Origin of the sequence: Planococcus wigleyi (assembly GCF_014836985.1) — a bacterium.
Lineage (GTDB): Bacteria > Bacillota > Bacilli > Bacillales_A > Planococcaceae > Planococcus > Planococcus notacanthi.
In genome coordinates this window covers 1-57,164 of sequence record NZ_JACSPU010000006.1, presented here as the reverse complement: position 1 = coordinate 57,164, position 57,164 = coordinate 1, and the positions used below count along the sequence as shown (strand labels likewise).

General features: G+C 44.2%; 63 protein-coding genes and 2 riboswitches (1 of these 65 running past the window's edge). Of the genes, 46 read left to right on the top strand and 17 right to left on the bottom strand.

The window, feature by feature from the left end:
• The 18 genes from H9630_RS16085 to H9630_RS16000 form a co-directional block, all read left to right on the top strand.
• Positions 1 to 182: the final stretch of an acetyl-CoA C-acetyltransferase gene (locus H9630_RS16085; RefSeq protein WP_191716531.1), read on the top strand. 994 nt of this gene lie to the left of the window's left edge; the window shows 182 of its 1,176 coding nt (coding positions 995-1,176); the start codon falls outside the window, past its left edge; the stop codon is at positions 180 to 182.
• 130 nt (positions 183 to 312) lie between these two features.
• Positions 313 to 2,094 carry an acyl-CoA dehydrogenase family protein gene (locus H9630_RS16080; RefSeq protein WP_191716530.1) on the top strand — a complete coding sequence of 594 codons (1,782 nt, stop codon included), beginning with the start codon at positions 313 to 315 and terminating at the stop codon, positions 2,092 to 2,094.
• Positions 2,095 to 2,201: 107 nt separating this feature from the next.
• Positions 2,202 to 2,555 (top strand): arsenate reductase family protein, encoded by a 354-nt coding sequence (locus H9630_RS16075; RefSeq protein WP_191716529.1) that lies wholly within the window; start codon positions 2,202 to 2,204, stop codon positions 2,553 to 2,555.
• Between the two features lie 79 nt (positions 2,556 to 2,634).
• Positions 2,635 to 3,015 (top strand): glycine cleavage system protein GcvH, encoded by a 381-nt coding sequence (gene gcvH / locus H9630_RS16070; RefSeq protein WP_191716528.1) that lies wholly within the window; start codon positions 2,635 to 2,637, stop codon positions 3,013 to 3,015.
• A 227-nt stretch (positions 3,016 to 3,242) separates the two neighbouring features.
• On the top strand, positions 3,243 to 3,581 hold the full coding sequence (locus H9630_RS16065) for a toprim domain-containing protein (protein WP_191716527.1): 339 nt from the start codon (positions 3,243 to 3,245) through the stop codon (positions 3,579 to 3,581).
• Positions 3,582 to 3,586: 5 nt separating this feature from the next.
• A complete protein-coding gene (locus H9630_RS16060; protein WP_191716526.1) occupies positions 3,587 to 3,913 on the top strand; it encodes a thioredoxin family protein in 327 nt (108 codons plus the stop codon).
• A 104-nt stretch (positions 3,914 to 4,017) separates the two neighbouring features.
• Positions 4,018 to 4,122: riboswitch (SAM riboswitch) on the top strand.
• An 88-nt stretch (positions 4,123 to 4,210) separates the two neighbouring features.
• Complete coding sequence (locus H9630_RS16055; RefSeq protein ID WP_191716525.1) at positions 4,211 to 5,236, top strand: methionine ABC transporter ATP-binding protein; 1,026 nt, start codon at positions 4,211 to 4,213, stop codon at positions 5,234 to 5,236.
• On the top strand, positions 5,229 to 5,897 hold the full coding sequence (locus tag H9630_RS16050) for a methionine ABC transporter permease (protein ID WP_191716524.1): 669 nt from the start codon (positions 5,229 to 5,231) through the stop codon (positions 5,895 to 5,897). Before H9630_RS16055 ends, H9630_RS16050 begins: the two co-directional genes overlap by 8 nt.
• 52 nt (positions 5,898 to 5,949) lie before the next feature.
• On the top strand, positions 5,950 to 6,762 hold the full coding sequence (locus tag H9630_RS16045; protein ID WP_191716523.1) for a MetQ/NlpA family ABC transporter substrate-binding protein: 813 nt from the start codon (positions 5,950 to 5,952) through the stop codon (positions 6,760 to 6,762).
• A 151-nt stretch (positions 6,763 to 6,913) separates the two neighbouring features.
• Positions 6,914 to 8,086, top strand: coding sequence for a dicarboxylate/amino acid:cation symporter (locus tag H9630_RS16040; protein ID WP_191716522.1), 1,173 nt, complete (start codon positions 6,914 to 6,916; stop codon positions 8,084 to 8,086).
• A gap of 99 nt (positions 8,087 to 8,185) precedes the next feature.
• Positions 8,186 to 8,710, top strand: a complete 525-nt coding sequence (locus H9630_RS16035; protein ID WP_191716521.1) for a hypothetical protein — start codon at positions 8,186 to 8,188, stop codon at positions 8,708 to 8,710.
• 207 nt (positions 8,711 to 8,917) lie between these two features.
• Positions 8,918 to 9,073 (top strand): hypothetical protein, encoded by a 156-nt coding sequence (locus H9630_RS16030; RefSeq protein WP_191716520.1) that lies wholly within the window; start codon positions 8,918 to 8,920, stop codon positions 9,071 to 9,073.
• A gap of 263 nt (positions 9,074 to 9,336) precedes the next feature.
• A complete protein-coding gene (gene sufC / locus H9630_RS16025) occupies positions 9,337 to 10,122 on the top strand; it encodes a Fe-S cluster assembly ATPase SufC (protein WP_290186712.1) in 786 nt (261 codons plus the stop codon).
• A gap of 18 nt (positions 10,123 to 10,140) precedes the next feature.
• Positions 10,141 to 11,445, top strand: coding sequence for a Fe-S cluster assembly protein SufD (gene sufD, locus H9630_RS16020; protein WP_191716518.1), 1,305 nt, complete (start codon positions 10,141 to 10,143; stop codon positions 11,443 to 11,445).
• A complete protein-coding gene (locus H9630_RS16015) occupies positions 11,445 to 12,674 on the top strand; it encodes a cysteine desulfurase (protein WP_191716517.1) in 1,230 nt (409 codons plus the stop codon). The genes sufD and H9630_RS16015 overlap by 1 nt, the downstream gene beginning before the upstream one ends.
• Positions 12,664 to 13,101 (top strand): Fe-S cluster assembly sulfur transfer protein SufU, encoded by a 438-nt coding sequence (gene sufU, locus H9630_RS16010; RefSeq protein WP_191716516.1) that lies wholly within the window; start codon positions 12,664 to 12,666, stop codon positions 13,099 to 13,101. The genes H9630_RS16015 and sufU overlap by 11 nt, the downstream gene beginning before the upstream one ends.
• Positions 13,102 to 13,121: 20 nt before the next feature.
• Positions 13,122 to 14,519 carry a Fe-S cluster assembly protein SufB gene (gene sufB / locus H9630_RS16005; protein WP_191716515.1) on the top strand — a complete coding sequence of 466 codons (1,398 nt, stop codon included), beginning with the start codon at positions 13,122 to 13,124 and terminating at the stop codon, positions 14,517 to 14,519.
• 159 nt (positions 14,520 to 14,678) lie between these two features.
• A complete protein-coding gene (locus H9630_RS16000) occupies positions 14,679 to 14,864 on the top strand; it encodes a hypothetical protein (RefSeq protein WP_191716514.1) in 186 nt (61 codons plus the stop codon).
• Positions 14,865 to 15,200: 336 nt separating this feature from the next.
• Here the strand turns inward: H9630_RS16000 and H9630_RS15995 are convergent, their stop codons facing one another.
• Positions 15,201 to 15,881 (bottom strand): DNA alkylation repair protein, encoded by a 681-nt coding sequence (locus H9630_RS15995; protein WP_191716513.1) that lies wholly within the window; start codon positions 15,879 to 15,881, stop codon positions 15,201 to 15,203.
• Positions 15,882 to 16,055: 174 nt separating this feature from the next.
• Between H9630_RS15995 and H9630_RS15990 the strand changes: the two genes are divergently transcribed.
• The 10 genes from H9630_RS15990 (at position 16,056) to H9630_RS15945 (ending at position 25,606) form a co-directional block, all read left to right on the top strand.
• Complete coding sequence (locus H9630_RS15990) at positions 16,056 to 16,916, top strand: DUF72 domain-containing protein (RefSeq protein ID WP_191716512.1); 861 nt, start codon at positions 16,056 to 16,058, stop codon at positions 16,914 to 16,916.
• Positions 16,916 to 17,743 carry a sulfite exporter TauE/SafE family protein gene (locus H9630_RS15985; RefSeq protein WP_191716511.1) on the top strand — a complete coding sequence of 276 codons (828 nt, stop codon included), beginning with the start codon at positions 16,916 to 16,918 and terminating at the stop codon, positions 17,741 to 17,743. Before H9630_RS15990 ends, H9630_RS15985 begins: the two co-directional genes overlap by 1 nt.
• A gap of 12 nt (positions 17,744 to 17,755) precedes the next feature.
• The gene (locus H9630_RS15980) at positions 17,756 to 19,099 is read left to right on the top strand and encodes a bifunctional metallophosphatase/5'-nucleotidase (protein WP_191716510.1); all 1,344 of its coding nucleotides are present in this window, start codon (positions 17,756 to 17,758) and stop codon (positions 19,097 to 19,099) included.
• 71 nt (positions 19,100 to 19,170) lie between these two features.
• Positions 19,171 to 19,353, top strand: a riboswitch (Lysine riboswitch).
• Between the two features lie 108 nt (positions 19,354 to 19,461).
• Positions 19,462 to 21,036, top strand: coding sequence for a Na+/H+ antiporter NhaC family protein (locus H9630_RS15975; protein WP_191716509.1), 1,575 nt, complete (start codon positions 19,462 to 19,464; stop codon positions 21,034 to 21,036).
• A gap of 196 nt (positions 21,037 to 21,232) precedes the next feature.
• Complete coding sequence (locus H9630_RS15970) at positions 21,233 to 22,753, top strand: sodium-dependent transporter (RefSeq protein ID WP_191716508.1); 1,521 nt, start codon at positions 21,233 to 21,235, stop codon at positions 22,751 to 22,753.
• 15 nt (positions 22,754 to 22,768) lie between these two features.
• Positions 22,769 to 22,900, top strand: coding sequence for a methionine/alanine import family NSS transporter small subunit (locus tag H9630_RS15965; RefSeq protein ID WP_191716507.1), 132 nt, complete (start codon positions 22,769 to 22,771; stop codon positions 22,898 to 22,900).
• 143 nt (positions 22,901 to 23,043) lie between these two features.
• Complete coding sequence (lipA, locus tag H9630_RS15960; RefSeq protein ID WP_191716506.1) at positions 23,044 to 23,967, top strand: lipoyl synthase; 924 nt, start codon at positions 23,044 to 23,046, stop codon at positions 23,965 to 23,967.
• A gap of 15 nt (positions 23,968 to 23,982) precedes the next feature.
• Positions 23,983 to 24,309 carry a YutD family protein gene (locus tag H9630_RS15955; protein ID WP_191716505.1) on the top strand — a complete coding sequence of 109 codons (327 nt, stop codon included), beginning with the start codon at positions 23,983 to 23,985 and terminating at the stop codon, positions 24,307 to 24,309.
• Between the two features lie 81 nt (positions 24,310 to 24,390).
• The gene (locus tag H9630_RS15950; RefSeq protein WP_191716504.1) at positions 24,391 to 24,846 is read left to right on the top strand and encodes a DUF86 domain-containing protein; all 456 of its coding nucleotides are present in this window, start codon (positions 24,391 to 24,393) and stop codon (positions 24,844 to 24,846) included.
• Positions 24,836 to 25,606 (top strand): TIGR01457 family HAD-type hydrolase, encoded by a 771-nt coding sequence (locus tag H9630_RS15945; protein ID WP_191716503.1) that lies wholly within the window; start codon positions 24,836 to 24,838, stop codon positions 25,604 to 25,606. The genes H9630_RS15950 and H9630_RS15945 overlap by 11 nt, the downstream gene beginning before the upstream one ends.
• Positions 25,607 to 25,700: 94 nt before the next feature.
• Here H9630_RS15945 and H9630_RS15940 read toward each other — a convergent pair whose 3' ends face one another.
• A complete protein-coding gene (locus H9630_RS15940) occupies positions 25,701 to 25,937 on the bottom strand; it encodes a YuzB family protein (RefSeq protein WP_058385862.1) in 237 nt (78 codons plus the stop codon).
• Positions 25,938 to 26,089: 152 nt separating this feature from the next.
• Between H9630_RS15940 and H9630_RS15935 the strand changes: the two genes are divergently transcribed.
• Entirely contained in the window at positions 26,090 to 27,157 is a 1,068-nt protein-coding gene (locus H9630_RS15935) for an NAD(P)/FAD-dependent oxidoreductase (RefSeq protein WP_191716502.1), read from the top strand.
• A gap of 12 nt (positions 27,158 to 27,169) precedes the next feature.
• On the opposite strand, the gene H9630_RS15930 is transcribed toward H9630_RS15935, so the two are convergent.
• Complete coding sequence (locus H9630_RS15930; RefSeq protein ID WP_191716501.1) at positions 27,170 to 27,514, bottom strand: YuzD family protein; 345 nt, start codon at positions 27,512 to 27,514, stop codon at positions 27,170 to 27,172.
• An 83-nt stretch (positions 27,515 to 27,597) separates the two neighbouring features.
• Between H9630_RS15930 and H9630_RS15925 the strand changes: the two genes are divergently transcribed.
• The 6 genes from H9630_RS15925 to H9630_RS15900 all read left to right on the top strand — a co-directional run bounded on the left by H9630_RS15925 (position 27,598) and on the right by H9630_RS15900 (position 31,283).
• A complete protein-coding gene (locus H9630_RS15925; RefSeq protein ID WP_142828952.1) occupies positions 27,598 to 27,834 on the top strand; it encodes a NifU family protein in 237 nt (78 codons plus the stop codon).
• A gap of 156 nt (positions 27,835 to 27,990) precedes the next feature.
• On the top strand, positions 27,991 to 28,353 hold the full coding sequence (locus H9630_RS15920) for a HesB/IscA family protein (protein WP_191716500.1): 363 nt from the start codon (positions 27,991 to 27,993) through the stop codon (positions 28,351 to 28,353).
• A 176-nt stretch (positions 28,354 to 28,529) separates the two neighbouring features.
• The gene (locus H9630_RS15915; protein WP_191716648.1) at positions 28,530 to 29,744 is read left to right on the top strand and encodes an NAD(P)/FAD-dependent oxidoreductase; all 1,215 of its coding nucleotides are present in this window, start codon (positions 28,530 to 28,532) and stop codon (positions 29,742 to 29,744) included.
• 117 nt (positions 29,745 to 29,861) lie between these two features.
• Positions 29,862 to 30,359: an NUDIX domain-containing protein gene (locus H9630_RS15910; RefSeq protein ID WP_191716499.1), complete on the top strand. Its 498-nt coding sequence runs from the start codon at positions 29,862 to 29,864 to the stop codon at positions 30,357 to 30,359.
• Positions 30,360 to 30,488: 129 nt separating this feature from the next.
• Positions 30,489 to 30,614: a YuiA family protein gene (locus H9630_RS15905; protein WP_191716498.1), complete on the top strand. Its 126-nt coding sequence runs from the start codon at positions 30,489 to 30,491 to the stop codon at positions 30,612 to 30,614.
• Between the two features lie 339 nt (positions 30,615 to 30,953).
• Positions 30,954 to 31,283, top strand: coding sequence for a YuiB family protein (locus H9630_RS15900; protein WP_191716497.1), 330 nt, complete (start codon positions 30,954 to 30,956; stop codon positions 31,281 to 31,283).
• A gap of 53 nt (positions 31,284 to 31,336) precedes the next feature.
• Here H9630_RS15900 and H9630_RS15895 read toward each other — a convergent pair whose 3' ends face one another.
• Complete coding sequence (locus H9630_RS15895) at positions 31,337 to 31,813, bottom strand: divergent PAP2 family protein (protein ID WP_191716496.1); 477 nt, start codon at positions 31,811 to 31,813, stop codon at positions 31,337 to 31,339.
• Positions 31,814 to 31,962: 149 nt separating this feature from the next.
• On the opposite strand from H9630_RS15895, the gene H9630_RS15890 reads away from it, so the two are divergent.
• Complete coding sequence (locus H9630_RS15890; RefSeq protein ID WP_191716495.1) at positions 31,963 to 33,456, top strand: leucyl aminopeptidase; 1,494 nt, start codon at positions 31,963 to 31,965, stop codon at positions 33,454 to 33,456.
• A gap of 78 nt (positions 33,457 to 33,534) precedes the next feature.
• Here the strand turns inward: H9630_RS15890 and mnhG are convergent, their stop codons facing one another.
• The 8 genes from mnhG to H9630_RS15850 form a co-directional block, all read right to left on the bottom strand.
• Entirely contained in the window at positions 33,535 to 33,942 is a 408-nt protein-coding gene (gene mnhG, locus H9630_RS15885) for a monovalent cation/H(+) antiporter subunit G (RefSeq protein WP_225218616.1), read from the bottom strand.
• Positions 33,902 to 34,183, bottom strand: coding sequence for a Na(+)/H(+) antiporter subunit F1 (locus tag H9630_RS15880; protein ID WP_191716494.1), 282 nt, complete (start codon positions 34,181 to 34,183; stop codon positions 33,902 to 33,904). Before H9630_RS15880 ends, mnhG begins: the two co-directional genes overlap by 41 nt.
• On the bottom strand, positions 34,180 to 34,659 hold the full coding sequence (locus tag H9630_RS15875; protein ID WP_191716493.1) for a Na+/H+ antiporter subunit E: 480 nt from the start codon (positions 34,657 to 34,659) through the stop codon (positions 34,180 to 34,182). The genes H9630_RS15880 and H9630_RS15875 overlap by 4 nt, the downstream gene beginning before the upstream one ends.
• 7 nt (positions 34,660 to 34,666) lie before the next feature.
• Positions 34,667 to 36,148, bottom strand: coding sequence for a Na+/H+ antiporter subunit D (locus H9630_RS15870; RefSeq protein ID WP_191716492.1), 1,482 nt, complete (start codon positions 36,146 to 36,148; stop codon positions 34,667 to 34,669).
• The gene (locus H9630_RS15865) at positions 36,141 to 36,488 is read right to left on the bottom strand and encodes a Na(+)/H(+) antiporter subunit C (RefSeq protein WP_191716491.1); all 348 of its coding nucleotides are present in this window, start codon (positions 36,486 to 36,488) and stop codon (positions 36,141 to 36,143) included. The genes H9630_RS15870 and H9630_RS15865 overlap by 8 nt, the downstream gene beginning before the upstream one ends.
• Complete coding sequence (locus tag H9630_RS15860; RefSeq protein ID WP_191716490.1) at positions 36,488 to 36,910, bottom strand: Na(+)/H(+) antiporter subunit B; 423 nt, start codon at positions 36,908 to 36,910, stop codon at positions 36,488 to 36,490. The genes H9630_RS15865 and H9630_RS15860 overlap by 1 nt, the downstream gene beginning before the upstream one ends.
• A complete protein-coding gene (locus H9630_RS15855; protein ID WP_191716489.1) occupies positions 36,897 to 39,311 on the bottom strand; it encodes a Na+/H+ antiporter subunit A in 2,415 nt (804 codons plus the stop codon). Before H9630_RS15855 ends, H9630_RS15860 begins: the two co-directional genes overlap by 14 nt.
• 336 nt (positions 39,312 to 39,647) lie before the next feature.
• Positions 39,648 to 40,880: an MFS transporter gene (locus H9630_RS15850; protein ID WP_191716488.1), complete on the bottom strand. Its 1,233-nt coding sequence runs from the start codon at positions 40,878 to 40,880 to the stop codon at positions 39,648 to 39,650.
• Positions 40,881 to 41,007: 127 nt separating this feature from the next.
• On the opposite strand from H9630_RS15850, the gene H9630_RS15845 reads away from it, so the two are divergent.
• Together H9630_RS15845 and H9630_RS15840 are read left to right on the top strand one after the other, a co-directional pair.
• Positions 41,008 to 41,706 (top strand): peptidylprolyl isomerase, encoded by a 699-nt coding sequence (locus tag H9630_RS15845; protein ID WP_191716487.1) that lies wholly within the window; start codon positions 41,008 to 41,010, stop codon positions 41,704 to 41,706.
• 101 nt (positions 41,707 to 41,807) lie between these two features.
• Positions 41,808 to 42,068: a DUF1871 family protein gene (locus H9630_RS15840; protein ID WP_191716486.1), complete on the top strand. Its 261-nt coding sequence runs from the start codon at positions 41,808 to 41,810 to the stop codon at positions 42,066 to 42,068.
• Positions 42,069 to 42,315: 247 nt separating this feature from the next.
• Here H9630_RS15840 and H9630_RS15835 read toward each other — a convergent pair whose 3' ends face one another.
• Both H9630_RS15835 and H9630_RS15830 read right to left on the bottom strand, forming a co-directional pair.
• Positions 42,316 to 42,528 (bottom strand): helix-turn-helix domain-containing protein, encoded by a 213-nt coding sequence (locus H9630_RS15835; protein WP_191716485.1) that lies wholly within the window; start codon positions 42,526 to 42,528, stop codon positions 42,316 to 42,318.
• Between the two features lie 103 nt (positions 42,529 to 42,631).
• Entirely contained in the window at positions 42,632 to 43,969 is a 1,338-nt protein-coding gene (locus H9630_RS15830; RefSeq protein ID WP_191716646.1) for a sodium-dependent transporter, read from the bottom strand.
• A 148-nt stretch (positions 43,970 to 44,117) separates the two neighbouring features.
• On the opposite strand from H9630_RS15830, the gene H9630_RS15825 reads away from it, so the two are divergent.
• The 3 genes from H9630_RS15825 (at position 44,118) to yugI (ending at position 47,187) form a co-directional block, all read left to right on the top strand.
• On the top strand, positions 44,118 to 44,792 hold the full coding sequence (locus tag H9630_RS15825; RefSeq protein WP_191716484.1) for a sigma-70 family RNA polymerase sigma factor: 675 nt from the start codon (positions 44,118 to 44,120) through the stop codon (positions 44,790 to 44,792).
• A 23-nt stretch (positions 44,793 to 44,815) separates the two neighbouring features.
• Positions 44,816 to 46,726, top strand: a complete 1,911-nt coding sequence (locus H9630_RS15820; protein WP_191716483.1) for a hypothetical protein — start codon at positions 44,816 to 44,818, stop codon at positions 46,724 to 46,726.
• A gap of 86 nt (positions 46,727 to 46,812) precedes the next feature.
• A complete protein-coding gene (yugI, locus tag H9630_RS15815) occupies positions 46,813 to 47,187 on the top strand; it encodes a S1 domain-containing post-transcriptional regulator GSP13 (RefSeq protein ID WP_006828542.1) in 375 nt (124 codons plus the stop codon).
• Positions 47,188 to 47,290: 103 nt separating this feature from the next.
• Here the strand turns inward: yugI and H9630_RS15810 are convergent, their stop codons facing one another.
• Positions 47,291 to 48,604, bottom strand: a complete 1,314-nt coding sequence (locus H9630_RS15810) for a sigma 54-interacting transcriptional regulator (protein ID WP_191716482.1) — start codon at positions 48,602 to 48,604, stop codon at positions 47,291 to 47,293.
• A 139-nt stretch (positions 48,605 to 48,743) separates the two neighbouring features.
• On the opposite strand from H9630_RS15810, the gene pruA reads away from it, so the two are divergent.
• The 4 genes from pruA to H9630_RS15790 all read left to right on the top strand — a co-directional run bounded on the left by pruA (position 48,744) and on the right by H9630_RS15790 (position 54,180).
• Positions 48,744 to 50,288, top strand: coding sequence for an L-glutamate gamma-semialdehyde dehydrogenase (gene pruA / locus H9630_RS15805; protein WP_191716481.1), 1,545 nt, complete (start codon positions 48,744 to 48,746; stop codon positions 50,286 to 50,288).
• Positions 50,289 to 50,384: 96 nt separating this feature from the next.
• Positions 50,385 to 51,578, top strand: coding sequence for an ornithine--oxo-acid transaminase (locus H9630_RS15800; RefSeq protein ID WP_191716480.1), 1,194 nt, complete (start codon positions 50,385 to 50,387; stop codon positions 51,576 to 51,578).
• An 82-nt stretch (positions 51,579 to 51,660) separates the two neighbouring features.
• Positions 51,661 to 52,905, top strand: coding sequence for a Glu/Leu/Phe/Val family dehydrogenase (locus H9630_RS15795; protein ID WP_191716479.1), 1,245 nt, complete (start codon positions 51,661 to 51,663; stop codon positions 52,903 to 52,905).
• 111 nt (positions 52,906 to 53,016) lie between these two features.
• On the top strand, positions 53,017 to 54,180 hold the full coding sequence (locus H9630_RS15790; RefSeq protein ID WP_191716478.1) for an iron-containing alcohol dehydrogenase: 1,164 nt from the start codon (positions 53,017 to 53,019) through the stop codon (positions 54,178 to 54,180).
• Positions 54,181 to 54,219: 39 nt separating this feature from the next.
• Here the strand turns inward: H9630_RS15790 and H9630_RS15785 are convergent, their stop codons facing one another.
• Both H9630_RS15785 and H9630_RS15780 read right to left on the bottom strand, forming a co-directional pair.
• Complete coding sequence (locus H9630_RS15785; protein WP_191716477.1) at positions 54,220 to 55,206, bottom strand: cation diffusion facilitator family transporter; 987 nt, start codon at positions 55,204 to 55,206, stop codon at positions 54,220 to 54,222.
• Between the two features lie 16 nt (positions 55,207 to 55,222).
• Positions 55,223 to 55,951 (bottom strand): MgtC/SapB family protein, encoded by a 729-nt coding sequence (locus tag H9630_RS15780; RefSeq protein ID WP_191716476.1) that lies wholly within the window; start codon positions 55,949 to 55,951, stop codon positions 55,223 to 55,225.
• 105 nt (positions 55,952 to 56,056) lie between these two features.
• On the opposite strand from H9630_RS15780, the gene H9630_RS15775 reads away from it, so the two are divergent.
• On the top strand, positions 56,057 to 56,959 hold the full coding sequence (locus H9630_RS15775) for a DMT family transporter (protein ID WP_191716475.1): 903 nt from the start codon (positions 56,057 to 56,059) through the stop codon (positions 56,957 to 56,959).
• Positions 56,960 to 57,164 lie beyond the last annotated feature (205 nt).

Genomic DNA, 57,164 nt, shown 5'->3' with positions numbered 1-57,164 from the left:
ATATCGACAAAGTCAACTTCAACGGGGGAGCCATTGCACTTGGCCATCCACTGGGGGCGACGGGCTCGATCCTGACGATCCGTATGATGAGTGAATTGAAGCGCCAAGGCAAGCAGTTCGGTGTCGTCACAATGTGTATCGGTGGAGGAATGGGCGCAGCAGGCGTCTTTGAAATGCTGTAGAACTGAATTTGATAAATATTTTGTAAGGATATGGAGCATATCAGCGGAAACTCCAGCGGAAAGCGTCCGCCTGGAGCGATTTCTTTAAAATAGAACATAATAAGCAATTACAAAATAGGAGGAATACAAAATGGAACAATCAAAAACATTGATCAAAGGCGGCAGTTTCTTAATTGAAGATGCGGATTTGTCACGGGTATTCACACCGGAAGATTTCACAGAAGAACAAAAAATGATCGCGAAAACGACTGAGGATTACGTCAACACAGAAGTAATGCCGGTTGTTGAAAAACTGGAAAACCACGAATTTGAGCATTCCGTCCGTCTATTGAAAACAGCTGGAGACCTTGGCCTTCTTGGCGCTGATGTTCCGGAACAATACGGCGGTTTAGGATTAGACAAAATCGCATCAGCTTTGATCGCTGAAAAAATGTCGAAAGCGGGCGGTTTCTCAATCACTCACGGAGCACACGTCGGTATCGGTTCACTGCCAATCGTTCTTTTCGGGAATGAAGAACAAAAACAAAGCTACTTGCCGCGCCTTGCGACCGGTGAAATGATTGCAGCTTACGCTTTGACAGAGCCAAGCTCAGGGTCAGATGCATTAGGCGCGAAAACAGTTGCCAAGCTGAACGAAGCAGGCACACATTACGTATTGAACGGTGAAAAGCAATGGATCACCAACGCTGGATTTGCGGATGTATTCGTAGTCTATGCAAAAATTGACGGAGACAAATTCTCTGCCTTTATCGTAGAGCGCGAATTCCCTGGCGTTTCTGTTGGGCCGGAAGAAAAGAAAATGGGCATCAAATCGTCTTCTACACGGACGTTGATCCTTCAGGATGCTGAAGTTCCTGTCGAAAACCTATTAGGTGAAGCTGGTCGCGGACATATTATCGCATTCAACATCTTGAACATCGGCCGCTACAAATTGGGAGTCGGCACTATCGGGGCTTCTAAGCGCGCAATGGAATTGACGATCCCTTACACGAACCAGCGGCAGCAATTCAAGACACCAATTTCCTCATTCAACTTGACGCGTGAGAAATTGGCGACAATGGCATCTAAATTATACGCAGTTGAAAGCTCTGTATATCGTACTGTTGGATTGTTCGAAGACCGCATGAGCAGCTTTACGGATGAGCAGCATGCTGATGGCAAATTAGTGGCTGATTCGATTGCTGAGTTTGCAGTAGAATGCTCACTTAATAAATTCTTCGGTACGGAAACATTGGATTATATCGTAGATGAAGGCGTTCAGTTGCACGGAGGCTACGGCTTTATGCAGGAATACGAAATTGAACGCATTTACCGTGATTCACGCATCAACCGTATTTTTGAAGGAACAAATGAAATCAACCGTCTATTGGTGCCAGGAACGCTATTGCGCAAAGCAATGAAAGGTGAATTGCCATTATTGCAGCATGCACAGAAGCTTCAGGAAGAACTGATGATGATGATGCCGGAAGAAGTTGGCACAGAAGCTTTGGCTCAAGAGAAGTACTTGGTGAAAAATGCCAAGAAAATTGCTTTGCTTGCTGCAGGCCTAGCGGCTCAGACATACGGCACGAAGTTGGAAGCGGAGCAGGAAGTGCTTGTCAACATCGCAGACATCGTGAGCAACGTCTTTGCGATGGAATCAGTAGTGTTGCGTACAGAAAAAGCGATTGCTGCTTCAGGTGAAGAAAAAGCCAAGCAAAAACTTCTGTATACGCAGATTTATTGCCAGGAAGCATTCGACCAGATTGAAAAGGATGCCAAAGAAACGTTGATTGCAGCCATCGAAGGCGACAACCAGCGCATGATGCTTTCAGCATTGCGTAAATTGACCCGTTCAACGCCTTACAACGTCATTGCGAAAAAACGCGAAGCGGCTGTTAAGTTGATTGACGTTGAGAAATACATCGTTTAAGGGATAACGGTAACAGGCAGATCCGAACTTATCGGATTTGCCTGTTTTTTTTTGCGTCGACCGAAAGCCTTCTTTTTGGTAAGCTTAGAAAAAAGGGAGGTTCTAACTTGATTACTTATTATGCGTACCCGAAATGCACAACTTGCCGGAAAGCGAAAAGCTGGCTGGACAAAAATAATGTGGAATATAATGAAATACATATCGCAGAAAACCCGCCGACAAAAGAACAATTGGCTGAAATCTATCAGGCTAGCGGTGTGGAATTGAAGAAGTTTTTCAATACAAGCGGTTTAATCTATCGTTCGCTTGGCTTGAAAGACAAATTATCGACCATGACCGAAGAACAGCAATTAGAGCTTTTGGCTTCAGATGGCATGTTGATCAAGCGTCCGTTGGCTTGGGATGGAAAAAAGGTGACACTAGGTTTTAAAGAAGCCGATTACCAGAATAACTGGCTTTAAGAAACGGCATCATCTTGTATTTCACAGCTGTTTATGTCAAACTGAAATTGAATCAACTACATAATTTGGAGGGGTCAAGATGAGCACACCAGCAGAACTTCGTTATTCTAAAGAACATGAATGGGTTAAGATCGAAGATGGCAATGCGCGTATCGGAATTACTCATTTCGCACAGGCTGAATTGGGGGATATCGTATTTGTTGAACTTCCACAAGTTGGCGATGAACTGAAAAAAGACCAGCCTTTCGGCAGCGTTGAATCCGTTAAAACAGTTTCGGAATTATATGCACCAATCAGCGGCAAAGTGATCGAAGTCAACTCCGAGCTTGAAGACAGCCCGGAATTCGTCAACGAGTCACCTTACGAGCAGGCATGGATGGTGGTTATTGAAGCCCCTTCTGAAGAAGAAATCAGTGATCTGATGAATGCTGATCAATACAAAGAAATGACCAACGAATAATTCCCGGAAAGCGCCTTTAATTTGGCGCTTTTTTTATTTGCGCCAAAGACGGAGAGAGTTGTGAAGAACCCCTATTCACTAGGTATCGAGTCCAATCTCTTGAACTAACCGTGCACCAACTGGTTTTTGAAAAGCTTATTTGTGGAATAACTCAATATAAAGGGGTATATTTCAACTTATATAGAAACAGCTTTTGAACTTATTCTATATTCGATGGGGTGAGTGTTATGGGAAAGGTGATTGTTGTGGAAGGGCTCAGTGATAAGACGAGAATTGCACCGCTCATTGCAGAACCCGTGACGATTCTTTGCACAAATGGTACAGTAAGTCCAACGAGACTTGAAGAATTGCTGCTGCCATATGAAGGCCAGGACATCATTATATTAGTGGATGCAGACTCTTCAGGAGAAAAATTGCGGAAGCTGGTCAAGCGTGAGTTCCCTGAAGCCCGGCATTTTTATGTGAACCGGAGCTACAAGGAAGTCGCAGCAACGCCGCTCCGGATCCTGATGGATGTGCTCATCTCAGCGAATGTCCAGGTCAATAAGCTATTAACAGAGGGATGAAGACGATGCAGGAATGGACTCATAAAGAATGGATCAAAGAAAAGAATACCAATCGCACTACCGCGTATTACTTATACACACCGATGTGCGGGACTTGTCAGGTAGCTTCCAAAATGCTGTCGGTTGTCACAGAACTATTGCCGGATCTTCCGATTGGCAAAGCGAACTTGAACTATGTACAGGAAATTGCAGGAATGTATGAAGTGGAAAGTGTTCCTTGCCTGCTGATTACAGAGAATGGGAAGCTCAAGGAAAAGATTTACGCTTTCCAATCGGTACCTTATTTATATGGCAAGTTGAAATCTGTTGACGAATATAGCCGGTCATGGTAAATTGAATTTCTGGTAAGAAAAGCGCGGGACTCTATTTGAAATAGGCGAAGCGTAAGATTTACCACCAATTAAAATCTATTCTGTTTTACTAATTTCATATCGAACTCTTATTAAGAGTGGTGGAGGGAAGTGCCCTATGAAGCCCGGCAACCGTCATGAAAATGAAATGGTGCCAAATCACACGAAGCGAAAGCTTTGGAAGATGAGAGATTGGTTTCCGTATAATATACGTTTGCCCTTCTGCTCAGTTATGCGCGGAAGGGTTTTTTATTTTTAGGATTCAGGGGTGTTCAACGAATGATCGAGTTAAAGAAAGTGACGAAAAAATTTGATACAGGCAAGGCGGTTCTTACGGCTGTCGACCAAGTTGATTTATCTATTGCTGATGGAGAAATATTTGGGATTATCGGATATAGTGGAGCCGGTAAAAGTACATTAATCCGCTTGTTGAATGGATTGGAAAAACCGACTTCCGGCACTGTGGAAATCAACGGAAAGGTAATTACGTCCATTAAAGGCGGGGAATTGCGGAAAGCGCGCCAAAAAGTCAGCATGATTTTCCAGCATTTCAACTTATTATGGTCGAGGACGGTTAAAGAGAACATCGAATTCCCTTTGGAAATTGCGGGAGTCTCAAAAGCGCAGCGTGGAAAACGGGTGCAGGAACTGATTGAGCTGGTTGGATTATCGGGCCGCGAAAATGCTTATCCATCGGAACTGTCTGGCGGACAGAAGCAGCGTGTCGGTATTGCCCGTGCGCTGGCGAACGATCCGGAAGTCCTATTATGTGATGAAGCAACTTCTGCACTTGATCCGGAAACGACAGACGCAATCCTAGATTTATTGGTCGATATCAACAAGCGATTAGGCTTGACCATCGTATTGATTACTCATGAAATGCACGTCATCCGAAAAATCTGTCATCGTGTTGCTGTAATGGAAGGCGGGCGTGTCGTGGAGCTCGGGGATGTTCTGAATGTTTTCCAATCACCAAAAGAAGAAATCACCAAACGCTTTGTGGCCCAGGTCACTGATAGTGGAGATTCACAGGAAACCATCAAAAACCTTCGTGAGTTGTATCCGACAGGCGAACTGGTGAAATTGGTTTTTGTCGGAGAACAAACCGAACAGCCAATTCTGACAAAACTGATTCGCAGCCATTCGGTGGAAGTCAATATCGTCCAAGGCAATATTTCGCATACGCAACGTGGAGCTTATGGAACATTGATTCTTCAGTTGAAAGGCTCTCCTGGTGAAATGGAAGAAGCTTTGGCATTTCTCCACTCAGAAGATGTTCAAACGGAGGTAATGCACAATGATTGATTCGTTATTCCCCAATGTAGATTGGGACAGTATGTGGGAAGCCACACTTGAAACTCTTTATATGACAGCTTTATCAACGTTGTTTACATTCATCATCGGTTTGGCTCTTGGAATCCTGTTATTTTTGACAGCTCCGAAGCAATTATGGGCCAATAAAGTGGTCAATTGGCTGACAGGTGCATTCGTTAATATATTCCGCTCCATTCCATTTATCATTTTGATTATTTTATTGATTCCTTTTACGTTATTCCTGATGGGTTCCATTCGGGGGCCAAACGCAGCTTTGCCCGCATTGATCATCGGCTCAGCTCCATTTTATGCACGCATGGTGTTGATTGCATTAAAGGAAATCGACAAAGGAGTCATCGAAGCAGCACGCTCTATGGGCGCGACGACCGGCACAATCATTTGGAAAGTGCTGCTGCCTGAATCGAAACCGGCATTGATTTCCGGAATTACGGTAACAGCCATCGCATTGGTCGGCTATACGGCTATGGCAGGCATCATCGGTGCAGGCGGCCTTGGGACATTGGCTTTCCTGGATGGTTTTCAGCGCAGCCGTGAAGACGTCACATTGATGGCGACGATCCTAATCTTGATCATTGTGTTCGTCATTCAATATATTGGTGATTTGGTAACAACAAAAGCAGATAAACGGTAATTGCGGATTTTCCGTTCCATAAACTAAAACACAGCAAAAGGGAGAGATAAAGATGAAGAAATTTGTAGTAGGAACAGCGTTGACAGCTTTAGTACTTGCAGGATGCGGAAATGGCGGAGCGGGTGAAGAAGAATCTAAGACTTTGCGTGTTGGTGCTTCCAATGTACCCCATGCTGAAATTCTAGAGCAAGCACAGCCACTTCTTGAAGAACAAGGAATCGAATTGGAAATTGAAACATATCAGGATTATGTCCTCCCTAACGAAGACTTGGAGTCTGGTGAAATTGATGCCAACTACTTCCAGCATATTCCGTATTTAGAATCACAGGTAGCGGATCATGGCTATGAATTCGAAAATGCTGGCGGAATCCACATCGAACCAATCGGAGTCTACTCACAGGATTACGCATCTCTTGATGAACTTCCAGAAGGCGGTACGATTTTGATGAGCAACTCGGTAGCGGATCATGGGCGTATTCTGTCACTGCTTGAAGCTGAAGGTTTGATCAAATTGGCTGAAGGCGTTGATAAAACAGCTGCTGAAGTAAGCGATGTTGTTGAAAATCCTAAAAATCTTCAGTTTGACGCGAACTATGAGGCAGCCCTGCTGGTTCAAATGTATGAATCCGGTGAAGGCGATGCTGTCTTGATCAATTCCAACTATGCCATTGATGCAGGAATTAGCCCGTTGGAAGATTCAATTGCACTTGAATCATCAGAGTCGCCTTATGTAAACATTATTGCTGTTCGCGCTGGCGATGAAGAGAATGAAAATGTAAAAGCATTGGTAGAAGTTTTGACATCTCAGGAAATCCAGGATTTCATTCTGGAAGAGTGGGGCGGAGCGGTCGTACCAGTAGATTGATTTTAAAAAGCATCTTTCGGGATGCTTTTTTATTTTTGGTGAAATAATAAAAATATTCCGTAAATTAATGTATAACTTACATTTTGTCTTAGTCTGTGCTACTTTTGAATAATAAAAAAGAAGCATTTGTTCATATGAGGAGGACAATTTCGTGAAATTCAATTTTGGTTTATTGCCGAGAATCATTGTGGCAATCGTTTTAGGTGTCCTTATTGGATTAGTTGCACCGGAAAGTATGGTGCGGGTTTTCGCTACCTTTACATCGCTTTTCGGAAATTTCCTAAACTTTGTGGTGCCGTTGATCATTCTTGGGTTCATTGCTCCAGGTATTGCGAAATTAGGAAAAGGTTCAGGCAAATTACTGGGGATGGCTACTGGTGCAGCATATGCGTCTACCATCATAGCAGGCGTGTTAGCTTTTTTTGTGGCAGTTACAGTCTTGCCTAATTTTATGCAAGAAGGTTCTTTAAGTGGCATGGAAGATCCGGAAAAGGCATTAGCAGCGACGTTCATTACATTAGACATGCCCCCTGTCTTTGGTGTGATGTCTGCACTGATTCTCGCGTTCTTGCTCGGTATCGGCATGGCGTCAACGGGCAGCAAAGTTATGGTTTCGTTTTTTGATGAATTCCAGGCGATTATTGAAAAGACAATTTCTTATGTCATCATTCCTCTTTTGCCATTTCATATCTTTGGTATTTTTGCGAACATGGCGTATGGCGGAGCCGTATTTGAAATTCTGTCATTGTTTGCGATTGTCTTTGTCATGATCATCATTCTGCATTGGGTAATGCTATTGCTGCAGTATTCAACAGCAGGAGCATTGAAAGGAAGAAATCCATTTATCCTACTAAAAACCATGATGCCGGCTTATTTTACAGCTCTAGGAACGCAGTCTTCAGCAGCGACTATCCCGGTGACGCTTCGCCAGGCACGCAAATCGGGTGCCAATGAACGGGTAGCGGACTTTACAGTTCCTTTGTTTGCGACGATTCATTTGTCAGGCAGTACCATTACTTTGGTGTCCTGTGCCATCGGTGTCTTATTGTTGACGGGCGGAACCCCAGTGTTCAGCGATTTCTTTCCATTCATTTTAATGTTGGGCGTTACGATGATAGCAGCTCCAGGAGTTCCGGGAGGCGCTGTTATGGCAGCAATCGGATTGCTGGAAGTCATGCTTGGATTTGACCCTACTATGGTGGCGTTGATGATCGCCCTTTACATGGCCCAGGACAGCTTTGGAACAGCTGCCAACGTCACGGGTGACGGCGCTTTGGCACATATTGTAGATCGTTTTACAAATGGCAAGAAAAGTTTGCAATAATTAAGCGATTCTGGAGATTGCGGCTATTTCATCTAGTCTATTCTATTGGTAATTTCTGTGCTATTATAACGGAGATATTACACAATAGGGGGAAACATCATGAAGAAATTTGCAGCAATCGCGTTAACTGCCACCGTTTTTTTGGCGGCATGTGGAACAGATGAAACATCCGATACGAAAGAAGCGACTGCAGACTCAGGCGTTTCTGAAACGGACAAAGATGTAAAGCAAGAATTGATGAAGTTTTATATGGCCATTCCAAATACGATCAATGCAGTTGACGGCGATTTGAATTTGTTTGAAATGGGCCAAGCTGAAGGTACATTGCCAGAGGGTGAGGAACTGCAGACAATGAAGGATGCAGCTATCCTATCTGCTGAAAATGCGGCAGATGCTGTAGAAACCTTAGAAATTCCAACAGCATTGGAAGGTCAGCAAGAACAAATCGAAACAGCATTTACAGCGATAATGGAATCTTATGAGATGAAAGCCGAAGCATTGGCGAAAGACGCTTCTTTTGAAGCAGCTGACAAAAAGTTTGGTGAAGCGGATGCTTTGTTAAATGAATTGTTGGTGGAGCAGGATTTAGCCCCTTCGAGCGTCTACAATGAAGTTTCACAGTAAATAGATTGAACCCCAGACATTCACTTGTCTGGGGTTTTCTGATATTGGTAGATTAATAAGGAAATAGTTCTATTTTCAGATTAATTAGACAATAGCCGTGTTTATATGGTTGTTGATGGGGTATACTTACAAACGTAATCCTAAATCCCAAAAGATTGAAAGGAATGGTTCATTATCGAATCGCAAGGAATTGAAAAGACGGAGAAAATGGAACAGGCATTCAGAAACGCACATGGTTTCGGAATTGACGAGTACCAAAATGACCCTGACAAAATCATCGAAGTAGAACAGCGCCGTGAACAGGATTATCAGCTAGGCCAAAAAGTAGCCAGCCAAATCGAACGGCAGGTACATCGAGACTAAACATATAAAAACGGAACCAGCATCCTCGGATGCTGGTTTTTTATTGATACGGATTCTCATTTAGATACCTTTTATTGAAAATATAGAAGCATGACAGTTGTCATACAGCGCTTTTAGAAAATACTAGGAAATACAGTATTCTAAAATGTTTTGCTTAAACTTTTGAAGCAGTTTAATGATTTGCCAGTAAGGTGAATATGGGTTAAGATTAGAATGATACTAATTAAGAATGCTTTGCCATTCAAAATTAACTTTATGGAGGTATTTACATGTCAACTTTGGTCATTAAAGATTTACACGTTAAAATCGAAGACAAAGAGATTTTAAAGGGTGTAGACTTAACAATTAATACAGGTGAAATACATGCAATCATGGGGCCTAACGGCACAGGGAAATCTACTTTAGCATCGGCTATCATGGGGCATCCAAAATATGAAATTACTCAAGGATCTATCACTTTGGACGGCGAAGACGTTCTCGAGATGGAAGTTGACGAACGCGCACGCGCTGGCCTTTTCCTAGGTATGCAATATCCAAGCGAAATTTCTGGAGTGACTAATGCTGACTTTATGCGTTCAGCAATGAACGCACGCCGCGAAGAAGGCGATGAAATTTCATTGATGAAATTCATCCGCGAGTTGGACAGCAAAATGGAAGTGCTTGATATGCAGGAAGATATGGCACAGCGTTACTTGAACGAAGGCTTCTCAGGCGGGGAAAAGAAACGCAATGAGATTCTTCAATTGATGATGATCAAACCGAAATTCGCGATTCTGGATGAGATTGACTCTGGTTTGGATATCGATGCATTGAAAGTTGTTTCAGAAGGCATTAACCAAATGAGAAGCGAAAGCTTTGGCTGCTTGATCATCACTCATTATCAGCGTTTGCTGAACTACATCACTCCTGACCATGTCCATGTAATGATGCAAGGACGCGTAGTCAAATCAGGTGGAGAAGAACTTTCTCACAAACTTGAAGCTGAAGGCTATGACTGGATCAAAGCTGAACTTGGCATCGAAGATGAGACTGTAGGACAACAAGCTTAATTGGAAGGGGCAACTAACGTGACGGTTGAAACAAATCTATCAATAACCGAGCAGGAAGTACGTTCCTTCTCGGCTTCTAAATCAGAACCTGAAGAGTTTACAAACTTGCGTGTTCAGGCGCTTGCAGCTGCAGAAACATTGCCGTTGCCAAAACCTGATAAAACAAAAATCACTGCCTGGAACTTTACAGAATTTCCGGTTCATTCAACAGAGAGTTCAACTTACTCATCGCTTACAGAGCTGCCTGAAGAGGTTCAGTCTCTTGTTGACTTGAAACAGAAAAGCTTGTATATCCAGCATAACAATACACCAGCCTATTTAGCATTGCCTGAAGAGCTGAAAGCACAGGGAGTTATCTTGACAGATATCTTCACAGCGATTCGTGACCATGCAGATCTTGTTGGGAAATACTTTATGAATGAGGCAGTAAAAGCTGAAGAACATAAATTGACATCACTTCATGCAGCTTTATTAAACGGCGGAGTATTTCTTTATGTTCCTAAAAACGTCATAGTTGAAGAACCTGTACAAGTGGTATTCATTCATGACAATGAAGATGCTTCGCTGTTCAACCACGTGTTGGTGGTAGCAGACACAAGCAGCCAGGTGACTTACGTTGAAACCTATATCTCCACTGTTCCGCACGCGAACGGATTGGCGAATATCGTTTCTGAAGTCATTGCGGAAGATAATGCAAAAATCACTTACGGCGCAGTAGATGTATTGGCTGAAGGATTTACTGCTTACATCAACCGCCGCGGAGTGGCAAAACGCGATGCGACGATTGAATGGGCACTTGGCATGATGAACGACAGCGATACCATCTCTGAAAATACAACTTACCTGATTGGCGATAACTCAACAGGCGATACAAAAACAGTGGTAGTTGGAAGAGGGTCCCAGAAACAGAACTTTACAACAACTGTAAGGCATTGGGGCAAAAATTCAGAAGGCCAGATCTTGACTCACGGCGTGATGAAAGAAGCCGCATCTGCTATTTTCAACGGGATCGGTAAAATCGAACACGGTGCATCAAAAGCCAATGCCGAACAGGAATCGCGTGTGCTGATGTTGAGTGAAAAAGCACGTGGAGACGCTAACCCGATTCTTCTAATCGATGAAGATGACGTAACTGCAGGACACGCTGCATCAGTCGGACGTGTTGATCCGCTTCAATTGTATTATTTGATGAGCCGAGGCATTACAAAACAAGAAGCTGAACGTCTTGTTATTCACGGCTTCCTGGCACCGGTTGTCCGTGTATTGCCAATCGAAGGCGTTAAAAAGCAATTGACGGAGGTTATCGAAAGGAAAGTCCGCTAATGATCAACCAAGAGATAAAAAGCTATTTTCCGATACTCAACCAAGAAATAAATGGGCATCCGCTTGTTTATCTGGACAGTGCAGCCACTTCACAGAAGCCGGTTCAAGTGATCGAAGCCATGAAGAACTACTATGAGTTCGACAATGCCAACGTACATCGGGGCGTCCATACGCTCGGGAACCGTGCAACTGAAAAGTACGAAGGCGCGCGCGACAAAGTCCGGAAATTCATCAACGCCAATTCAACGGAAGAAATCATTTTCCTGCGGGGAACGACAACAGCCATTAACCTTGTTGCGCAAAGCTACGGCCGAGCCAATGTGAATGAAGGCGATGAAATTGTCATCACCTACATGGAACACCATTCCAATATTATTCCGTGGCAACAATTGGCGAAAGAACGTGGAGCCATTTTGAAATATGTTGAACTTGAAAAAGATGGCACGATTTCCTTGGAGCAGGTTCGCGCTGCTGTAACCGAACGGACGAAGATTGTTTCGATGGTCTATGTCTCGAATGTTCTCGGCACTATGAACCCGGTCAAAGAAGTCGCTCAGATCGCCCATGAAAATGGAGCGGTTATGGTTGTCGATGGCGCTCAAGCAGCACCGCATCTGAAAATAGATGTACAGCAGCTTGACTGTGATTTCTTTGCTTTTTCCGGCCATAAAATGTGCGGCCCTACAGGGATCGGCGTTCTTTATGGCAAAAAAGAATTATTGAACAACATGGAACCGGTGGAGTTTGGTGGAGAAATGATTGATTTTGTCGGATTGTACGATTCGACTTGGAAAGAGCTGCCCTGGAAGTTTGAAGGCGGTACACCTATTATTGCAGGTGCTGTCGGATTAGGCGCAGCGATTGATTTTCTCAACGAAATCGGCTTAAATGAAATTGAGAAACATGAGCACCAAATGGCTGCTTATGCGATGGATAAAATGGGCGGCATCGAAGGACTGGAAATCTACGGTCCAGCTGATCCCCAGCATCGGGCAGGCATCGTCACCTTCAACTTGAACGATGTCCATCCGCATGATGTTGCCACTGTCCTTGACATGAGCGGTATTGCGGTTCGTGCAGGCCATCACTGTGCGCAGCCTTTGATGAAATGGCTGGAAGTTACAGCTACAGCACGCGCAAGCTTCTACTTATACAATAGCGAGTCAGATGTTGACCGCTTAGTGGAAGGTCTGCGTTCAGCAAAGGAGTATTTCAACGATGTCTTCTAATTTAGATCAATTATACCGACGCGTCATTATGGACCATTACAAAACGCCCCGCAATAAGGGCACAATTGAAAACAACAGCGTCAATATCGAGATGAACAATCCGACCTGTGGAGATCGCATCCATCTGACTTTGCAGGTCGAAGACGGCATCGTCAAAGATGCGAAGTTTGACGGTGAAGGATGTTCGATTTCTATGGCTTCAGCTTCGATGATGACGCAGGCAGTTAAGGGGCAGGAAATTGATACGGCATTACGGCTTTCCGGCATCTTTTCTGATATGATGCTTGGCAAAGAGTACGATGATTCGATTGACCTTGGTGACATTGAAGCATTGCAAGGCGTCTCTCAGTTCCCGGCCCGTATTAAATGTGCGACTTTAGCTTGGAAAGCCATGGAAAAAGGCGTGCAAAACGAAGAAAAATCGTAACACAGAACGGAGGAACGACGATGGCGAAAAAAATGCCGGAAATCGGTGATTATAAATATGGGTTCCACGATAAGGATGTTTCAGTTTTCAGATCCAAACGTGGACTTACTGAAGATATTGTAAGAGAAATTTCGAAGATCAAAGAAGAACCGGAATGGATGTTGAAATCCCGTCTGAAAGCATTGAAATTGTTTTACTCAATGCCGATGCCACAATGGGGTGGAGATCTGGGTTCGTTGAACTTTGATGAAATTACGTATTACGTAAAACCATCTGAAGCAAGCCAGACTTCTTGGGATGAAGTTCCTGAAGAAATCAAACGCACATTCGACAAGTTGGGCATTCCAGAAGCAGAGCAAAAATATTTGGCTGGTGTATCGGCTCAGTATGAATCTGAAGTGGTTTACCACAACATGAAAGTTGAATTGGAAGATATGGGGATCGTCTTTAAAGACACCGGTGCCGCTCTTCGTGAAAACGAAGACCTGTTCAAAGAATACTGGCAGTCGGTCATCCCGGCAGCTGACAATAAATTCGCTGCATTGAATACTGCAGTATGGTCTGGTGGATCTTTCATCTACGTGCCTAAAGGCATCAAAGTGGAATCTCCTCTACAGGCTTACTTCCGTATCAACTCTGAAAACATGGGTCAATTCGAACGTACATTGATCATTGTCGATGAAGGCGCAAGCGTACATTACGTGGAAGGCTGTACAGCTCCTGTCTACACAACGAATTCACTCCACTCAGCGGTAGTTGAAATCATTGTGAAGAAAGATGCATATTGCCGTTACACGACCATCCAGAACTGGGCGAACAACGTCTATAACCTAGTGACCAAGCGTGCATTTGTTGACGCTAACGGTACAATGGAATGGATCGATGGCAACATCGGATCGAAATTGACAATGAAATACCCAGCTGTTTACTTGAAAGGCGAAGGCGCACGCGGCATGACGTTGTCGATTGCAATCGCCGGCAAAGGACAACATCAGGATGCTGGAGCGAAAATGATCCATTTGGCTCCTAATACATCTTCTTCTATTGTTTCGAAGTCAATCTCGAAACAAGGCGGTAAAGTTTCGTATCGCGGAATCGTGCACTTCGGCCGCAAAGCCGATGGCGCTCGTTCAAACATCGAGTGTGATACATTGATTATGGATAATCAGTCTACTTCTGATACCATTCCATACAATGAAATCCTGAACGACAACGTATCTTTGGAGCACGAAGCGAAAGTTTCGAAAGTATCTGAAGAGCAATTGTTCTACTTGATGAGCCGTGGCGTTTCTGAACAGGAAGCAACAGAAATGATCGTAATGGGCTTTATCGAACCATTCACGAAAGAACTTCCAATGGAATATGCGGTTGAAATGAACCGTTTGATCAAGTTCGAAATGGAAGGCTCGATCGGTTAATAGATTAATCCAAAACCCTTGGCATGACATTGTTCATGCCAAGGGTTATTTTTATTTCTTTCAGGGGAATAAGAGGCGATTGCTGGATTCTTCAGTTTTAGGGTCTACAGAATGGGTATAGGAACTAAGAGCTTAAATTTAAAAGGAGGAATGTAGAACATGAGTCAAACATTCGATGCATTGAAAGAAAAACTAAGCAATGCAGATTTAGGACAGGCGAAAGAAGTCATGGAACAAGCCAAACAAGCATATGAAGACGGGAAAATCGATGAAAACGAAAAGAAAGAGCTTTTCGAATCGGCTAAATCCGTAATTGGCGGAAAAGGGCTAGGCGGATTATTTTAAGTCATTAAGATAAAACTTCTTAACCGATGAAAATAGTGAATAGGAAAAAACCCGGCGCATTGGTGCCGGGTTTTTTCGGATTGCCGAAAACCATTGCCAACTTTTTCGGACCGCACTACAGTTCGTGTTCTATCAGAAACTTTGGCACAACGATGGAAAATCCATATAAACGATTGCCAATTCCGACGAACGACCAGAAAGCGGCAAAGCCTTTTGCCCAGTTATCTTATTCGGATATTTTCCGTCATTACAAAAACAGCGTTTCTGCATGACCAATGGGATTTTTAACAAGAGAAGAGACACAGCAGAAACGGATTTCCTGTGAAACGAAGGCTTTTAGTATTTAATATTCTTCAACGCTTCGCGTTTACTGAGCGGCATTAGGGAGTGCTCGAAAACGAAAGTCCGAACCCACTCCAAATCTGTTTTAGCATACTCGCGCAATGCCCAGCCAATGGCTTTTTGAATGAAAAATTCAGAAGAACCAGCGTGCTTCAAAATGATTTGGCTGAGTGCTGCAGGATCGGTATCTTGCTTATATTTTAATTGATGGAGAATGGCAGCGCGGTTTGTCCACATATTTTCTGCTTTTGACCATTTAAGCATATGAAGAGTTCCGGCAGCGCGTTCTGTTTGAATAACATGCCCCAAAGTTCGCGGTGCAATGGCGTCGACGCTGTCCCACCAGGATTTGCTTTCAATCACTTGCTGTAAAAACGGCAGGTCCTCCAAAGTCAGCTGCGTTTTCATTTTTTCAAGCACAGCAATGGCGGCGTATTGGTACTCGCGCTCCGGCAACTCATAAAGTTTCCATACCTCTTCGGTTAAATGCCTGCGTTCGGGCAAATGGAATTCGCGGAACTGCTGATTCAATAAAGCTTTTCGCAAAGGTGTTTTAATGCCTAAAAAAGCAAATTGATTGCGCATATAAGCAGCCATTGGTGCGGCCATTTCCATGTTGCGGTGAGCTTCGAACTTATTTATAATTCCTTTGGAGTCCCAAGGCTGTTTTTCCATCAAATCAACCTCCCAAGTCTTTTGTGAAAGTGTAGCATACCCAAAAGCAGGGAACTGAATAATAAGAATAGATTCCCTCAGTTCTGCTTAATCTATCGGCAGAAATCTATTATAAAGACGCTGGTTTTTTTCTATGCTATCATAAAATAATAACGAAAAAATGGAGGCGGGACAATGATCTATGTAGGTTTGACGGGTTGGGGAGACCATCCGGATGTCTATAGCCCAGGCTCAAAGAAAACAGAAAAATTGATTGATTACAGTGCACATTTTCCAATCGTTGAATTGGATTCCTCTTTCTATGCTGTACAGCCCGAGCGGAATATCCGCAAGTGGATTGAGGAAACTCCTGATCAATTTCAGTTTGTGGTAAAAGCCTATCAGGGCATGACCGGCCACCAGCGGGGAGAGAATCCATTTGAAACGCGCGATGAGATGTTTGATGCATTCAGCAAATCCATTCGTCCATTGAAAGAAGCCGGTAAACTGGCGATGGTGCTGTTGCAGTTTCCGCCATGGTTTGACTGCCAAAAAGAAAATGTCGACCAGCTTCGTGAAATAACGGAGCGACTGAAGGAATTTGATATGGCTATCGAGTTCCGCCACCAATCCTGGTATGCTGAAGGGATGAGCGAAAAGACATTGGAGTTTCTGCGAGAAAACCATCTGATCCATTCAGTCTGTGATGAACCACAGGCAGGGGATGGTTCCATTCCCCTTGTTCCGGTGTCTACACGTAAAGACAAAGTCTTGCTGCGTCTTCACGGCCGTAATGTGCACGGCTGGCTCAATCCGGGGCACGGCCAAAAATGGCGTGAAGTACGCTATCTCTATGATTACAATCAAAAAGAATTAGAAGAAATAAGCCGCGCCGTAAAGGCTTTATCCGACACCACAGAAAATGTTTATGTCATCTTCAATAATAATTCGGGAGGTCATGCGGCAGGCGACGCCAAACAGTTTCAGGAAATGAATGGTTTGGCATTTGAAGGCCTTTCGCCGAAACAAATGGATCTGTTTGAAGGTGGATTTTAATGGTTTTTATCGTCATGGCGCTTGTCGGAATCGTTTCCGGTATCGTAGGCGCTTTGATTGGTTTAGGGGGAGGTGTCATTCTGGTTCCGGCACTATTATTTCTTGGAACAGGCTTTGCTTTTTTCCCTGAATTATCTCCTCAACAAATTGTTGGCTTATCCGTTATTATGATGATTTTCACTGGTCTGTCTTCAACCTTGGCTTATATGAAAGTCGGAACGGTCGATTACAAAAGTGGTATTATTTTCTTTGCAGGCAGTGCGCCGGGAACGGTAATCGGTGCTTTTGTCAATAAAAACCTGGATCTTCCTTCATTCAATCTTTATTTCGGCATTCTTTTGGTCCTGCTCTCTTTGCTTTTATTGATTAGAGATCATTTGAAGGAAGTCCATTGGTTTGTCGATAACGGGCGCCAAACGACTTTTATAGATAAGCAGCAGAAAGAATATATATATGGTTACCCTATTTGGTTTGCTTTGCTGCTGACCTTTTTTGTGGGGTTTGCTTCAGGGCTTTTCGGAATCGGTGGAGGATCCATCATTGTCCCTGCCATGATTCTATTGTTTTTGTTTCCGCCTCATGTGGCGATCGGAACATCGATGTTCATGGTCTTTTTATCAGCCATCATCAATTCCATCACTCATATCTCATTGGGGCATGTGCCATGGATCTACACAGCGGCAGTAGTCCCAGGTGCATACATTGGTGCGAAACTCGGAGCTCGGCTAAACAAGCACCTTAACTCCGAAACGTTGGTCATTATTTTACGTCTAGTGCTCCTGGTTCTGGGGCTTCGATCGATTTACGAAGGAATATTTAGTTCTTAAAGAGGTGTTTTCATGAGCGAAACCATTCATATTTACCATACCAATGATTTGCATAGCCATTTCAAGAATTGGCCGCGCATCAAGTCTTTTCTCGCTGAGCGGAAAAACTGGCATGAAGAGGCTGGCGATGTTTGTTTGATTCTGGATATTGGTGACCACGTTGATCGCTCGCATCCGTATACGGAAGGAACAGCTGGCCAGGGTAATGTGCTTTTACTTAACGAAGTGAATTACGATGCCGTTACTATCGGCAATAATGAAGGCATCACCTTGTCCAAGGACGAACTCAATGATTTATATGTTGAAGCGGATTTTGAGGTAGTGGTATCGAATTTATTTGACTTGCAAGGGCGCCGGCCGGATTGGGCAAAGCCTTTCCACGTTATTCATACAAAAAATGGCACACGCATCGGACTGGTGGGAGCGACTGCAGAATTCACCCCCTTTTATCAGAAACTTGGCTGGAAGATCACCGATGCAAAACAATCGATTATAGAAGCAGTAAAGGAAATTGAAAACGAAGTGGATCTAATCGTCTGCCTGTCTCATCTTGGTGTTAAGGAAGATGAATTATTAGCCGAGCTTTGTCCACAGATCCACCTTATTTTAGGTGCTCATACCCATCATATTTTTCATGACGGGAAGTGGCAAGGAAATACGCTGATGGGGGCTGCTGGTAAGTTTGGTTTTTATATCGGCCATGTCACTGTAGAGGAGCAGTTTGAGAAATCTTCTGCACAACTGATCGAGACTTCCCAACTAAGAAAAGTGGAGGAAGGATTTGATGAATTCCTGGTCGAGCAGGGAAAACTGCAATTGGGGGAACTGGTCTTCCACAGCACGAAAAGCTTAAAAGCAGAGTGGTTTAAAGACTCCGAGATGGGCCTACTATTCGGGCAGGCATTGATCGAATTTACGGAAGCAGACTGTGCGCTTTTTAATGCTGGAATTTTTATGCAAGATATGCCGAAAGGTGCTCTGACTCGCTATGATTTCCATAAAATGCTGCCACATCCGATCAATCCGTGTCTTGTCGAACTGAGTGGAGCGGAGTTGAAAGAAATCTACCTGCAATCGCTGAATGCGGAATGGCCACAGCTTGAATTAAAAGGAATGGGATTCCGTGGTGTGGTTTTTGGGAAGATGCTTCATATGAATATGGAGATAACTGATCACCATTTTTATATCAATGGACAGCTGGCGATGCATGACCAAATCTATAAACTGGTGACGTTGGATATGTTGACATTCGGTTATTTTTTCCCGAGTTTAAAGAGAGCGCCTAAAACGTATTTCATGCCTGAGTTCCTGCGGGATGTTTTCAGTCAGTATTTTCACAGCAAAGCCCTTAAGTAGAAGGAATGTTCAGACTAAAAAGGCATTTGATTTTGTCAGTATTTTGGGCTATGCTAACAAAGAAATATATATTGGTGGGTAGAGGCTGCAGAGCTGATCAGTAGGATGTGCGAGTTTGACCGCGTTGACCGCATCTGAAAGGAAGTTTTGCCGAAATCGATTTTCTGGGGTCTCCGGAAATTGGATTGGGATCATTCTGAACAAGAATGATACTGTCATTTAGGCGGAAGCGTAAATGGAGGGCTACAGGGTTGTTTGATGTGTATCGCACAGACGAATTGTAGAAGGCTGACTGATCCAACTGGAGAGGTCGGCCTTTTTTGTCTCATTTTTCACCCATCAAAAAATAAGGAGGAGTTTTCATGGAGAATACGATTTTTTCGATTTTGCCGCCGATTATTGCAATCGTTATGGTGTTATTGACACGCCGTGTCCTGTTGTCACTGGGGACAGGTATTGTCGCGGCAGCCGTAATTTTGACTTGGTTTGCACCAATTGATGCTTTACAGGAGCTTGTCAAATCATTTACGATCATTTTTTGGGACGAAGGCTTTAACGCTTATAATGTCTTTATCATTCTTTTTCTTTTATTGCTTGGCATCATCACCGCATTCGTCAGCTTATCCGGCGGCAGCCATGCCTTTGCTGAGTGGGCTTCGACACGCATCAAGTCAAGAAGAGGCGCAAAAGTCCTTACAGTGGTTTTAGGCATCGTCATCTTCATCGATGATTATTTCAATGCTTTGGCTGTCGGACAGGTTGCACGCCCAATCACCGACCGCTACAAAGTTTCACGTGCGAAACTTGCCTATTTCATCGATTCGACTGCAGCGCCAGTTTGTGTAATCTCGCCAGTTTCAAGTTGGGGAGCTGCAATCATAGGGATTGTTGCTACGATCTTGGCTGGCCAGACTTTTGTGGAATATTCCGCTTTAGAAGCCTTCCTGTGGATGGCACCGATGAATTTCTATGTAGTTGCTTCGTTGGCGATTGTTTTCTTTGTAGCTATCCGGGATGTGGATTTCGGGGAAATGAAGAAACACGAAGTGCTGGCAATTACAAAGGGACAGCTTTTTGACCCTAAGAAAACCATACCGGGTGAAATGAAAGAAGAGTTCCCTTCGCATTCTTATGGACATGTAAGAGACCTATTGCTTCCAATTCTATTGTTGATTGTCGGTACTGTAGGCGCGATGTTCTGGACGGGTTATCAGAATGCTGGACAAGTTTTCGATATTTGGTTGATTTTTGAAAATACCGATGTTCCCGCTTCCCTGTTAGCAGGCGGAATTTTGGGTGCATTGACGTCGATCATTCTATATGTTCTGCAGATGAAAAAGAACGAAACAGCTACTGTTGGATGGATTGGAAAAGGCATCTGGGCTGGCCTTAAATCAATGATAGGAGCCGTACTCATTTTAGTCTTTGCCTGGTCTTTGACTTCTTTGATCGGTTCTCTTGAAACTGGCGCTTATCTAGCGGGTGTGGTTTCTGATGGCAATATTCCAACTTCAATTCTGCCAGTCTTATTATTTGTTCTCGCAGGAATCATGGCTTTCTCAACAGGAACTTCATGGGGTTCATTCGGCATCCTGTTGCCGATTGCTGGAACCATTATGATTGAAGCGGAACCTTCGCTGCTGCTGCCGGCGCTATCCGCAGTCTTGGCGGGAGCTGTGTTTGGAGATCATTGTTCACCTATTTCCGATACGACGATTTTGTCTTCAACTGGAGCGGGGAGCAATCACATGGACCATGTCTTAACGCAGATACCGTATGCATTAACAGCTGCAGTCATTGCTGCAATAGGGTATATTGTCATAGGTTTGACCGGTTCTTTGCTGCTGTCATTAGGAACAGTGGCTTTGGTGCTGGCAGTGTTATTCATTGTCTGGTCACGACGGACAACTATTATTGAAAAACAACAAAATGCTTAAGTAAAAGAAGGCAGAGAAGCTTATTCTCTGCCTTTTTACTTTTGCTGCAATAGTTTTTTTAGAAAATATTTTGATTTCATCTTTACATTAAAGGAGCCTCTCGGTATACTATTTCTAGATTAACTAATAATCTGAAAATAATCAAAATTCCTATTTTTATGTAAATAAAATGGGAGAAAACAAAGGGGGAAGAGAGATGGAACGTTCGCAATGGGGTACACGTGCCGGCTTTATCATGGCTGCCGTCGGCTCTGCAGTAGGTCTTGGGAACATATGGCGTTTTCCGTATGTTGCGTATGAAAATGGCGGGGGTGCATTTTTCATACCGTATCTATTTGCATTGTTGACTGCAGGGATACCGATTCTTATACTTGAATTTACCATTGGCCATAAGTATCGCGGGTCAGCACCGTTGTCATTCTTTAGAATGGGCGGCAAGAAGTTGGAATGGATGGGATGGTGGGCTGTCTTTGTGTCCTTTATCATATCTGTATATTATGCTGTAATCATCGCCTGGGCAATGCGCTATACTATATTTTCTTTCAATCAGGCATGGGGTACGGATACACAAGATTTCCTGTTCAATGATTTTTTACAGCTGACAGTTCAACCGGGACAGACCGGCGGAATTGTCTGGGGTGTATTCATTCCATTGGCATTGGTGTGGATCATTACATTGGGGATTCTGCTGGCAGGTGTTAAAAAAGGAATTGAACTGGCCAACCGGATTTTCATTCCGACATTGGTGGTCATTTTCCTTGCTGTTGTAATTCGAGCGGTCACATTGGATGGCGCATTGACAGGATTGGAAGCCTTCTTCCAACCAGATTTTGATGCCATACTGAATCCGACGGTTTGGGTAGCGGCCTATGGGCATATTTTCTTCAGTTTATCAGTAGCATTCGCTATCATGATCACATACTCAAGTTATCTTCCGAAAAAATCAGATATCACAAATAATGCATTTATCACAGGATTCGCCAACTCTGCTTTTGAATTATTAGCAGGGATTGGAATATTTGCAGCTCTTGGATTTATGGCTGCTCAGCAGGGCGTCGCTGTAGGTGATGTCGCAACTGCAGGCGTCGGTCTTGCTTTTGTGGTTTTTCCACAGATCATCAATGAGTTTCCAGGATTCAATGGCTTGTTCGGGACTCTGTTCTTCTTGTCTCTGACACTTGCGGGTTTGACTTCATTAATATCAATTACTGAAACTTATGTCGCTGGATTCTCTGAGAAATTTGGAATTTCCCGTAACAAAGCGGTGTTATTCGGAGGCGGACTTGCTGCTTTGATTTCGATTCTGTTTGCGACACAAGGTGGATTGTACTTCCTGGATCTGGCAGATTACTTCATTAACCAATTTGGGGTTGCAGCAATCGGATTAGTGGAAGTTGTGCTGGTTGTTTGGGTCTTCCGCAAAGCGGATCTTCTCAAAGGCCATGCCAACGAAATCTCGGATATCCGACTTGGCGCCTGGTGGAAATTCAGCTTAGGAATCATTACGCCAATCGTTCTGGGTTATATGATGTTTGGACTTTTGAAACTGAATATCCTGAAAGAGTTTGAAACGGAAACCGGAAATTACGAAGGATATTCCGATATGTTCACCTTAGCAGGTGGTGTGGCTGTTGCTGCAGCTGCATTGATCTTTGGAATCCTCTTCTCTATCGGTAAATGGCATAAAGAACAAGGCGAATATGACGAGCGCAATTAAAAGGGGGAGCTTCATATGACAGTAAGTTCGATTGTCGTCATGATTATTGGGATGGTCATCATTTGGGGTGGCTTAGCTGCTAGCATCATTCATGCAGTTAGAAGCAGCAAAAAGAATAAAGCAAGAGATGCTGCAAATAACGTTTAATTTAAAGGCCCGGAAACTCCTAGTTTCCGGGTTTCTTTATGCTTTCATGGCAGTAGGTGAGCTTGTGAGGAACATGCCTTTATGATACATTTGGAATAGAACCGGATTCCATCCATAAATCAGATAGATAGGGGACGATGTGCGTGTCAACAAAGCAGGAACATCTTAGAAAGCCCGATTGGTTAAAGATTAAACTCAATACCAATGAAAACTATACCGATTTGAAGAAAATGATGCGAGAAAATAACTTGAACACAGTCTGTGAAGAAGCAAGGTGTCCGAATATCCATGAATGCTGGGGAACGCGGAGAACCGCTACGTTCATGATCCTCGGTGCCGTCTGTACAAGAGCATGCCGTTTTTGTGCAGTGAAAACCGGGTTGCCGAATGAGTTGGATCTTCAGGAGCCGGAACGGGTAGCCGCTTCTGTAAAAATGATGAACCTGAAACATGCAGTCATCACGGCGGTCGCACGTGACGATTTGAAAGATGGCGGCTCTGCTGTGTTTGCAGAGACAATACGTGCGATTAAACGAGCCAACCCATTTACAACTGTTGAAGTCCTTCCATCTGATATGGGTGGAATCTATGAAAATCTGGAACGGCTGATGGATGCTAAACCGGATATTTTGAACCACAATATAGAAACTGTGCGCCGTTTGACGCCAAGAGTCAGAGCACGAGCCAAGTATGACCGGTCACTGGAATTGCTGAAGCGTTCGAAAGAATTGCATCCGGATATTCCAACAAAATCATCTTTGATGATCGGTTTAGGGGAGACCAAGGAAGAGATCATTGAAGTCATGGACGATCTACGTGCTAACGATGTGGATATCATGACGATTGGCCAATACTTACAGCCCACAAAAAAACATTTGAATGTACAGAAATATTATTCGCCGAAGGAATTCAAGGAATTTTGGGAAATTGCGATGGCCAAAGGGTTCTCGCATTGCCAGGCAGGTCCTCTGGTGCGAAGCAGCTATCATGCGGATGAGCAAGTCAATGCAGCTGCTAAAGAGCGTCAGCGACTCGGAGAAGAGCAAGCAGCTGCTATAAACAGCTAATGGATGGTGAGGAAAATGATTACACTGGAACAGTTGAACTATGAAATACTGATCGATTACCGGGAAGGTTTCAAAGAAGAGGCATTAACTGCCCGCTATAGCGAAATTCTTTCGAAATACGATTATATCCTGGGGGATTGGGGTTACGGCCAATTGCGGTTAAAGGGCTTTTTCGAAGACACTAACCACAAAGCAACCTATGATACGAAAATCAGTACACTGCAGGATTATCTCTATGAATACTGCAATTTTGGCTGCGCCTATTTCGTTATCCGGAAAACCGGTAAAGCGGTAATGCCGATTGAAGAATCAGAACAGCAGGCTCCCGAAGCGGACGTATAATCCGCCGGGGGTTTTTTCATGCAATATGATATGATTAAAGTAGAAATGAAAGATTTTTAAACGCCTATTGGAGGGTTTTTTATGTATTTTATTGACCGCAACAACATCACTGAAACGATTCAGTATATGAATTCTTTATTGAAGCATTACGAAAGCCAAGAACAGTGGACTTCGTTCGGCGACCAGCTGGCATTGGAACGGATTGGAGCGAACATCATCGAGTCGATTATTGATGTCGGCAACTCCATGATTGATGGATTTATCATGCGCGACCCTGGAAGCTACGATGATATTATCGATATATTGGTGGACGAAAAAGTGATTACAGAAGAAATGGATCAACCGCTGAAGCAGGTTATTACATTGCGGAAAATGCTGGTGCGGCAATTTATGAAAGTTGATCACCAGGCCATTACGAATGCAATCGATGAAAACCTGGAATCGTTGAAAGCATTTGGCCCGAAAGTCGAACATTACCTGGTTCATGAACTGGGGCCTGTTTCAGCATTTATACCGGAGACGAAGGATGGCAATTAAAACGTATCAAGCTTATTGCCTTGATTTGGATGGGACAATTTTTCGTGGATCGGAAGCGGTTGAAGAAGCGGCAGGTTTTGTCGAACGGCTGCAGGAAAAAGGTGTAGAGCCTTTTTTTGTTACAAATAATGCATCCATGACGCAACAGCAGCTAAAAGACAAAATGGCTGGCTTCGGAATCCGGGCAAAAAAAGAACAGATCATTTCCTCTGCGATTGCTGCAGCAAAATACATCAAACGCTGGTATGCCGGAGATACAGTCTATATGATCGGTTCAGATGGTTTGGATCAAGCATTGCGCCAGGAAGGTTTGACGCGGGTAGGCGATCAGGCGGGAATCGTGCTGATGGGGATTGACCGCAATATTACGTACGACAAGCTGGCAACAGCCTGCCTGCAAATTCGGAATGGGGCAGTCTTTTTATCGACCAATCAGGATTTGGCTTTTCCTTCTGAAAAAGGGTTACTGCCCGGAAATGGGGCATTCACAACTTTGGTAGCCGCTTCGACTGGAGTAGATCCCGTTTATATCGGAAAACCGGAGATGCATATGCTGGAAGCCATTCAGCTGGAGTTCGGTTTCGACAAACAGGATATGGTGATGGTCGGCGATAACTACGATACGGATATCCAGGCGGGTATTCGTTTTGGGATCGACACGGTCCATGTCAATACCGGTGTCAGCCGGATGGAGGAAGTGCTGAGAAAAGAACAGCCTCCAAACTTTGCGATTGAAAATCTTGGATTTTGGGAGATATAAATTAAGGCAGTCTTATATTTTCCCGAACTTCCTGCTATGGATGCCGCTGGCTTTGACAGCTTTCAAGGCAGCAAAAAAGCCGTTTTTCAACGGCTTAAAACAAAGGGTTCTCCTCTATGAATTCATAGACTTTTTTCGTCAGTTCATCTGGAGAGTCCGCTTCAACAATCTCTCCGTTAACCAGGGCATAAAGAGACTCGGAACATTTTGTGCAATAGCTTAAACAGCCGTATTCCAAAACGTCGAGATTGGGATCCCGTTCGAGTTTTTCAAAAGAATCTTGTGCGCCATTGGCAATATTGCTGATGCAAAATTCTACAATCGGTTTCATTCTAAGTCACCTCACTACAACGAAATCCTACCTTTTTTCGCAGCTGGAGTCAATTAATTGATTTCTAGTAAAAGCATTGTGAAAGTTATCACAATCAGCTATACTCATATTTGAGAAATTGATGCGACAGACGAAAATTAAAGGAGATTTTTATGCGAAAACTAGTCTTACTTGGAGGCGGTTACGGCAATATGCGGATTTTGCTTCGTTTATTGCCAACCAACCTTCCTCAGGATACAGAAATCATTTTAATTGACCGGACACCATTCCATAGCATGAAGACCGAGTTTTATGCATTGGCTGCTGGAACAGAAGCTGATCATGAAGTCCGTGTTCCTTTTCCGGAACATGAGCGGTTGAAAGTGGTAAATGGCGAAATCCTGGAAATTGGCCTGCAGGAAAAATGCATTTTCATGGAAAGCGGCGAACGCGTTGCCTATGACGATTTGGTGATCGGACTTGGTTGTGAGGACAAGTATCATAACGTACCGGGAGCGGATGAGTTCACTTTCAGCATTCAGACGATCGGCAAATCCCGTGCAACTTACCAAGCATTGCTTGGTCTTCCTTCAGGCGCTGTAGTCGGTGTTGTTGGAGCGGGGCTCAGCGGAATCGAGCTTGCCAGCGAATTGCGTGAAAGCCGAAGCGATTTGAAGATTAAGTTGTTCGACCGCAGTCCTCGGATCTTGCGTGATTTCCCTGAACGCTTGAGTAACTTTGTGAAAAAATGGTTCGAGAACCACAACGTTGATGTAGTATCAAACTCCAACATCACAAAAGTTGAACCGAACCTTCTTTATAACCATGAAGAGACGATTCCAGTTGATGCTGTTGTTTGGACAGCGGGAATCCAACCAGTCAAGCCGGTCCGTGACCTTGGTCTTGAGAGCGACAATAGCGGACGGATCGTCATTAACCAATATCATCAGCTGCCGAACGATGAACATGTCTATGTTGTCGGGGATTGTGCCGCATTGCCGATGGCACCTTCAGCCCAATTGGCGGAAGAACAGGCTGAACAAATTGTGAAGATCTTGAAAGCGACATGGAAAGGTGAACCATTGCCTGAAACCATGCCTGAAATCAAACTTAAAGGATTCCTTGGCTCTTTGGGCAAAAAACAAGGCTTCGCTTATTTGGCTGATCGCACAGTTACAGGCCGCATCGCCCGATTAATGAAGTCCGGCGTATTGTGGATGTATAAATGGCATAATGGATAATGAAAAAAGCGCTCATGATTGAGCGCTTTTTTCATTGGCTTCAGTAAATCCATGTTTTTCAAGTTCACGGTAGACAGGCTTCAATTGGACATAGCCTTCCCCGACAACTTCCCCTTCAACCAATACCAATGGATAAAAGAATTCGTCATCCAATATGCGCTGGGCATAATCTTTCTGGTGGTCGAGATCAATGGGTTTCTCAATATCAATGTAGGTAATTGAAAATGGCTGATCCTTGTATTTTCTTGAGATGGCGGCTTCCAGCCATTCGTACGTATCGATTGAAGACGGTGCATTGACACAGCTGGCACAAATAACTTCGGTTCCGTAGACTTCGATGGATATTTCTTTCTGCATAATTTTGAACCTCCTATGAATTCATTAGTGGCTTTTTCTCTCTAATCACATTATAATGATTATAATGAAAGGAGTCGATATAAATGACTGAAGCTTTGATTGAAGATCAAGTAATGGAAGTCTTAGATAAATTACGTCCATTCCTTTTGCGTGACGGGGGAGACTGCGAACTTGTTGATGTAGAAGATGGTATCGTAAAACTTCGTCTGCTCGGTGCATGCGGCAGCTGCCCAAGTTCGACAATTACATTAAAAGCAGGGATTGAACGCGCGTTAGTGGAAGAAGTTCCTGGCATCGTAGAAGTAGAACAAGTATTTTAATGCCAAGGGACCTTAATGGGTCCCTTTTTCTGTATTATATAATCTCTCTAGGCAGTCTTTTTATCGATTTTCGATTTGTTCAAGCGTTTCAAGGCGGACAGCTTGAATAGTAATGGAAACAATTGCTATGATAACCCATATAGGAAGGTGATTTCATTGACAGAAGTAGTAGAAATTACAGAAGCGGCCTCATTTCAAGTAAAAGAAATGATGCGCCATAACGAAGAAGAAGGATCCTTTTTGCGTGTTGCAGTCAAAGGCGGCGGATGCAGCGGACTGACATACGGTATGGGGTTTGAAAAAACTCAGAGTGATGCTGATGATCTGTATGAGCAATTTGGAATCCCGATTTTGGTTGCAAAAGAAGATGCACCTATTCTCCAAGGTACGGTTGTTGATTACAAACAGTCCTTGATGGGTGGAGGATTTACAATTGAAAATCCGAATGCCATCGCTTCATGCGGCTGCGGAACTTCGTTCCGGACAGCCAAAAAAGCGGGGACACCGGAAAACTGTTGAAAGTCGGTCACAAACCGGCTTTTTTGTTGTGGAAAAACAGCGATAAATTACAGTCACCAGTTGAAATCATGCTGTAAAAGGTCTAGTATAGTGTATAGGTGTTTATCGGTATAACAGGAGTATGACTCTTAGTGAATATACGATGAAAAAATGACTTGAAGGTGGTTGCGATTGTGTTGAAAAGACCGTCAATATTAGTATTAGGAGCAGGTTACGGTGGATTGACTACTGTAGTGAACCTGCAAAAAGAGTTTGGCACAGATGCTGTAGATATTACTTTGATCAACAAAAACGAATACCATTATGAAAGCACATGGCTTCATGAGGCAGCTGCAGGAACATTGCTTCCAGAGCAGGTGCGTTACGATATCAAAGACGTGATCGATGGTGTGAAAGTGAAGTTCGTCCAAGCTACTGTCGAAGCTATTGATGTAGTTGGCAAAAAAGTTTCTACAGATAACGGCGAGTTTACATACGACTATATCGTTATTGCACTTGGTTTTGAAGGAGAAACTTTCGGAATCGAAGGCCTTGATAAATATGCACTTTCAATTGCTAACGTTAAAGCTGCACGTTATATCCGTGAGCACATTGAATTCCAATTCGCTACATGGTCTGCAGAACCGGTTAAAGATGACAGCCGCCTAACGATTATTGTAGGTGGAGCTGGATTCACTGGAATCGAATTCCTAGGGGAATTGGCTAACCGTGTACCTGAATTGTGCAAAGAATACGATGTCCCGCGTGAAAAAGTTCGTGTCGTCTGTGTAGAAGCTGCACCAATGGTATTGCCAGGTTTCGATCCGGAATTGGTCAATTATGCAGTAGGCCATTTAGAGTCCAAAGGAATTGAATTCTCAATTGGTACGCCGGTTGTAGAAGCAACTCCAGAAGGCGTTAAAATCAAAAAAGGCGACGATGAGTTTGAATTCATCAAAGCTGGTACTGTTGTATGGGCTGCAGGCGTTCGCGGAAACCGTTTGATTGAGGCGACTCCAATCGAAAATATGCGTGCTCGTGTGAAAGTTGACAAAGATTTGCGTGCTCCAGGATTCGACGATGTCTTCATCATCGGAGATTGCGCATTGATGATCAACGAAGAGACAAACCGTCCATATCCTCCAACTGCACAAATCGCTATGCAACAAGGTGAAAATGTTGCGAAAAACTTGAAAGCTTTGATCAGCGGTGATACTACTGTTGAATTCGTTCCAGATCTAAAAGGAACTGTTTGTTCGCTTGGTGAAGATGATGCTATCGGTGTTGTATTCGGCAAAAAAGTGACAGGCAAAAGAGCTTCATTTATGAAGAAAATGATTGATAACCGTGCGTTGTTCATGATCGGTGGACCAAAGCTGGTAATGAAAAAAGGTAAATTCAACGTTCTGTAAAGATTCGATCCAAGCTCCCTTCGCGGGGAGCTTTTTTTGTAGATTCGAAAATATTGACTACAGGCATTCAGTGCTTAATGGCTCATTCTGAATTTCAAGTAAAGGGGGAGATTGTTCGTGGCACGTTCAAAACGCGGCAATGTCTGGCTTGGGGCCGCAGGGCTGGTCGTGAATTCCAGTGGCCAATGGCTGGTCGTTAAAAAAAGGTACGGGGGACTTCATGGAAAATGGTCACTTCCGGCAGGATTTGTACAAGGCGATGAAACTATTGATCAAGCGGCAGTTAGGGAAGTGAAAGAAGAAACTGGCATCAATTGTAGACTGGTTGGAATGATCGGGTTTCGTTCAGGGGTCATTCGGGAAGAAATCAGCGACAATATGGCGATTTTTTTACTGGATGCTATCGATGAAGGACAGCCTATCCAAGCGCAATTGTCTGAGCTTTACGAAGCAGGTTGGCAATCGCCTGCTGATTTATCCAATGATGCAGAAGCATCTGTTATGCTTCATGAAATGGCTTCTTTCGTATTAGAAGAAGGATTGGGGTTAATTGAAAACGTAGATCCGGGCAAAGTATTCGGATATTCGGATTATAGGTTATTTTTCAGAAAATGAAAATTCATACACAAAAGAGACAAAAATAACGCGAGATGCGTTATTTTTTTTCTTTTTAGTTGCACTTTATTTGAATTCTATGCTATATTATCAGAATATTACAAACAAGAACAGAAGGAGGTGTTTCGAATGACGATCTTCAAAAAGACTAAAAACGTCAACCAATGCCCTTATTGTGCTGGACAAGGATATTTTCAATTGCGGCTGGGCGGTTCAGAAACTTGCTCCTGCTGTTCCGGTTCCGGTAAAAAATAACAAAAAGAAACGAGCGGATTACTTAACACCGTTCGTTTCTTTTTTTATGGAGAATTTCTGTATAAGGGTCTCCACGCTTTTGCCGGTGTCCCACTGCTACTTCGGTTGCCCCACTTTTCGGTGTCTAGGCTCCAGCAGCCAACACCTCGGAACACAAGCCACTCCAGCTGTGCAGCTGAAAAAATGCTGAACAGCCAGAGCGTCTTATGCCTGTCGAAGTTGAACGGCTGCCTCCGCTTTTCTATCATAAGTGACAAAGCGATGAACTCTGTTCTCCTAGATTGAAAGCCTCTGTTTTTTCGGGTAAACTGATGAAGGGAATAACGGAGGTTAGAATTCATGAACAGTTCATTTACGATTGTGCAATTGATTATATCTATGTTGCTTTTTTATGTAATGTTTTTTGGGATCGGGTTTTTGTTGAATATGTTGCTGCGCATGACTTGGCTGATGGCTATCGTTTATCCGATTGTCATTTTGCTGGTGGTGGATGACGTAGGCGTATTCGATTACTTTACGAATCCGGGTGAATCTTTTTCAATGCTTGGAGACACGATCACTTCCATGACTGGCAGTGATATTGCCGTATTATTAGCCGGTTGGGCTGGCGCCATCACAGCAGGATTTGTGATGAAGATCCTTCGTAAAATGGGATATCAAATGTTTTAAAAAAATCGCCTTTCCGGTTATCCGGATCGGCGATTTTTTAATGATTCTATTGGTTAGCGCAGTATGCCATAGAAAACGAATGAAATCGCTATACCTGTCAAAGCGCCCATGAAAACTTCACTTGGTTTGTGGCCTAGAAGAGTTTTCAGTTCTTCAATCTTTTCTTCTTCTTTTTTCTGCGGCCATTTTCTGGTTTCATCCATGAAAAGGTAGATATCCTGCCGCATTTTGTTGATTGTCAAAGCTTGCTGGCCTGCCTGAAACCGAACGCCGGTAGCATCGTACATGGTAATGACTGCGAACATCGTTGAAACAGCAAATATTGTGGAAGAGACGCCATGCTCGAAAGCCACTGCCGTCGTTAAAGATGTTACTGCAGCTGAATGGGAACTGGGCATTCCGCCGGTTGAAGAAAACAGCTTCCAATCAAGTTCACGCGTTACAGCGTACTGAATAGGGATTTTTATAAATTGAGCGAACAGAATTGCGAATAAGGCAATCATTAAAGGCAAGTTAGAAAAAATTTCCATGTGGGACCACAACCTTTCTGTCTGACTATGGTTTTATCGTACATCAGAAAAGTGGAATTTGCGAACGCTGATTATTCCTTCGTCACACGAACTACTCGAATTTCGAATTAAATGCTACACTTAAAGAGAACAGATAAAGGAGGAATTTTATGCAAATCAACTTACAGCAGCATTCACAGAATAGCGGTGCCGAAATCCTTATTGTCGGCTTAAGCCGACATCCGGAAAACAGCAGAGGATGGGATGAATTTGCAAAGCGTTTTGATGGCAAATTAGAAGGCTGGGTCAAAGATGATCTGTCATTCGATTTAAAATCGTTGATCACCTATCCGGCAATGTCTGGAGATGTTCCACGCGTCTTATTTATTGGGTTGAATGACCGCAAGAAATTGACGGAAGAAGACCTGCGTTCATGCTTTGGATTGGCAGGCAAAGAATTAGCCAAGAAAAAAGTTAAGCATGCAGCAGTCTACCTGGAATCGTTTGAGAATGACAAAGTCACATCAGAAGATGTTGCCTTTTTGGCTGCAGAAGCGATTACCATGGGAGGCTATAGTTTTGATGATTACAAGACGACTTCCAATGAAACACAAGTAAAATTGGAAGCTTTGACTTTCCTATCCAATGACGGTTCTGAGGATATTGAATCGGCTGCAATCATCGGTTCTGTTTTCGGCCAGTCTGTTAATGAAGCCCGGACCCTTGTCAATATGCCGGCGAACATCTTAACGGCAACAGCGATGGGAGAGTACGCACGGGAGCTTGGCGAAACCTACGGCTTTGAAACGGATATATTAGGCAAAGCCGAGCTTGAAGAATTGGGCATGGGTGCAATTCTTGCAGTTAACCAAGGATCGATTGAAGAGCCTCGCCTGATCGTTTTGAAATACAAAGCGACAGAAGGCTTTGAAAACCCATTGGCGCTTGTCGGCAAGGGGATCACCTTTGACACTGGCGGCTATTCGATCAAGCCGAAGGACGGCATTGTCGGCATGAAAGGCGATATGGGCGGTGCCGCTGCAGTGCTAGGAGCAATGCGGATCATTGGAGAGCTGCAGCCGAAGCAAAATGTCATAGCGGTTATTGCCTCAACTGATAACATGATTTCAGGAAATGCTTTCAAACCAGATGATGTCATTACATCCATGAGTGGTAAAACCATTGAAATCCTTAACACCGATGCTGAAGGGCGATTGGTGCTGGCAGATTCCGTGAGCTATGCGAAGCAACTTGGTGCCACTCGTATTGTCGATGTAGCGACGCTGACAGGCGGCGTTATTGTAGCGTTAGGAAAAGACAAAACAGGTGCTTTGACGAATGACGAAGCATTTTTCGAAACTTTCCTGGAGGCCTCTATGGAAAGTGGCGAGTTTGTCTGGCGTTTGCCTTTAACAGAAAGCGATAAGAAGCGCATCCGGAAAAGCAACGTGGCCGATTTGAATAATTCGCCTGGCCGCGATGGCCATATGATTTTCGGCGGGGGGTTTGTCGGTGAATTCGCCGGCGATACTCCTTGGATTCATTTGGATATTGCAGGTACCTCTGATGCAGACGGCCCACATGATTTGGGGCCAAAAGGCGGAACCGGTGCAATGGTCAGAACTTTAGCGATGCTAATTGAAAAGATGGCAGACGAAGACTGAAACACAACAGAAGCTTTAGAAAATAAAAGAAGAATCAAATAGAAAGCAGCCTGCAGAATTTTTTCTGCAGGCTGCTTTTCAATGTTCGATACTTTTGTTTTCGTCTATTTCTTTCTTTTCTTCTTTCAAAGCGTCTTTCATATCGTCACGGACCGTTTCTTCAGCCACTTTGATGCCGGACATATAGGAAGCGCGTCCAATCAAATGGCCGCCTACAGGAGCCGTGATAAAGAGGAAGACAATGGCGATGACCATCTGTGTATTGAAGATGCCTTCAATCATCCAAAAATGGATGAAGGTGGCCATCAATACGCAGAGAACGCCAAGCGTAGAGCTCTTGGAGGCGGCGTGTGTGCGTGTATAGACATCCGGCAAACGGATAAGCCCTAACGCTGTAACTACGCTGAAAAGGACTCCTGTGCTCATTAATACAATGATGAGGATATTAACGATGGTCGTTTCGATCGAAAATCTCTCCTCTCTCAAGGAATTTCGCGAAGGCAGTAGTTCCAATAAAGGACAGAATACTCAACAACAAGATGATTTCCAGGAAGAATTCCGTTTCATTTATCAAGGACAGCAAAGCAACAATTGACACCAGTGAAATTCCGATGGCATCCAGTGCCACTACACGGTCAGCGATTGTCGGACCTTTAACAAGCCGGTAAAGCAACCCTGTAAATCCTATGCTGACAATGATAAGTGAAATCCAGTAAAACATCATCATGGGCGGCTCACCTCCAGAATGGCACGTTCGAATGTATCCTTGATTGAATTGACAGCATCATCGATGTCTTCAAAATCGAGTGCGTGGATAAAGAGCCTTTTCTGATCGTTTGAAATACCGACAACCAGTGTTCCAGGCGTCAATGTGATTAAAGCAGACAAAAGGGTGATTTCCCAATCCTCTTTCAACTCAGTTTCCAGTTCGAAAATAGCTGGTTTTAAGTTCATATTGGGTTTAAGGACAATCCGCAGTACCTGGATGCTCGACATGAGCAGTTCTTTAAGAAACAACAGGATCAGAAAGATGACGGCCCACACCCGGGAAGTATACAGCCGGTAGGAAAAGAACCGGCGCATTAAAATGATGATGCCGAGGCCCACAAGGAAGCCGATGGCGAATCCTGCAGGGCTAAAGGAAACGGTCATGAACATCCAGACAAAGGCCAGGAAGAAATTCAATAAGATTTGTAAAGCCATATGTCACCTACTCCTTTAATACCGCATCTATATAGATGGATGGATTCAGCAGCACTTCACCCGCGCCTGAAATGAACGGCATGAAGAGTTCCGCACCGACCCCAAATACCACTGTAATGGCAACGAGGATGACCGTCGGGATAAACATTTGATTAAAAACGGATTTCTTTAGAGGAACGGTTTCAACCGGTTCGCCCCAGAATGCATAGATGAAAATGCGTACAGCACTCAATAGCACAATCAGGCTAGTTGCCAGGATGACAATGCTGCCCCAGAATTGCGGACCTTCAAAGCCGCCTTGGACAATCAGCAGCTTGCCTGGAAATCCGCTAAGCGGAGGTATGCCGGCAAGGCCGAATGCTGCAACCAGATAGGTCCAGCCGAGAAACGGGTAGGTTTTGATCAATCCACCCATTTTCCGGAGGTCGGTCGTACCGAACAAGACCGCTACAATGCCGACTAAGAAGAACAAGGCTGCTTTGATCAGCATATCATGTAGCAGATAAAAGATGGAGCCATCAACTCCAGGCTGGTTTAATTGCGCAATCCCGAATAGAATCACACCGACAGCAATGATGATGTTATAGATGATGATCTTTTTAACGTCAAAATAGGCAAGGGCACCGACACATCCGGCTAGGATGGTCAATATTGCAATGATTCCAAGCAATTCATGGGTAAAGGTGATATTCATGGTAAAGAACAGCGTGTATGTACGCATGATTGCATAGACGCCGACTTTTGTCAGCAAAGCGCCAAACAGAGCCAATATTGGAACAGGAGGCGAGTAATACGACCCCGGTAGCCAGAAGTACAGTGGGAAGATTGCGGCTTTAAAACCGAAGACTACTAGGAACATGACAGCTATGACAGTCAGGATCCCGGTTTCTTCAATTTGTGGAATCTTCACTGCCAAATCCGCCATGTTCAACGTTCCGGTAACAGAATAGAGGAAAGCGACAGCTGCTACAAATAAAGCGGATGAAATGATGTTCACCAACAGATATTTGATGGATTCGCGCAGTTGCGGTTTTTCTCCACCATGGACGATTAAGGTATAAGAAGCCATTAGCAGCACTTCGACAAATACGAACAAGTTGAAAATATCGCCTGTCGTAAAGGCGCCATTGACACCGACCATCAAAAATAGGACAGCCGGATAATAAAAGGACTGCTCACGTTTCACACCAATTGTCGGAAAACTGTAAAACACAACAAATAAGGTGATGATCGAAGTTGTGACCACCAGTAAAGCGGACAATGGATCCGATACCATGGATATGCCGAACGGTGCCGGCCAGCTGCCAAGTGTCACAGCTTGGACACCCTCTGCATTTACTTTAGCCAATAGCACCAAAGCAGCAATCAACGTTGCGGCAGCGCCGGTTGCAGCAAGAAATCGCTGAAGTTTCAGGCGCTTCGGGAAAATCATCAGGACAGTAGCAAAAAACAAAGGAATGATGATTGGAAATAGCAGTAAATTACTCATGGTCTTCAGTTCCTCTCAGCAAATCCATATTGTCGGTACCGAGCTCCTGATAAGACCGGTAAGCAAGCACTAGGAAAAATGAAGTAACAGCAAATGAAATGACAATTGCTGTCAAAATCAATGCCTGTGGAAGCGGATCAGCGTAATCGCTGACACTGACTCCGTCTGCCACGACAGGAGGGGAGATTCCTCCAAGGCCACCCATCGTCAATAACAGCAAATGGGCGCCATGGCTCAATAGCCCAGTCCCGATGATGATGCGTATCAAGCTTTTTGAAAGCATTAAGTAAACAGCTGCCATAAAGAGAAATCCGATGACAACCGACATTATTATCTCCATTATTCATCCTCTCCAATCGTTTGAATAATGGTCATCGTTACACCGACAACAACCAGGTAAACACCTGCATCGAACAGCATCGCTGAATGCAGAGAAGTTTTACCGAAAAGCGGTAAATCAAAATAATCATAAGCGTGTGTAAAAAATGGAACATCAAAGATGATGGAGGCGGCAGCAGTGGCAAGTGCCAACAGCAAGCCGATCGCTGTCATCGTCACATAATTGAGCGGCAGTATTTTTTTAACGGTTTCAATATCAAACGCAAGCATCAGCAGCACGATTGCACTAGTAGTCAACAAGCCGCCGACAAAGCCGCCGCCCGGTGTGTAATGTCCAGCAAAAAATATATGGACGGCAAACATCAGGATGATGAAAGTCACTACTTTTGTAGCCGTTTGAAGCATGACATCATTTGTTCTCATGCTGACCCTCCTTTTTGGTCATACGCAGTTTAATCATGGTAATGATGCCAATACCGGCAATGCCCAGCACTGCAATCTCAAACAATGTATCAAACCCGCGATAATCAACTAAAATAACGTTGACGATGTTTCCGCCGCCTGCTTCGGAGTAAACCGTTTCCTTGTAGAACTCAGAAATCGAAGGCAAGAACTTCTGGGAGTGAGCGGACAGCGCGACCAATGTCATAGTGACCCCAACACCCAATGCAATCAATGCGTTACCAAGGCGGAAACGCATGCGCTCTTCTTTGCGGCTGATCTGCGGCAAGTGATAGAAAGCCAGCAGGAACAGGGCAACGGAAATGGTCTCGATCACCAGTTGTGTCAACGCCAAATCCGGCGCACGGAAAATGACGAAAAACAGCGCAACTGAATAGCCGACTGCACCGAGAGCGATAATCGCCGTCAACCTTGATTTTGAAAACAAAATCGTTAATGTCGAGCCGACCAAAGCCAGCAGAATAACGATTTCATAAAAACCGATTGGTGCCAGGTTAGTCACATCAAAAGCGAAAGATTCAGTCAAGAACAGCGTTCCAAGAACAATGATGACAACAAAGCTGAACATATACACCAAATAAGAGCGGATAAATCCGGTCATGTAAAGCTTGGAAAAACGGTTCGCTCCGGTATCGCTCATAAACATCAGGTTGTCATATAACGCATTCAATGAAACAGAATCAGGGAAGCGGTCGTAGCTCTTTTGCCACTTGTGCAGCGTCCAGAACATCAGGCCGCCGACAGCAAAAATGCCGAGTGTCATAAAGAGCTCAGTATTGAAACCATGCCAAGCTGATACATGGACATCCACTTCTGACGGTGAGTTATACAAGAATGGCTGGATAGCCATTACAGCTGGTTTCACAAGCCAGTCGCCAACGCGATTCGGAATAAAGAAAATCACGATAACAAGTAAAGCAAGGAATATAGGTGAAATCAGCATACCGATCGGCGCTTCGTGCGCTGGTTTCGGCAATTCCTCCGGCTTGTGCTTGCCTGCAAAAGTATGAAACACAAAATAGAAACTGTAGATGAATGTGAAAACAGAACCAAGCCATGCCACAATCGGGAACAAAACGCCCCAAACGTCCATGGAGAATAAATCGAATTCAGTTAAAGACAGCATGGCTGTCAGGAACATTTCCTTGCTCAGGAAACCGCCAAATGGAGGCAGTCCTGCCATAGAAAAGGCGCCGATCATGGCGACGGTGAAACTGATCGGCATTAAGCCCATGAGGCCGCCGAGTTTTCGGATATCCCGTGTACCGGTCTCATGATCAACGATACCGGCAATCATGAACAGGCTGCCTTTAAAGACCGCATGGTTGATCAAATGGAAAATAGCTGCGAACCCTGCATACTTGAATGTGGTTTCCGCTATATTGTCGATATGATAGCCGGCAGCAGAAGCTCCCAGTAACGACATGATCAAGCCCAGCTGGGAAACGGTCGAGAAAGCCAGAATCCCTTTCAGGTCTTTTTGTTTCAAGGCGAAGAAAGAACCCCAGAACATAGTAAACAAGCCGACTCCGGCGACCAGCCACATCCAGGTGCCGGATAGTGCGAAAATAGGAGTCAGGCGAGCCACCAGGTAAAGGCCCGCTTTAACCATCGTCGCTGAGTGCAAGTATGCACTGACTGGAGTAGGCGCTTCCATTGCATCCGGAAGCCAGATATAGAACGGAAACTGTGCAGACTTCGTGAATGCACCGAACAGCACCAAAACGAGTGCCCAGATGAAGAAGTCATGTGTTGCCAACTCAGCTGCCTGCGGAATTAATTCGCGGATGGAATATGTATCGCCCATAATGCTCAATAGCACAAATCCCCCGAGCATCATCAATCCGCCAAAAACAGTAATCATCATTGATTTCAATGCGCCAAATCTCGACCGGTCGCGAGTATACCAGTAACCGATCAAAAGGAAAGATGAAATCGATGTCAATTCCCAGAACAAGTAAAGGGTGATTAAATGGTCACTTTGGACAATGCCGAGCATTGCCGTCATGAACATCAATAAATAAACGTAGAAGTTATGTAATTGTTCACGGTGTTTGTCCAAATAAAATATGGAATACAACACCACTAGCGCCCCAATGCCGGTAATCAGCAAAGTGAACAGTAGGCTTAACCCATCGATATATGCAACGAATGCGATATCAAGCGAAGGGATCCATTGGAATTCAGAAACTAAATTGCCGCCGTCGATGGTAGTAGGAAGCAATGAGAGATAGTAAATGAATAGCGCGACAGGGACAACCAGTACAAACCAGCCAGTATGGATTTTTCCGACTTTCTTAAATAGCAGCGGAATAAACAAAGCTGCAAGCAATGGTAAAAAGATTAAAAATACAAATGACAAATGAATCCTCCTTCCAGCATAAAGAGAAACTTCAATCAGCGGGTGCTTCATCCCTCAAGAATTGTTTGTTGATCCAATTGGGCTTCTGTGGACAGCATATCTCCTGGCATAAAAGTGGGAGCATGGCTTTCCGTTAAAGCGGGATAAACGTGAAGAGTTTCTAATTAGAAATTATAACGCAAATCAGGTGGATTTGCACCGTTCATCAATTAGCACAGCTGAATTCCTATGGCTTTCTCTGAGCTTTTGTAATAGGAAGAAACCTGATTATGTTAATTTTGTGAATTTGAAAAAAGAGCAGCAAAAAGCCGGTTTTCCGATGAAAACCAGCTGAGCTTACATATTCTTTAATTCCTGTTCCAACAATACGTCTTCAAAATCCTGTTCAGGTTTTGCTAACGTATAGCGCAGGAAGCCGAAAGCAAGGACGAACAGCACACCTGTTACGATAAAGACGGAAGAGATGCCGATAAAGCCGCTGACGATACCCCCGAACATGGGACCGATGATATTGCCGAGGAAACGGAAACTGGTATTATAGCCCATGATTTCGCCCTGGATTTCAATCGGTGCTTCCCGGCGCATCAAAGCGGTGGTCGTTGGAATCATTCCGCCGACTGCAATGCCGAATAGCAGGCGCAAAATGATCAATTGCCAAAGCTCGGTGACGAATGCCTGTGGAATGATAAAAATAAATGCCAACAACAGCAGAAATCCGAGAACTTTCTCATAGCCGATGGAATCACCCAAACGGCCCCAGCGCCGCGCAAATAGCAAGTTGCCGACACCCGTTGCACTGAACGTGATCCCTGCAAGAAACGCCACTTGCCCACTGCCTTCTGTCAGATGCGCAACGTAGAGAGACAATAGCGGTTGGATGCTGAAATTCCCGATTTGAATCAACGCGGTAATGATCATGACATTTAAAATCAGGCGATGGCTTAAAATACCGTTGACAATGGTCTTCGGTGCATAGACATGGGCGCCTTTTTGTTTGACGCGTCTGATTTCATGGAGACCAAAAACCACAAACAAAGCGGCAATGGCAATTACACTTGCTGTAATGAGGAACGTATACTGGAAGCCGAATGCATCTGCCATCAAGCCACCGAGGACAGGGCCGAACAGCGTACCGGAAACACTGCCCATTTGCAATGTTCCGAGTGTTTTCCCAGCCGTTTCTTTAGAAGTCTGCGAACTGACAAATGCCAGGGAAGTAGGGATGAACCCGGTCACCACACCCATGAACAGACGGATTAAAAACAGTTCGGTAACGGAGTCGGCGGTGCCCATCATGAAAATGCTGATGGCAATCCCAAAGCCGTTGATGATTAATATCGGCTTAAAGCCGTATTTGTCAGCAATGCGCCCCCAGATTGGAGACATGATCAAGGCGGCGACAAACGTAACGCCGAATACCAGGCCCGACCAGCGCTGGACGTATTCGTCCGTGAAATTGCCGAGCGATTCGATGTAAAGAGATAAGAATGGCATAATCATCGTGGTGCTGCCGGCAACCAGGAAATTGGTGAACATGATAATAAAGAAATTCTTTTTTTGAGTATCCATATGGACCCCTTCTTTCTGAACGGAGCATCTGTTCCTATTATATGATATTTCGCTTCACGAAGAAAGTGTTGAAACTTACCAATGAATTCAAAAAACTTCTATGCTAAAATAGAGCGGGGTGAAAACGATGAAAAAAACAATGATAACGCCAATTTTATTAGCATTATTTCTTGGCGCATGCTCAGAAGAAGCGGCTCCGAAGACTGAGGAACCAACAGAAGCGACAGAAACCGCAGCTGTTGAAGTGGACGGTTATCCGCAGTTGTCCACTGAAGTGGCAGACAACGAAGCACTAGTCGAACTGACGACTTCCATGGGAACCATGCAAATTAAGCTATTCCCGGAAATTGCACCAAAAACCGTGGAGAACTTTTTAACACATGCAGAAGAAGGCTATTATGACGGGTTGACTTTCCACCGGGTCATTGAAGACTTCATGCTCCAGACCGGAGATCCGACCGGTACAGGGGGCGGTGGCGAAAGCATTTACGGTGCTCCATTTGAAGATGAATTTCATGACCACCTTTTCAACATCCGTGGTGCATTGTCGATGGCCAATGCCGGACCTGGGACTAATGGGAGCCAGTTCTTCATTGTTCAGGCTCCTCCGGTAGCGGAAGGGGATTTGGCTGGCGATTATCCGGAAGAAATTCGCAAAGCTTACCTGGAACAAGGAGGCACACCTTGGCTTGACGGCAAACACAGCGTATTCGGCCAGGTGATCGAAGGCATGGACGTGGTCGACGCCATTGCTGCGGTTGAAACAGAGCAGGAAAAACCTGTCGAAGACGTAACCATCGAATCTATAGAAATTTTAAAACAGTAGTTCACTGCAGAAAATCCTTGTAACGGGATTTTCTGCTTTTCTTTTTTTGAGTATGTGCTATTATAGCCCTTAACGCTAGAGAAATGTTAGGTGAAAAACTAATGGAAATAAGGGAAATGAACAGAAAAGCTGTTTTGGTCCTGGAAGAATGGGATCCTTTCACCATCGGTTCTGAAGGTTATGAAACGCAAATTGCAGACGTTATTACGCAATTGGGAGTTTTAGACCATCCATCAGATCTTGCAAAAGAAATACAAAGTATTTACAAAACGTCTTTTGAAAAGTGGATTCCACTGGAGCGCTGTGTGGACATTTCCTACAAATTGATTGCCCTTAAGTATGAGGCGAAGCACATTATTTAACAAAAAAAAGAGCTTTCGACGAATTTTCGTCGAAAGCTCTTTTTTGTTGATGGTTTATCCCGCTTTAACGGGCAGTAAGACTCCCGCTTCTGCAAGCGGGAGATCAACTGACCGTAAAAGTCCGATTGGATCGGGCCGACAGGATGTCGGTTACATAGGCGTTGCCGCAGGACGCGGCGCGTTTAGCCTATGTTCTGCTTTTTATCAGTGGGGGATGAAGAAAACCCCCACTGATTGAAGTTTCTCTTTATTTTGCTCCTAATCCGTCTACTAAGTTCGAAGCAGGAACTTCCAACGCATTTGAAAGGATCAAAATGGTTTGGTTTGATGGGACTTCTGCGCCGCTTTCGTAGGCTTGTAGCTTAGCGACACCGATTCTTGTTTTTAGGGACAATTCATCTAATGAAAGGTTACGCTCTTCACGAAGCGCTTTTAATTGGGCGTGTAAATCGTTTTTCATATTTATCCACTCCTTCTATATGGAACTTTCTTCTATTTATATAGTATCATGCACAGAATTTTTTCGATAGAACAAGTTGTGGCTTTTTTTGAACAGTTTCCACTCATTGGAAAATAGCGATGATTCCTTGGATGAAGACAACAATGATGGCAATCGGTGCGACATAACGCACCAGTACCCGCCATACATCAACCCAGACTTTCTGTTGGGAAAGCTCGTTGTGGGCGTCTTGCTTTGTCAAAACATAGCCTGCAAACAAGGATGTAAATAAAGCCCCAAGCGGCAAGCCGACTCTGCTGGTCAAAGTATCAATGAAATCAAAGAACGTAAAGCCGAAGAATATTTCCTGCGGCATAACACCGAAAGACAAGGCACTCGGAATACCGACGATGAAAATCATTAAGCCAAAAATCAACGCGACTCGGCGGCGGCGGTCATATTTGTTTTTGACACCGATCGATACCGTGATTTCAAGCATAGAAATAGACGAAGTCAACGTAGCGAACAACAACAAGATAAAGAAGATAATCATCAGGAACTCACCCATGAACAATTGGTCGAATATCGCTGGCAAAATGATGAACACTAACCCCGGACCCTGATCTGGCGTATAGCCTAAAGCGAAGACGGCCGGGAAGATGATCAGCCCAGCCATGATGGAAATCACGATGTTCAACGAGACGACGCTGACAGAAGAGCGTGTGAGATTTTCCGACTTGGACAGGTACGACGCATAAGTGATCATTCCTGCAACACCGACACTCAAAGAGAAGAACGCTTGTCCAAGTGCAACCAATGCGGTCTCGAAATTAAAGAAAGACCAGTCCGGAATAAACATGAAGCGTACGCCTTCCATGGCGCCGTCCAACGTCAGTGACCGGATCATCAGAATCAGGAAGAAAATCAACAAAGCCGGCATCATGATTTTGCTGGCACGTTCGATTCCGCCTTTAATCCCTCCTTGGACAATCCAGATGGTCAAGCCCAGGAAAGCGGCTTGGGCAAGTAGGACTTCCCATGGATTAGTGATGATGCCATTAAACAAGTTGGCAAATTCGGCATCTCCTAAATCCGAGAGCTGGAACAGAATGGAGCGTCCCAAATAAGATAGGACCCATCCTCCCACAACACTGTAAAACGACAATATAAGAAACGAAAAGATAAATCCAGACCATCCGATCAAATACCATGGTTTACCGGGAGCTTGTTTTTTCAATCCGCTGACAGCATCCGCCTGGCCTCGACGGCCGATAACGAATTCTGCAAGAAGAATCGGCAATCCGATTGCCACGGTGCTGATAATGAACAGCAGAATAAAGACACTGCCTCCGTTTGCACCGGTTTCGTATGGGAATTTCCAAATGGCTCCTAAGCCGATGGCACTGCCTGCAGCTGCAAGAACAAAGCCTAGCTTAGAACTCCATTGATCACGTTTTTTCATCATGTCACTCCTATCTCATATAGATTCACTCATTTTACACGACAGGCAGTAAAAAAAATAGCAGTATTTGAAACGCTGAGGCATTTTGGCCGTATAATAATCAAAACGATAAAAAATTGATTATTCAAACGAATCGGAGAGTGGAACTATGGCTTCTGAAACAAATCTCTACGGGCAGGCCCAAAAAGGAAATTCAGCTGCTTTTTATGAATGGGCAGAGACTATCCAACCGGACAGTGGCCGCTTTGCTTACCAATTAGGTGTTTCTATAGAAGTATTGCCTGACTTTCAACGCCAGTGCCTGCAGCTATTGTTTGAGGAAATCGGCGGCTTGACGCAAGAACAGACGCAATTGCAACTCTTTAAAACTATGGTTAAGCACTATTCAACATATACCGCTCCACTTCAAACAGATTCCGATCAGGCCATACTCGGCTTTCCAGAAGACAATGAACTGCACAGTGAGCTGCAGAAATTAGAACCGGACCAGAAAATCCCTTTAGTATTGGCTGTTTTTCACAACTGCACAAAAACGGATATCGCCACGGTGATGGGCATGCCGGAATCGCAGGCAACCCGATCAGTGGAACAGGGGTTAGCAACTTTAGAGCAAACTTTTCATTATAGTAAGCAGCAGCTTCTGATGCGTTTGGAGATGCTCCAGAAATCTTACCAGCGTTTTGAACCGCCGGAGCCTGCTGGCTTACAAAAACCTATTGAAATCGAAGTTCCTCTCGCTGATGATGCTTCCGCAAAAACGGTTGCTCCTCGGCCGTTCAGAAGAAAAACGGCGGTTCTGCTGGAGGGGCAGGACTGTTTATAACGTCTATCATCGGCATCAGTTTTATGATGGACGACCAACAGACAAAAACCGCTGGTACGACAGAATGGCAGCAAGTCGAAATAGTGACAGAGGACATGATTGCAGACTGGAAAAGACAATACGAAAGCGTTAAAGCATCTTCTCCTAAGCGATTGGGGATGTCTCCTGAACAATACGGAAAGCTTGATTATGTCAAACAAGCGGATGCTGAAATGGAGCGTGTTTTTAGTGACAGAGCGGTGAATTCATTAGAAGGCGACCCCGAGGCTATGCAACTGGCCATTGAGCAGATCCTTTGGCAGATTGAAACACCGCGGGGCATGGCTCTTTCGTTAAGCGCCTCTCATCCACTGCCTTCTGAAGAAGTGGATGAGTTTCTTCGGAATTACACAGCAAAAGCGATTGAACTGCAGCATTTTGCAGACAACATACTGCTGAAATATCAAGAAGAATTGGAAACTACCGCCGTTATGGGTGAGCTATCTCCGGAAAAGCTTCGGGCCCAGCCTGATGTATTTCCAGAAGAGTTGAGGTTGCTTGTCGAAGCTTTGCCCGAGTATGCACTTTTTCCTTTTGTCGATATGGAGGGAAAACATTTCCGGACCGTTCGGGATGTTAATTACTTGCAGCAGCAACAGCCATTCATTGGCCATCCTTATGCGGGGCAGTATTTGCAGATGTGGAGTGAAGAACCTTATTTTGACGACAATGGATTTTTGGTTCCTCTTGAAAATGTTCCACAGAAACTGATTTTTATGGAAATGGCATTATTGGATGAGTGGGGAGAAACATCTCTATTTGACGGAACGGAAGTCGCTTACCAGCAAGTTTTTTGGCAAATGACGAAAGGCAGTGACAATTCGCCTGTTTTTGATGACCAAGGCAAGGTGAAGAATGAATATAGAGCCGCTTGGAACAATGCTGCTTCATCCAATCCCATGGCTTTTCTTCTGCTGCCGATTCTGGATGAAATGGAAGCGAGCGGATGGACCGCTTCCGCACATTACGATGAACTGCAGTTCCATGATATTTTGGATGCGCTGGAAATGGAGAAGACGGGAAGCCTTGCCGGCCGTTTGCCAAATGGAGATCTGGAACTTGAAGATGAATTTGTCGACCTACGCGATTTTGATTACAGCCGCATTAAACCATTGTACGAATCTTTCCGGGCATCCTACGATCTACAGCTACTGGCGGATGTTCCGCCGCTGGATGTGTTGTTCATGTACCATTATGCCAATGAAATCAATGACAGGGACACGTTGTGGCACCTTTTGGCAGACAGCCCATTGAAGCCGCCGCTTGCAGCATTTAAGGAGCAGTGGCAAAATATTCCGAAGCTGACTGAAAATGTGGCCTGGGTAGAACTTTCCAAAGACACCTACAAGCAGCGGGTAAAAGAAAAAATCTTTATTTATCCCCATATTCAAGCGGAGCAGTATGATGAACGCCTGGAACTGATGCTGGTCACTGAGAAAGACCAGATCTGGCAAGTCGATTACCAGCAATATGATAGTTACAAATTGCAGGGGCAAGATCAGCAGTTCAAGCGGACAGTCGACTCGCTTTATGGAATGATTTCAGGGGATTCCGGAAAACAGCTGCCTAGCGATACCGACCCTGGAGAAGTGGCAGGCGTATTCTTTAAAGCAATTGAAAGCGAAGATATCCCGGCCATGAGAAAGCTTGTAGCTGAAAAGGACCTTCCAGATGAAAGATTCGAGGCTTTTTTGGAGCTGCGCAGTTTCCGTCCGTTTTCCGAGTTCCATCAATTGACGTTCAAGACCTTTTTTGATGGCACACATTCCGGAATACCAACTGGCAGAGCTGAAATTCAATACGAAGCTGGGGCGCAGGATAACCTGTATGAAGAGTTTCTATTCATGAAAAAAACCGCAGATGGCTGGCGTATGTCGGAGTTAAATAGTTACTGATTTTACTATCAGCATATAGTTGTGCTATAATATACAGATGCCAATAGGTGTACAGGACAATTAGATATGACTAGGAGCGGGTAAACATGACAAAAACATACCAAACAGGCGATACGGTTTCAGGTAAAGTTACAGGAATCCAGCCATACGGCGCATTCGTAGCTTTAGACGACCAAACACAAGGATTGGTCCACATTTCAGAAATCACTCACGGTTACGTGAAAGAAGTAAGTGAGTATTTGGCAGTAGGACAAGAAGTTGACGTAAAAGTATTGGAAGTTGATGAGAAATCTAAAAAAATCAGCCTTTCAATCCGCGCACTTCAAGAGCAGCCACCAGCAGCTCAAAAGACTGAAAAACCAAAACAATCTCTTCAGTCACATGTAAACGAAAGTGATTCTGAAGGATTCAACTCTTTGAAAGACAAAATGCAAGAGTGGATCAAACGTTCTGGACAGTAAGAAAAGCAAAAGCGCCCGTTAAGCTCTGACAGACTTATGACTCGAGGAGCTGGGCGCTAGAGTCTGGGCAATAAGAAAAACGATAAAAAACGAAGCGCAGACATCATGTCTGCGCTTCGTTTTTTTTGATTTTCCGTAATCGGTATTGCAGATTTTGGCGGCTCATGCCAAGTGCAGCGGCCGCTTTTGTGACGTTATTTCCATGCAAGTCCATCGCCTTCTGCAGGTAATACATTTCCGCTTCAAATAAATAATCCTCTAAAGGCAACAGTTCTGTATTGGACTGGACAATGAAATCTTCAGGCTGGTGTGCACCCTTTAAATCAGTTTTCAGCTTAAAGTGATGGGGCAGCATGTCCGCGGTGACAACTTCCTGTGTTGTCAGCAACGAAGTAATTTCATCAAGCAGCAATTCCAGTTCCTTTAAGTTGCCTGGCCAGTCATAGGCATGGAATAGGGCACTTACTTCCTTGTCTAAGCCGTGTACGACTGAACCGACCATCATCCGATGTCGGGAAAAATAATCTTCGACGAACGGAAGTATATCTTCTTTTCGGTGGCGCAGCGGATCCAATTTGATGGTCATGGAAGAAAAGAAATAGTACAGGTCTTTCAATAACTTATGGGAGGCGATCAATTCGACAGGGTCATCGCCGACACTGGCGATGAAATACGTATTGCCGCGCGACCGCTCTTCTGCCATCTTCAGCAGTTGCTCCTGCATCGGCAAAGGCAATAAGTCAATCCGTTCGCAGTAAATGGTGCCATCTCCCATTTGCTCGATTTCTTCTCCTAATTGATCGAGCAGGGTACCGTCTGTTCCATGGCAATAGAGGGTGTACATCTGCCTTTCGGAAGTATGGGCCCAGTGGATAGCTTCGGCAATCAATTCTTTGCCGGTTCCTGATTCTCCTACCAGCAGAACGGGCAATTTCGCCATTGCAGCTTTTTCGGCGGTGGCAATGACTTTTTTCATGCTTTTGGAAACGGCCGTAATCGCTGAGAAAGTAATGGGCTCCCCGTATTTTTTCAAGGGCTGGTAAATCACTTTTTCAAGCGTCGTTACATCACGCGACAATTCAATGGCACCGATCAGTTTTCGTTCTTCAAACACCGGGTACGTGTCATTGATCGTCGTAATTTCCTGGCCTTTGCGGTTCCAATAGGTCTGCTTAACATTGAAGACAGGTGTTCCGCTTTGAAGAACCTTCAATAATGTACTTTCATGCTGATCGAAACGGAACATCTCCAAAAGAGACCGATCTGCCAGCTCCTCAAAATCAAATCCCTCTATTTCACGCATCTTTTTATTATAAAGAATGGTTTTTCCCTTGGTATCTATGGCATGGATCCCTATTGCCACATGTTCTCCGGCAAACTTATAGAAAGGGGATAAATCGATATGATCGGACTTCAAAATGCTCACTCCAAAATTATTTTGACTTTTTAAACAAAAACACTTGAATTATGCAACAATCTTTTGCATTATTATATATGGAAGCAGTTTAAAAGTGCAAATTTTTTTTGCGCTTACTTAAAACTCAAGGAGGATTTACATGATTCCCTACAAACACGAACCGTTCACAGATTTCTCGATTGAAAAAAACCGTACAGACTACCTGGAAGGCTTGAAGACAGTTGAAGCTTACCTAGGTCAGGACTATCCGTTAATTATTGGTGGCGAACGCATCACTACCGAAGATAAAATCGTGTCATTTAACCCGTCAAATAAAGAAGAACTAATTGGAAATGTTTCGAAATCATCTAAAGAGTTGGCTGAAAAAGCAATGCAAGCAGCTGACGAAGCTTTTAAAACGTGGAAAAAAGTAAAACCTGAAGTCCGCGCTGATGTACTGATGAGAGCAGCTGCAATCGTCCGCCGCCGCAAACATGAATTCTCGGCACTTTTGACAAAAGAAGCAGGCAAGCCTTGGAACGAAGCAGATGCAGATACAGCAGAAGCAATCGACTTTATGGAATACTACGCTCGCCAAATGCTGCGCCTGAAAGACGGCATGCCAGTGGAAAGCCGCCCAGGCGAAGACAACCGCTATGACTATATTCCTTTAGGAGTAGGTGTTGTTATTTCTCCTTGGAACTTCGCTTTCGCGATTATGGCCGGAACAACAGTTGCAGCAATGGTAGCTGGAAACACTGTTCTATTGAAACCTGCTTCAACTACTCCAGTTGTTGCTTATAAATTCATTGAAGTTCTAGAAGAAGCGGGCATGCCACCGGGTGTAGTCAACTATATTCCAGGACCAGGATCTGAAGTCGGAGATTATTTAGTGGATCATGCGAACACACGCTTCATCTCATTCACAGGATCTAAGGAAGTCGGCCTGCGCATTGCAGAACGTTCTGCAAAAGTGAATGAAGGGCAAGTTTGGATGAAACGCCTGATCGCTGAAATGGGTGGAAAAAATACAATGGTTGTGGATAAAGAAGCTGACCTTGAGCTTGCTGCACAATCGATTGTAAAATCAGCTTTCGGCTTCAGTGGACAGAAATGTTCAGCCGGATCACGCGCAGTTATCGTAGAAGATGTATACGATACTGTTTTAGAACGTGTTATTGAGTTGACGAAAGAATTGACCATCGGAGATCCGACAGATCAGTCAAACTACATGGGGCCGGTAATCGACGGCAATTCATACAACAAAATCATGAGCTACATTGAAATCGGTAAAGAAGAAGGCCGTTTGGTCGCTGGTGGAGATGGAGATGATTCTAAAGGCTTTTTCGTTAACCCGACAGTCTTTGCTGATCTTGATCCTCAAGCCCGCATTATGCAGGAAGAAATTTTTGGCCCGGTTGTCGGCTTGATGAAAGCAAAAGATTTTGACCATGCAATCGAAATCGCCAATAACACGGAATATGGTTTGACTGGTGGAGTAATTACCAACAACCGTGAAAATCTTGAAAAAGCCCGTGAAGATTTCCATGTAGGAAACCTTTACTTCAACCGCGGCTGTACAGGCGCAATCGTTGGATACCAGTCGTTCGGTGGCTTCAATATGTCCGGAACTGATTCAAAAGCTGGCGGACCAGATTACATTGGTCTTCACATGCAAGCAAAAACAACTTCTGAAATGTATTGATTCATTTTTTGAATGTATTAACAAACAACAAATGGTATAATAATTCATTAAGAAGGCAGACGAAGGTCTGCCTTTTTTAAAAAAGGAGGAATTTACATGACACAGACACAGGCCATCATTGAACAGACAGAAAAGTACGGGGCGAATAACTACCACCCACTGCCGATCGTTATTACTGAAGCAGAAGGTGTTTGGGTAAAAGATCCAGAAGGCAACAAGTTCATGGATATGCTGTCAGCTTATTCGGCTGTCAACCAAGGGCATCGCCACCCGAAAATCATTCAGGCACTAAAAGATCAAGCGGACCGCGTTACCTTGACTTCGCGTGCTTTCCATAATGACAAATTGGCTCCATGGTACCAAATGATCTGCGATATTTCCGGCAAGGAAATGGCATTGCCGATGAATACAGGTGCTGAAGCTGTAGAAACGGCATTCAAAGCTGCGCGCCGTTGGGCATACGATGTTAAAGGTGTTGCGGATAACCAGGCAGAGATTATTGCATGCGACGGAAACTTCCATGGCCGTACAATGACCGCTGTTTCATTATCATCCGATCCTGAATACCGCAAAGGCTTTGGCCCGATGCTTCCGGGAATCAACTTGATTCCTTTTGGAGATTTGGAAGCATTGAAAAATGCCATTACGCCAAATACTGCAGCATTCTTGATCGAACCGATTCAAGGAGAAGCAGGGATTATTATGCCTCCACAAGGATTCCTGAAAGCAGCAAGAGAACTTTGCCGCGAAAACAATGTTCTTTTCATCGCTGATGAAATCCAATGTGGACTTGCACGTACTGGAAAAATGTTCGCCTGTGAATGGGAAGATGTAAATCCTGATATGTATATTCTAGGCAAAGCGCTTGGCGGGGGAGTCTTCCCGATTTCATGTGTCGTAGCCGACAAATCCATCTTGGGTGTATTCAATCCGGGATCACACGGTTCAACATTCGGCGGGAACCCGCTTGCTTGTGCTGTCTCAGTCGCTTCTATGGAAGTATTGCTTGATGAGAAACTTTCTGAGCGCTCCCAAGAGCTGGGTGAATACTTCATGGAGAAATTGCGTGAAATCGAGCACCCTTCAGTGAAAGAAGTCAGAGGCCGTGGATTGTTCATCGGTATGGAATTGACTGAAGCTGCAAGACCTTACTGTGAACAATTAAAAGAGTTGGGCCTTTTATGCAAGGAAACGCATGATACGGTCATCCGTTTTGCTCCTCCGTTGATCATTTCAAAAGAAGAGTTGGACTGGGCAATTGAGCGCATTCAAAAAGTGTTCTCTAAATAGCATTCAGATGGCACATAAATATTGACATGTGTTACACTAGATGCTGAGTAATTACTAAAATATAAAGAGGCGAACTAATACAATGTCTGAAAACTTGAACTTGTTGACGTCAACGCAGAATGTTATTAAAACTGCATTGGATAAGCTTGGATACGAAGATGCGATGTACGAACTTCTAAAAGAACCAATGCGGCTTATGGAAGTGCGCATTCCGGTGCGTATGGATGATGGCAAAACAAAAGTCTTTACGGGTTACCGTGCACAACACAGCGACGCGGTAGGACCGACAAAAGGTGGAGTCCGTTTTCATCCGGATGTAAATCGTGACGAAGTCATTGCTTTATCCATGTGGATGACATTAAAATGTGGGATTGTAGAATTGCCATATGGTGGAGCAAAAGGTGGAATCATCTGTGACCCGCGCGAAATGTCCATGCACGAAATCGAAAAATTGAGTCGTGGATATGTCCGTGCGATCAGTCAGATTGTAGGACCTAACAAAGACATCCCGGCACCTGATGTGTTTACCAACTCGCAGATTATGGCGTGGATGTACGATGAATACAGCAAAATCGATGAATTCAACTCTCCTGGCTTTATTACGGGTAAACCAATTGTTCTTGGTGGATCTCAAGGCCGCGACAAAGCAACGGCTCAAGGAGTGACTATCTGTATTAACGAAGCTGCAAAAAAACGGGGTCTTGATATGAAAGGTGCTCGTGTTGTCATTCAAGGTTTCGGTAACGCGGGTAGCTTCCTGGCAAAATTCCTTCATGATGCGGGAGCTAAGGTGGTCGGTATTTCCGACGCTTATGGCGCCCTTCATGACCCGGATGGTTTGGATATCGATTACCTATTGGACCGCCGCGATAGTTTCGGAACGGTTACCACGTTATTCGACAATACCATCACCAACAAAGAATTGTTTGAATTGGACTGTGATATCCTGGTTCCGGCAGCGATTGCCAATCAAATCACAGAAGAAAACGCCAATGACATCAAAGCTTCCATTGTCGTCGAAGCCGCAAACGGCCCAACTACAGCTGAAGCTACAAAAATGCTGACAGATCGGGGAATCCTTTTGGTTCCTGACGTCCTGGCAAGTTCTGGTGGAGTTACCGTATCTTACTTTGAATGGGTGCAAAATAACCAAGGTTATTATTGGACGCAAGAAGAAGTGGACGAAAAACTCAACAAAAAATTGGTTGATGCTTTTGAAAACGTCTATAATGTAGCAACTACGCGCAATATTGATATGCGTCTAGCCGCTTATATGGTAGGTGCACGCAGAACTGCAGAAGCTTCACGCTTCCGTGGCTGGGTTTAATGCATAGGAAAAACCGTCGGGATTCTCATCCTGACGGTTTTTCTGTCTCAATCTTTTGCTTTTTTATTTGAGAAACTACATAATATAACCTGAATAGAGGAGGATGATTGGATGAACGCATTTTCATTTTACAACCCGGTAAAACTTATTTTCGGTAAAGGCCAGCTTCAAGCGGCTAAAAAAGAATTGCCCAAATTCGGCAAAAAAGTGTTATTGGTATACGGCGGTGGCAGCATCAAGAAAAATGGCCTTTACGATGAAGTCATTCAAATGTTGTCAGAGGCAGATCTTGAAGTTTTCGAGTTGTCTGGAGTAGAGCCGAATCCGCGGATCTCAACTGCCCGCAAAGGCATTGAAATCTGTAAAAAAGAAGGCATTGAGATGATTTTGGCTGTCGGTGGCGGTTCAGTTATTGATTGCACGAAACTGATTGCCTGTGGGGCTAAGTATGACGGAGATGCTTGGGACTTCGTTTCCCGGAAAGCTCAGCCGAAGGAAGCCTTGCCTTTTGGTACAGTTTTAACGATTGCGGCAACGGGTTCTGAAATGAATGCCGGTTCGGTTATCACGAATGAAGAAACACAAGAAAAATACGGATGGGGAAGCCCGTTGTCATTCCCGCAATTCTCGATCTTGGATCCGTCTTACACATTGTCGGTACCGGAAAATCATACGGTATATGGAATTGTGGATATGATGTCCCATATTTTTGAGCAATACTTTAATGACGCCACCAATACACCTGTTCAAGACCGGATGTGTGAAGGGGTACTGAAAGCGGTTATCGAAACTGCACCGAAGTTAATGGAAGACTTGCAAAGCTACGAACACCGCGAAACGATCTTGTTTGCCGGAACAATGGCTTTAAATAAATTCCTTGAAATGGGTTATAGAGGCGACTGGGGTTCACACAATATTGAACACGCCGTATCAGCTGTCTATGATATTCCCCATGCGGGCGGATTGGCGATTCTTTTCCCGCAATGGATGCGCCATAACGTTAAAGTGAATCCTGGCCGTTTTGCTCAAATGGCAGTCCGTGTCTTTGATGTGGATGCAACTGGCAAATCGGAAACGGATATTGCCTATGAAGGAATCGACCGCTTGGTAGCGTTCTGGACTTCTCTGGGAGCGCCGACACGTTTGGACTACTACGACATCGATGATTCGAAAATTGATGTAATGGTAGAAAAGGCTATGGTCTATGGTGAATTCGGTAACTTTGCAAAATTGAAAGACGAAGACGTTAAAGAAATTCTTCAGGCGTCTCTATAAGAAAAGGCTCAGCATTTACGCTGAGCCTTTTTTCTTTGTTTATTTTTTATTAAGAGATTCTGGTCGGCTGCTAAGGTGTGTCCAATGTGTTTCGCCGTCATCTGCATCGAGTGAGACAATGACGTCATCAACACTCGGCTGGCTGAGGATGATTTCCGCTAGACGTTCCTGCAGCGCATCTGCTTCAGGGACAGTCAACTGTGGATCGACTTCGATCTTGGTTTCCACATGAAGAAATTCCCCTTCTTTAACAACTTCCAATTCTTTAATGTCGCGAACGTCAGGATGATCGGTTAGGATATGGGCGATGTGGTTAACCATCTGCTCATCAGTTTCCCCGATAGCTCCACGTGCATTATCCATAAAGACTTTGGCTACCACGTAAAGCATCATAAATCCGATCGCGATGGAAGCTGCTCCTTCGATTTGCAGAAATCCTGTGTAGTGTGCGATCAATACCGCAACTAATGCCAATACGCCGCCTGAAGTTGCCACTAAGTCCTCTAGGAATACCAACTTAGTTGCAGGCTTGGCACGATTCAAATGGGCAAAGCTCGTGGTAAGTGGAGCCATAGCTCCTCCTTTGACGCCTGCTTCATGCAGAACTTCTTTACCTGCTTTATATAGAACGAAAAATTCAAGAAGGATAGCAATAGATAAGACCACAACACTGATGATAAAACCTTCCGCTTCTACAGGCGCTGTCATTTGATGCCAGCCTTCGACAACTGTTTCATAAGCCATGATTCCGACAATCAGTACAGCGCCGAGAAGGACGATGTTCAACAGGCGCCCAAAACCGTTCGGGAATCGTTTAGTGGGTGCTTTCTTTGAAAGCGCCGAACCGATAAAGACAAAATATTGGTTGGCTGCATCCCCGATGGAGTGCATCGTCTCGGCGAACATCGCGACATTCCCGGTAAAGAAGAATGCAACACCTTTCATGATGGCGATAAATGTATTAATGATTGCGGCTGTCAGGGACGGCTTGTTACCTTGTTTCAATAATCCGAAAAACTCTTTCATCCAAATTCCTCCTTCGTTAAATCAGTTCAATTTCAACTTGTTTTACTTTTTCCATATCAGATATTTCCTGATACAGATCAATTGTATCTTTTTCCTGAGAAAAAGACATACGGATTGTCAGCTGGTGGAAGGGGACATTGCTCTCCTTATCGGAATGCGTAATGGATATGCTTTCGATAAGTGACCCTCCAGCCTTTAATTCATCCAACACCTGCCGGATTGATGACCGATCGGATACGATTACTTTCAAGTTGGCTTCGACCATATTTAAGCGCTTCGGTCCATACTTGAAAAGTAAGGGAGGCAAAGCTTCTATGCCGATCAAGACAAGCAGGACAGCAGTCAAAGCTTCTATATAGAAGCCTGCCGCCACTGCTATACCGATTCCGCCGGCTCCCCAAATCATCGCGGCGGTCGTCAGCCCTGAGATAGAATCGTTGCCGCGCTTCAAAATCACGCCTGCACCCAGAAAACCAATGCCGGATACAATCTGGGCGGCAAGACGAAGCGGGTCCATTGTAATGTTCACGTTATCATACTCGCTGCCTTGGGCTATATAAGCGGATTCAATCGAGATGATGGTCAACAGACAACTGAAAGTAGAGATGACGACACTTGTCTTTAATCCGACAGGCTTTCTTTTTAATTCCCTTTCTAGCCCGATGACTAAACTTAAAAGAGCGGCTATCACGAGTTTAAAGAAAGTTTCAAATGAAGAAATTTGCATAGCGCTGAAAAACTCCATTGAGATCTCCTCCATTTTTTCTTCTTTTATTGATTCTGCCTAGACAAAGTGGCAAACTTAGTAGGTGCGTTGTCGGCAAATTAAATTGGCAGAAGAGGTGTTTATATGGAGAAACCGACTATCCACCCGTACATTCCGATCATAATAGGTGTTTTCTCAGTGGCATTGTCAGCTATTTTTGTTAAAATGACATCTGCGGATTCAGGAGTCACTGCTTTTTATCGTATGTTGTTCTCTATAGTGATCATGAGTCCGGTCTTCTTCCTCAAATATACCCATGAAATCAAAAAGCTAAGCAAAAGGGACTGGGCCTTCACAACAATAGCTGGCGTATTTTTAGCGTTTCATTTTATTTTGTGGTTTGAATCGCTGAATTATACATCGGTGGCCAGTTCAACAGTGCTTGTTACGCTGCAGCCGTTGTTCGCTTTTGCGGGTACATATTTTTTCTTCAAGGAGAAGCTCTCTTTAAAAACATTGGTGGCTGGAGCCATTGCGATTTCTGGCAGTGTGCTGATTGGCTATGGGGATTTCAAATTGAGCGGAAGTGCGTTATTTGGAGATTTGTTGGCCTTGATTGCTTGTGCATTGATAACTGCTTACTTATTGTTTGGTCAAGACGTGCGGAAAAGATTGTCTTTAGTGACCTATACATTCGTGGTATACGGAATCAGCACCATAACATTATTCTTCTATATCATATTTAAAGGAGAATCATTTGGTCCGTATCCGGCGTCCGAATGGATGTGGTTCTTATTGTTGGCGTTGATTCCAAACTTGCTGGGCCACACTCTTTTCAATTGGGCTTTGAAGTGGGTGAGTACCAATGTCATATCAATTGCGATCCTTTTTGAACCCATAGGTGCTGCTATCCTTGCATATTTTATACTTGGAGAGTATTTGAGCCTGTCGCAAATAGTGGGTGGAAGTATAGTGTTGGCGGGCATTACGCTATTTATTGCCGACTACCAAAAAATTAAAATGCACTTTTTTAAAATAAAGGCTTGATTTATTGCGCGTGGCGGTTTATATTTATATATGTCCTTAAGACAACTCGAAAAAAATATTTTGAAATAGTATTGACAGCGAGATTGAAACAGGATATATTAATAAAGTCGCCAATGAGCGCGGCAACTTGAACCTTGAAAACTGAACAGCAAAACGTCAACAAAAGACGTCACGAGCGCCTTGGCGCGAGAACGGCTTTTGCGAT

Coding starts and splice junctions, on each gene's coding strand:
- H9630_RS15880 (WP_191716494.1), bottom strand. CDS start 34,183: ATGATGATGTTTTACTGGATTTCACTTATCATTGTCAGCATAGGATTT.
- H9630_RS16060 (WP_191716526.1), top strand. CDS start 3,587: ATGCAGGAATGGACTCATAAAGAATGGATCAAAGAAAAGAATACCAAT.
- H9630_RS15940 (WP_058385862.1), bottom strand. CDS start 25,937: ATGAAACCGATTGTAGAATTTTGCATCAGCAATATTGCCAATGGCGCA.
- H9630_RS16080 (WP_191716530.1), top strand. CDS start 313: ATGGAACAATCAAAAACATTGATCAAAGGCGGCAGTTTCTTAATTGAA.
- yugI (WP_006828542.1), top strand. CDS start 46,813: ATGACAAAAACATACCAAACAGGCGATACGGTTTCAGGTAAAGTTACA.
- H9630_RS15840 (WP_191716486.1), top strand. CDS start 41,808: ATGGAAATAAGGGAAATGAACAGAAAAGCTGTTTTGGTCCTGGAAGAA.
- H9630_RS15865 (WP_191716491.1), bottom strand. CDS start 36,488: ATGGAGATAATAATGTCGGTTGTCATCGGATTTCTCTTTATGGCAGCT.
- H9630_RS15895 (WP_191716496.1), bottom strand. CDS start 31,813: ATGGAAATTTTTTCTAACTTGCCTTTAATGATTGCCTTATTCGCAATT.
- H9630_RS15945 (WP_191716503.1), top strand. CDS start 24,836: ATGGCAATTAAAACGTATCAAGCTTATTGCCTTGATTTGGATGGGACA.
- H9630_RS15900 (WP_191716497.1), top strand. CDS start 30,954: ATGAACAGTTCATTTACGATTGTGCAATTGATTATATCTATGTTGCTT.
- H9630_RS15905 (WP_191716498.1), top strand. CDS start 30,489: ATGACGATCTTCAAAAAGACTAAAAACGTCAACCAATGCCCTTATTGT.
- H9630_RS15830 (WP_191716646.1), bottom strand. CDS start 43,969: ATGAAAAAACGTGATCAATGGAGTTCTAAGCTAGGCTTTGTTCTTGCA.
- H9630_RS15950 (WP_191716504.1), top strand. CDS start 24,391: ATGTATTTTATTGACCGCAACAACATCACTGAAACGATTCAGTATATG.
- H9630_RS15985 (WP_191716511.1), top strand. CDS start 16,916: ATGGTTTTTATCGTCATGGCGCTTGTCGGAATCGTTTCCGGTATCGTA.
- H9630_RS16030 (WP_191716520.1), top strand. CDS start 8,918: ATGGAACAGGCATTCAGAAACGCACATGGTTTCGGAATTGACGAGTAC.
- H9630_RS15850 (WP_191716488.1), bottom strand. CDS start 40,880: ATGGATACTCAAAAAAAGAATTTCTTTATTATCATGTTCACCAATTTC.
- H9630_RS16055 (WP_191716525.1), top strand. CDS start 4,211: ATGATCGAGTTAAAGAAAGTGACGAAAAAATTTGATACAGGCAAGGCG.
- H9630_RS16065 (WP_191716527.1), top strand. CDS start 3,243: ATGGGAAAGGTGATTGTTGTGGAAGGGCTCAGTGATAAGACGAGAATT.
- H9630_RS15795 (WP_191716479.1), top strand. CDS start 51,661: ATGTCTGAAAACTTGAACTTGTTGACGTCAACGCAGAATGTTATTAAA.
- H9630_RS15790 (WP_191716478.1), top strand. CDS start 53,017: ATGAACGCATTTTCATTTTACAACCCGGTAAAACTTATTTTCGGTAAA.
- H9630_RS15970 (WP_191716508.1), top strand. CDS start 21,233: ATGGAACGTTCGCAATGGGGTACACGTGCCGGCTTTATCATGGCTGCC.
- H9630_RS15860 (WP_191716490.1), bottom strand. CDS start 36,910: ATGAGAACAAATGATGTCATGCTTCAAACGGCTACAAAAGTAGTGACT.
- H9630_RS16045 (WP_191716523.1), top strand. CDS start 5,950: ATGAAGAAATTTGTAGTAGGAACAGCGTTGACAGCTTTAGTACTTGCA.
- pruA (WP_191716481.1), top strand. CDS start 48,744: ATGATTCCCTACAAACACGAACCGTTCACAGATTTCTCGATTGAAAAA.
- gcvH (WP_191716528.1), top strand. CDS start 2,635: ATGAGCACACCAGCAGAACTTCGTTATTCTAAAGAACATGAATGGGTT.
- H9630_RS15990 (WP_191716512.1), top strand. CDS start 16,056: ATGATCTATGTAGGTTTGACGGGTTGGGGAGACCATCCGGATGTCTAT.
- H9630_RS15890 (WP_191716495.1), top strand. CDS start 31,963: ATGCAAATCAACTTACAGCAGCATTCACAGAATAGCGGTGCCGAAATC.
- H9630_RS15785 (WP_191716477.1), bottom strand. CDS start 55,206: ATGAAAGAGTTTTTCGGATTATTGAAACAAGGTAACAAGCCGTCCCTG.
- H9630_RS15775 (WP_191716475.1), top strand. CDS start 56,057: ATGGAGAAACCGACTATCCACCCGTACATTCCGATCATAATAGGTGTT.
- H9630_RS15925 (WP_142828952.1), top strand. CDS start 27,598: ATGACTGAAGCTTTGATTGAAGATCAAGTAATGGAAGTCTTAGATAAA.
- H9630_RS16035 (WP_191716521.1), top strand. CDS start 8,186: ATGAAGAAATTTGCAGCAATCGCGTTAACTGCCACCGTTTTTTTGGCG.
- H9630_RS15995 (WP_191716513.1), bottom strand. CDS start 15,881: ATGGAAAAACAGCCTTGGGACTCCAAAGGAATTATAAATAAGTTCGAA.
- H9630_RS15875 (WP_191716493.1), bottom strand. CDS start 34,659: ATGGCTTTACAAATCTTATTGAATTTCTTCCTGGCCTTTGTCTGGATG.
- H9630_RS16000 (WP_191716514.1), top strand. CDS start 14,679: ATGAGTCAAACATTCGATGCATTGAAAGAAAAACTAAGCAATGCAGAT.
- H9630_RS16015 (WP_191716517.1), top strand. CDS start 11,445: ATGATCAACCAAGAGATAAAAAGCTATTTTCCGATACTCAACCAAGAA.
- H9630_RS15870 (WP_191716492.1), bottom strand. CDS start 36,148: ATGAGTAATTTACTGCTATTTCCAATCATCATTCCTTTGTTTTTTGCT.
- H9630_RS15835 (WP_191716485.1), bottom strand. CDS start 42,528: ATGAAAAACGATTTACACGCCCAATTAAAAGCGCTTCGTGAAGAGCGT.
- H9630_RS15845 (WP_191716487.1), top strand. CDS start 41,008: ATGAAAAAAACAATGATAACGCCAATTTTATTAGCATTATTTCTTGGC.
- sufB (WP_191716515.1), top strand. CDS start 13,122: ATGGCGAAAAAAATGCCGGAAATCGGTGATTATAAATATGGGTTCCAC.
- H9630_RS15965 (WP_191716507.1), top strand. CDS start 22,769: ATGACAGTAAGTTCGATTGTCGTCATGATTATTGGGATGGTCATCATT.
- H9630_RS15930 (WP_191716501.1), bottom strand. CDS start 27,514: ATGCAGAAAGAAATATCCATCGAAGTCTACGGAACCGAAGTTATTTGT.
- H9630_RS16050 (WP_191716524.1), top strand. CDS start 5,229: ATGATTGATTCGTTATTCCCCAATGTAGATTGGGACAGTATGTGGGAA.
- H9630_RS15955 (WP_191716505.1), top strand. CDS start 23,983: ATGATTACACTGGAACAGTTGAACTATGAAATACTGATCGATTACCGG.
- H9630_RS15935 (WP_191716502.1), top strand. CDS start 26,090: ATGCGAAAACTAGTCTTACTTGGAGGCGGTTACGGCAATATGCGGATT.
- H9630_RS15780 (WP_191716476.1), bottom strand. CDS start 55,951: ATGGAGTTTTTCAGCGCTATGCAAATTTCTTCATTTGAAACTTTCTTT.
- H9630_RS15825 (WP_191716484.1), top strand. CDS start 44,118: ATGGCTTCTGAAACAAATCTCTACGGGCAGGCCCAAAAAGGAAATTCA.
- H9630_RS15980 (WP_191716510.1), top strand. CDS start 17,756: ATGAGCGAAACCATTCATATTTACCATACCAATGATTTGCATAGCCAT.
- H9630_RS15800 (WP_191716480.1), top strand. CDS start 50,385: ATGACACAGACACAGGCCATCATTGAACAGACAGAAAAGTACGGGGCG.
- H9630_RS15820 (WP_191716483.1), top strand. CDS start 44,816: ATGATGGACGACCAACAGACAAAAACCGCTGGTACGACAGAATGGCAG.
- H9630_RS15975 (WP_191716509.1), top strand. CDS start 19,462: ATGGAGAATACGATTTTTTCGATTTTGCCGCCGATTATTGCAATCGTT.
- sufU (WP_191716516.1), top strand. CDS start 12,664: ATGTCTTCTAATTTAGATCAATTATACCGACGCGTCATTATGGACCAT.